Annotated in this window: 55 protein-coding genes and 1 pseudogene (2 of these 56 only partly in view); 31 read left to right on the top strand and 25 right to left on the bottom strand. The window is 63.9% G+C overall.

The window, feature by feature from the left end:
- Positions 1-513, top strand: partial view of a metallophosphoesterase family protein gene (locus ACVILI_RS11185; protein WP_038644895.1) — the 3' portion only. 255 nt of this gene lie to the left of the window's left edge; only the last 513 of its 768 coding nucleotides appear in the window; the start codon falls outside the window, past its left edge; the stop codon is at positions 511-513.
- Between the two features lie 44 nt (positions 514-557).
- Here ACVILI_RS11185 and ACVILI_RS11180 read toward each other — a convergent pair whose 3' ends face one another.
- Together ACVILI_RS11180 and ACVILI_RS11175 are read right to left on the bottom strand one after the other, a co-directional pair.
- Entirely contained in the window at positions 558-689 is a 132-nt protein-coding gene (locus ACVILI_RS11180; RefSeq protein WP_257784452.1) for a hypothetical protein, read from the bottom strand.
- Positions 690-987: 298 nt separating this feature from the next.
- A complete protein-coding gene (locus tag ACVILI_RS11175) occupies positions 988-1,686 on the bottom strand; it encodes a type 1 glutamine amidotransferase (RefSeq protein WP_457102441.1) in 699 nt (232 codons plus the stop codon).
- A gap of 87 nt (positions 1,687-1,773) precedes the next feature.
- Between ACVILI_RS11175 and ACVILI_RS11170 the strand changes: the two genes are divergently transcribed.
- The 4 genes from ACVILI_RS11170 to ACVILI_RS11155 all read left to right on the top strand — a co-directional run bounded on the left by ACVILI_RS11170 (position 1,774) and on the right by ACVILI_RS11155 (position 5,807).
- Complete coding sequence (locus ACVILI_RS11170; protein ID WP_038644893.1) at positions 1,774-2,421, top strand: hypothetical protein; 648 nt, start codon at positions 1,774-1,776, stop codon at positions 2,419-2,421.
- A gap of 31 nt (positions 2,422-2,452) precedes the next feature.
- Positions 2,453-3,187 (top strand): 16S rRNA (uracil(1498)-N(3))-methyltransferase, encoded by a 735-nt coding sequence (locus tag ACVILI_RS11165; protein ID WP_038644891.1) that lies wholly within the window; start codon positions 2,453-2,455, stop codon positions 3,185-3,187.
- Positions 3,188-3,330: 143 nt separating this feature from the next.
- Positions 3,331-4,704: a glutamate--cysteine ligase gene (locus tag ACVILI_RS11160; protein WP_038644889.1), complete on the top strand. Its 1,374-nt coding sequence runs from the start codon at positions 3,331-3,333 to the stop codon at positions 4,702-4,704.
- An 89-nt stretch (positions 4,705-4,793) separates the two neighbouring features.
- Positions 4,794-5,807 carry a DUF937 domain-containing protein gene (locus ACVILI_RS11155; protein WP_038644887.1) on the top strand — a complete coding sequence of 338 codons (1,014 nt, stop codon included), beginning with the start codon at positions 4,794-4,796 and terminating at the stop codon, positions 5,805-5,807.
- Positions 5,808-5,978: 171 nt separating this feature from the next.
- On the opposite strand, the gene ACVILI_RS11150 is transcribed toward ACVILI_RS11155, so the two are convergent.
- Positions 5,979-6,269: a DUF1127 domain-containing protein gene (locus ACVILI_RS11150; RefSeq protein WP_019860034.1), complete on the bottom strand. Its 291-nt coding sequence runs from the start codon at positions 6,267-6,269 to the stop codon at positions 5,979-5,981.
- A 177-nt stretch (positions 6,270-6,446) separates the two neighbouring features.
- On the opposite strand from ACVILI_RS11150, the gene ACVILI_RS11145 reads away from it, so the two are divergent.
- On the top strand, positions 6,447-7,403 hold the full coding sequence (locus ACVILI_RS11145) for a LysR substrate-binding domain-containing protein (protein WP_019860035.1): 957 nt from the start codon (positions 6,447-6,449) through the stop codon (positions 7,401-7,403).
- 8 nt (positions 7,404-7,411) lie between these two features.
- Here ACVILI_RS11145 and ACVILI_RS11140 read toward each other — a convergent pair whose 3' ends face one another.
- Positions 7,412-9,628 (bottom strand): bifunctional diguanylate cyclase/phosphodiesterase, encoded by a 2,217-nt coding sequence (locus ACVILI_RS11140; protein WP_027047182.1) that lies wholly within the window; start codon positions 9,626-9,628, stop codon positions 7,412-7,414.
- Between the two features lie 130 nt (positions 9,629-9,758).
- On the opposite strand from ACVILI_RS11140, the gene xseA reads away from it, so the two are divergent.
- Both xseA and ACVILI_RS11130 read left to right on the top strand, forming a co-directional pair.
- Positions 9,759-11,324 carry an exodeoxyribonuclease VII large subunit gene (gene xseA / locus ACVILI_RS11135; RefSeq protein WP_038644885.1) on the top strand — a complete coding sequence of 522 codons (1,566 nt, stop codon included), beginning with the start codon at positions 9,759-9,761 and terminating at the stop codon, positions 11,322-11,324.
- 2 nt (positions 11,325-11,326) lie between these two features.
- Positions 11,327-12,463 (top strand): DmpA family aminopeptidase, encoded by a 1,137-nt coding sequence (locus tag ACVILI_RS11130; RefSeq protein WP_038644883.1) that lies wholly within the window; start codon positions 11,327-11,329, stop codon positions 12,461-12,463.
- Positions 12,464-12,523: 60 nt separating this feature from the next.
- Here ACVILI_RS11130 and ACVILI_RS11125 read toward each other — a convergent pair whose 3' ends face one another.
- The 3 genes from ACVILI_RS11125 to ACVILI_RS11115 form a co-directional block, all read right to left on the bottom strand.
- A complete protein-coding gene (locus ACVILI_RS11125; RefSeq protein ID WP_019860039.1) occupies positions 12,524-12,775 on the bottom strand; it encodes a DUF768 domain-containing protein in 252 nt (83 codons plus the stop codon).
- A gap of 390 nt (positions 12,776-13,165) precedes the next feature.
- Complete coding sequence (locus ACVILI_RS11120; protein ID WP_038644881.1) at positions 13,166-13,855, bottom strand: SDR family NAD(P)-dependent oxidoreductase; 690 nt, start codon at positions 13,853-13,855, stop codon at positions 13,166-13,168.
- A gap of 299 nt (positions 13,856-14,154) precedes the next feature.
- Positions 14,155-15,174, bottom strand: coding sequence for an isopenicillin N synthase family dioxygenase (locus tag ACVILI_RS11115; RefSeq protein WP_019860041.1), 1,020 nt, complete (start codon positions 15,172-15,174; stop codon positions 14,155-14,157).
- A gap of 590 nt (positions 15,175-15,764) precedes the next feature.
- On the opposite strand from ACVILI_RS11115, the gene ACVILI_RS11110 reads away from it, so the two are divergent.
- The 12 genes from ACVILI_RS11110 (at position 15,765) to ACVILI_RS11055 (ending at position 27,421) form a co-directional block, all read left to right on the top strand.
- On the top strand, positions 15,765-16,814 hold the full coding sequence (locus tag ACVILI_RS11110; RefSeq protein ID WP_019860042.1) for a hypothetical protein: 1,050 nt from the start codon (positions 15,765-15,767) through the stop codon (positions 16,812-16,814).
- Positions 16,815-16,846: 32 nt separating this feature from the next.
- Positions 16,847-18,139: a hypothetical protein gene (locus ACVILI_RS11105; RefSeq protein ID WP_038652198.1), complete on the top strand. Its 1,293-nt coding sequence runs from the start codon at positions 16,847-16,849 to the stop codon at positions 18,137-18,139.
- Between the two features lie 11 nt (positions 18,140-18,150).
- On the top strand, positions 18,151-19,911 hold the full coding sequence (locus ACVILI_RS11100; RefSeq protein WP_240564756.1) for a hypothetical protein: 1,761 nt from the start codon (positions 18,151-18,153) through the stop codon (positions 19,909-19,911).
- Between the two features lie 23 nt (positions 19,912-19,934).
- A complete protein-coding gene (locus ACVILI_RS11095; protein ID WP_038644876.1) occupies positions 19,935-20,609 on the top strand; it encodes a hypothetical protein in 675 nt (224 codons plus the stop codon).
- An 88-nt stretch (positions 20,610-20,697) separates the two neighbouring features.
- Positions 20,698-21,801, top strand: coding sequence for a hypothetical protein (locus tag ACVILI_RS11090; RefSeq protein WP_019860046.1), 1,104 nt, complete (start codon positions 20,698-20,700; stop codon positions 21,799-21,801).
- 30 nt (positions 21,802-21,831) lie between these two features.
- A complete protein-coding gene (locus ACVILI_RS11085) occupies positions 21,832-22,668 on the top strand; it encodes a hypothetical protein (protein ID WP_038644874.1) in 837 nt (278 codons plus the stop codon).
- Positions 22,665-23,699: a DUF4438 domain-containing protein gene (locus tag ACVILI_RS11080; RefSeq protein ID WP_019860048.1), complete on the top strand. Its 1,035-nt coding sequence runs from the start codon at positions 22,665-22,667 to the stop codon at positions 23,697-23,699. Before ACVILI_RS11085 ends, ACVILI_RS11080 begins: the two co-directional genes overlap by 4 nt.
- A gap of 43 nt (positions 23,700-23,742) precedes the next feature.
- Complete coding sequence (locus ACVILI_RS11075; RefSeq protein WP_069091418.1) at positions 23,743-24,444, top strand: hypothetical protein; 702 nt, start codon at positions 23,743-23,745, stop codon at positions 24,442-24,444.
- Positions 24,445-24,460: 16 nt separating this feature from the next.
- The gene (locus ACVILI_RS11070; protein WP_019860050.1) at positions 24,461-24,817 is read left to right on the top strand and encodes a hypothetical protein; all 357 of its coding nucleotides are present in this window, start codon (positions 24,461-24,463) and stop codon (positions 24,815-24,817) included.
- A 661-nt stretch (positions 24,818-25,478) separates the two neighbouring features.
- The gene (locus tag ACVILI_RS11065) at positions 25,479-25,937 is read left to right on the top strand and encodes a hypothetical protein (protein WP_457102440.1); all 459 of its coding nucleotides are present in this window, start codon (positions 25,479-25,481) and stop codon (positions 25,935-25,937) included.
- Positions 25,934-26,749, top strand: coding sequence for a trypsin-like serine peptidase (locus ACVILI_RS11060; protein WP_019860051.1), 816 nt, complete (start codon positions 25,934-25,936; stop codon positions 26,747-26,749). Before ACVILI_RS11065 ends, ACVILI_RS11060 begins: the two co-directional genes overlap by 4 nt.
- A 183-nt stretch (positions 26,750-26,932) precedes the next feature.
- On the top strand, positions 26,933-27,421 hold the full coding sequence (locus ACVILI_RS11055) for a response regulator transcription factor (RefSeq protein WP_038644870.1): 489 nt from the start codon (positions 26,933-26,935) through the stop codon (positions 27,419-27,421).
- A 270-nt stretch (positions 27,422-27,691) separates the two neighbouring features.
- Here ACVILI_RS11055 and ACVILI_RS11050 read toward each other — a convergent pair whose 3' ends face one another.
- Entirely contained in the window at positions 27,692-29,131 is a 1,440-nt protein-coding gene (locus tag ACVILI_RS11050; RefSeq protein ID WP_038644868.1) for an FAD-binding oxidoreductase, read from the bottom strand.
- 199 nt (positions 29,132-29,330) lie between these two features.
- On the opposite strand from ACVILI_RS11050, the gene ACVILI_RS11045 reads away from it, so the two are divergent.
- Both ACVILI_RS11045 and ACVILI_RS11040 read left to right on the top strand, forming a co-directional pair.
- Positions 29,331-29,807, top strand: coding sequence for a carboxymuconolactone decarboxylase family protein (locus ACVILI_RS11045; protein WP_038652195.1), 477 nt, complete (start codon positions 29,331-29,333; stop codon positions 29,805-29,807).
- Entirely contained in the window at positions 29,807-30,664 is an 858-nt protein-coding gene (locus tag ACVILI_RS11040; protein WP_038644866.1) for a sigma-70 family RNA polymerase sigma factor, read from the top strand. Before ACVILI_RS11045 ends, ACVILI_RS11040 begins: the two co-directional genes overlap by 1 nt.
- Positions 30,665-30,671: 7 nt before the next feature.
- On the opposite strand, the gene uxuA is transcribed toward ACVILI_RS11040, so the two are convergent.
- On the bottom strand, positions 30,672-31,856 hold the full coding sequence (gene uxuA / locus ACVILI_RS11035; protein ID WP_038644864.1) for a mannonate dehydratase: 1,185 nt from the start codon (positions 31,854-31,856) through the stop codon (positions 30,672-30,674).
- A gap of 101 nt (positions 31,857-31,957) precedes the next feature.
- On the opposite strand from uxuA, the gene ACVILI_RS11030 reads away from it, so the two are divergent.
- Positions 31,958-32,743, top strand: a complete 786-nt coding sequence (locus ACVILI_RS11030) for an SDR family NAD(P)-dependent oxidoreductase (RefSeq protein ID WP_038644862.1) — start codon at positions 31,958-31,960, stop codon at positions 32,741-32,743.
- A 37-nt stretch (positions 32,744-32,780) separates the two neighbouring features.
- On the opposite strand, the gene ACVILI_RS11025 is transcribed toward ACVILI_RS11030, so the two are convergent.
- Complete coding sequence (locus ACVILI_RS11025; RefSeq protein ID WP_038644860.1) at positions 32,781-33,395, bottom strand: alpha-ketoglutarate-dependent dioxygenase AlkB; 615 nt, start codon at positions 33,393-33,395, stop codon at positions 32,781-32,783.
- A 138-nt stretch (positions 33,396-33,533) separates the two neighbouring features.
- On the opposite strand from ACVILI_RS11025, the gene ACVILI_RS11020 reads away from it, so the two are divergent.
- The 5 genes from ACVILI_RS11020 to ACVILI_RS11000 all read left to right on the top strand — a co-directional run bounded on the left by ACVILI_RS11020 (position 33,534) and on the right by ACVILI_RS11000 (position 37,421).
- Positions 33,534-33,734 (top strand): KTSC domain-containing protein, encoded by a 201-nt coding sequence (locus ACVILI_RS11020; RefSeq protein ID WP_038652192.1) that lies wholly within the window; start codon positions 33,534-33,536, stop codon positions 33,732-33,734.
- A gap of 79 nt (positions 33,735-33,813) precedes the next feature.
- Positions 33,814-34,779: an SDR family oxidoreductase gene (locus tag ACVILI_RS11015; protein ID WP_027047185.1), complete on the top strand. Its 966-nt coding sequence runs from the start codon at positions 33,814-33,816 to the stop codon at positions 34,777-34,779.
- Positions 34,780-34,789: 10 nt separating this feature from the next.
- A complete protein-coding gene (locus ACVILI_RS11010) occupies positions 34,790-36,502 on the top strand; it encodes an HAD family hydrolase (RefSeq protein ID WP_038644858.1) in 1,713 nt (570 codons plus the stop codon).
- Positions 36,503-36,603: 101 nt separating this feature from the next.
- On the top strand, positions 36,604-36,921 hold the full coding sequence (locus tag ACVILI_RS11005; protein ID WP_019860061.1) for a hypothetical protein: 318 nt from the start codon (positions 36,604-36,606) through the stop codon (positions 36,919-36,921).
- 56 nt (positions 36,922-36,977) lie between these two features.
- The gene (locus ACVILI_RS11000; protein ID WP_038644855.1) at positions 36,978-37,421 is read left to right on the top strand and encodes a PPC domain-containing DNA-binding protein; all 444 of its coding nucleotides are present in this window, start codon (positions 36,978-36,980) and stop codon (positions 37,419-37,421) included.
- A gap of 35 nt (positions 37,422-37,456) precedes the next feature.
- On the opposite strand, the gene ACVILI_RS10995 is transcribed toward ACVILI_RS11000, so the two are convergent.
- From ACVILI_RS10995 to cyoA, 9 genes are all read right to left on the bottom strand, one after another.
- Positions 37,457-38,719 carry a DUF763 domain-containing protein gene (locus ACVILI_RS10995; RefSeq protein ID WP_064986414.1) on the bottom strand — a complete coding sequence of 421 codons (1,263 nt, stop codon included), beginning with the start codon at positions 38,717-38,719 and terminating at the stop codon, positions 37,457-37,459.
- Positions 38,720-38,821: 102 nt separating this feature from the next.
- Positions 38,822-39,430 carry a cysteine hydrolase family protein gene (locus ACVILI_RS10990; RefSeq protein ID WP_027047187.1) on the bottom strand — a complete coding sequence of 203 codons (609 nt, stop codon included), beginning with the start codon at positions 39,428-39,430 and terminating at the stop codon, positions 38,822-38,824.
- A gap of 315 nt (positions 39,431-39,745) precedes the next feature.
- On the bottom strand, positions 39,746-40,282 hold the full coding sequence (locus tag ACVILI_RS10985) for a response regulator transcription factor (RefSeq protein WP_038652189.1): 537 nt from the start codon (positions 40,280-40,282) through the stop codon (positions 39,746-39,748).
- Positions 40,272-41,624 carry an ATP-binding protein gene (locus ACVILI_RS10980; RefSeq protein ID WP_038644853.1) on the bottom strand — a complete coding sequence of 451 codons (1,353 nt, stop codon included), beginning with the start codon at positions 41,622-41,624 and terminating at the stop codon, positions 40,272-40,274. The genes ACVILI_RS10985 and ACVILI_RS10980 overlap by 11 nt, the downstream gene beginning before the upstream one ends.
- Positions 41,621-42,433: an SURF1 family protein gene (locus ACVILI_RS10975; RefSeq protein WP_084791413.1), complete on the bottom strand. Its 813-nt coding sequence runs from the start codon at positions 42,431-42,433 to the stop codon at positions 41,621-41,623. Before ACVILI_RS10975 ends, ACVILI_RS10980 begins: the two co-directional genes overlap by 4 nt.
- Entirely contained in the window at positions 42,430-42,807 is a 378-nt protein-coding gene (gene cyoD, locus ACVILI_RS10970) for a cytochrome o ubiquinol oxidase subunit IV (RefSeq protein WP_038644851.1), read from the bottom strand. The genes ACVILI_RS10975 and cyoD overlap by 4 nt, the downstream gene beginning before the upstream one ends.
- Positions 42,804-43,430 carry a cytochrome o ubiquinol oxidase subunit III gene (gene cyoC / locus ACVILI_RS10965; RefSeq protein ID WP_038644849.1) on the bottom strand — a complete coding sequence of 209 codons (627 nt, stop codon included), beginning with the start codon at positions 43,428-43,430 and terminating at the stop codon, positions 42,804-42,806. Before cyoC ends, cyoD begins: the two co-directional genes overlap by 4 nt.
- A gap of 9 nt (positions 43,431-43,439) precedes the next feature.
- Positions 43,440-45,437, bottom strand: coding sequence for a cytochrome o ubiquinol oxidase subunit I (gene cyoB / locus ACVILI_RS10960; protein WP_038644847.1), 1,998 nt, complete (start codon positions 45,435-45,437; stop codon positions 43,440-43,442).
- A gap of 10 nt (positions 45,438-45,447) precedes the next feature.
- Positions 45,448-46,629: a ubiquinol oxidase subunit II gene (gene cyoA, locus ACVILI_RS10955; protein ID WP_038644845.1), complete on the bottom strand. Its 1,182-nt coding sequence runs from the start codon at positions 46,627-46,629 to the stop codon at positions 45,448-45,450.
- A 217-nt stretch (positions 46,630-46,846) separates the two neighbouring features.
- On the opposite strand from cyoA, the gene ACVILI_RS10950 reads away from it, so the two are divergent.
- Positions 46,847-48,169, top strand: a complete 1,323-nt coding sequence (locus tag ACVILI_RS10950) for an MFS transporter (protein ID WP_038644843.1) — start codon at positions 46,847-46,849, stop codon at positions 48,167-48,169.
- A gap of 57 nt (positions 48,170-48,226) precedes the next feature.
- Positions 48,227-49,225, top strand: a pseudogene (locus tag ACVILI_RS10945) (IS481 family transposase).
- Here the strand turns inward: ACVILI_RS10945 and ACVILI_RS10940 are convergent.
- Positions 49,210-50,337 carry a serine hydrolase domain-containing protein gene (locus ACVILI_RS10940; RefSeq protein WP_038644841.1) on the bottom strand — a complete coding sequence of 376 codons (1,128 nt, stop codon included), beginning with the start codon at positions 50,335-50,337 and terminating at the stop codon, positions 49,210-49,212. The pseudogene ACVILI_RS10945 and the gene ACVILI_RS10940 overlap by 16 nt on opposite strands.
- A 163-nt stretch (positions 50,338-50,500) precedes the next feature.
- Positions 50,501-51,541, bottom strand: a complete 1,041-nt coding sequence (locus ACVILI_RS10935; RefSeq protein WP_038644839.1) for a proline racemase family protein — start codon at positions 51,539-51,541, stop codon at positions 50,501-50,503.
- 108 nt (positions 51,542-51,649) lie between these two features.
- Here ACVILI_RS10935 and ACVILI_RS10930 point away from each other — a divergent pair, with 108 nt between their 5' ends.
- Positions 51,650-52,612 carry a dihydrodipicolinate synthase family protein gene (locus ACVILI_RS10930; RefSeq protein WP_038644837.1) on the top strand — a complete coding sequence of 321 codons (963 nt, stop codon included), beginning with the start codon at positions 51,650-51,652 and terminating at the stop codon, positions 52,610-52,612.
- Positions 52,613-52,683: 71 nt separating this feature from the next.
- On the opposite strand, the gene pldH is transcribed toward ACVILI_RS10930, so the two are convergent.
- The 4 genes in view from pldH to ACVILI_RS10910 are tightly spaced (at most 47 nt apart) and all read right to left on the bottom strand, a layout consistent with a single transcriptional unit that may run on beyond the window.
- Entirely contained in the window at positions 52,684-53,430 is a 747-nt protein-coding gene (gene pldH / locus ACVILI_RS10925; RefSeq protein ID WP_064986367.1) for a pyridoxal 4-dehydrogenase, SDR-type, read from the bottom strand.
- 37 nt (positions 53,431-53,467) lie between these two features.
- Complete coding sequence (ppaT, locus tag ACVILI_RS10920; protein ID WP_019860083.1) at positions 53,468-54,646, bottom strand: pyridoxamine--pyruvate transaminase; 1,179 nt, start codon at positions 54,644-54,646, stop codon at positions 53,468-53,470.
- Positions 54,647-54,671: 25 nt separating this feature from the next.
- Positions 54,672-55,478, bottom strand: a complete 807-nt coding sequence (pldA, locus tag ACVILI_RS10915; RefSeq protein ID WP_038644833.1) for a 4-pyridoxolactonase — start codon at positions 55,476-55,478, stop codon at positions 54,672-54,674.
- 47 nt (positions 55,479-55,525) lie between these two features.
- Positions 55,526-56,143, bottom strand: partial view of a putative B6 ABC transporter permease subunit 1 gene (locus tag ACVILI_RS10910; RefSeq protein ID WP_019860085.1) — the 3' portion only. It continues 318 nt past the right edge of the window; only the last 618 of its 936 coding nucleotides appear in the window; the start codon falls outside the window, past its right edge — the gene reads right to left on this strand; its stop codon occupies positions 55,526-55,528.

Below are 56,143 nucleotides of genomic sequence, written 5' to 3'. Positions count from 1 at the left end.
CTCGCCGGCAACCACGACATCGGCTTTCTCGATTTTCTCAGGACCCCCGAGCCGGAAGGGCTTTTCATGCGCTATGGCGGCGTCCAGACGGCGCTGTCCTATGGCGTGTCGCTGACTGCTGACGCCAGCTGGTTCGGCAAGATGGAGACGATGAGACGCGGACATCAGGCCCTGCTTGAGGCGATGCCGCCGGGCCATGTCGATTTCCTGCGATCGCTGCCGTTCTCGCTAACGTTCGGCGACTTCTTCTTCTGCCATGCCGGCATCAGGCCGGGCATTCCGCTGGACAAGCAGAATCCGCAGGACCTGATCTGGATCCGCGACGTTTTCCACGATCACACCGGCCTGTTCCCGAAGATTGTGGTGCACGGCCACACACCTGTCCCCGAGGCCGAAGTGATGGCCAACCGCGTCAATGTCGACACGCTTGCCTGGCAATCAGGCATGCTGACCGCCCTCGTCGTCGACGGGGCGGACAAACGCATCCTGGAAATGGCTATGAAGGGAGCTTGAGCCCAGCCGCGTCGCAGGGATGCGTCGCGAGCGGGCCGGCTTTTCTAGCGAAGCGAGGCGGTGACGCCGTAGCCGTCGACGGCGTTGTGGTTGTTGGCGGCATCGGCGGAATAGATGCCGAGACCGCACAGCACGATGGCGGACAACATGGCAAAGGACAGAAGAGCTGCTTTCACGGACGTCATCTCTTGTTGAGCTTCCTGCATCTGTGCACCAGGCGGTTACCAATGCGTTGAAACGGAGAATTCGCTTCAAAGTTTCGACGATTTCGCGCTTCTAAGCGCGTTCTGTATCGGAGGTGTGTCGCACGGGTCACACAAAAGGTTCATCCCGGTTGCACAGCCGATGCAGAGCGCGCGCCTTCTAGGATGGCGGTCTGACACAAGCCAAGGATGAAAGGGGTTTTCCCCAGCCGGTTTCACGGCTGCGTGCCAATTATGTCACGTATGTCACGCGAGGCACGAGGGCAGGCTCTCAGATCGTGGCTACCCAGGCGCGGGCAATCGCCATACCGGCGGCATCGGCGTCGGGTCCGTTAAGGGCCATTTCGCCATCGAGCCTCTCGGCCCAATCGGGATGCCGCGAAGCGAGTGTCGACGCGAAGGAGGTACTCCAGTCCTTCACCATCGGCCGGTCGGCCTCGAAATGGAACTGGAAACCATAGATAGCGCGGCCGACACGGAACGCCTGGTTGTCGGCGACTTCGTTGCCGGCCAGCCGCACGGCGTTATGCGGCAGATCGAACGTGTCGTCGTGCCACTGGAAGATCGGGAACATTTCCGGCAGTTCAGCCAATACCGGATCGGCCCTGGCGTCTGGCGTCAGCGACACGCCGCACCAACCGAATTCATTGGCGCCGCCGATGCGGTTCTCGCCGCCGAAGGCGCGGGCGACGAGCTGGCTGCCAAGGCAGATGCCGAGCACGGCGCGATCCTTGCCGGCGAAATCGCGGGTGAGTTCGAGCAGTGCTGGGAAATAGGGATACTCATCATCGGCCAGCGCATTCTGGCCGCCGCCGAGCACCACCATCGCATCATGCTCCGTGGCGTCGTCCGGCAGCGGATCACCCTTGTAAGGGAGACGCACGTCGAGATCGGCGCCGGCTTCAGCAAGTGCGGCACCGACCTGGCCGAGGCCGGTATTGTCGTAGTTCTGAACCACCAGCACCCGCATCGCAAAACCCTGCTGACATGAAAATGATGCCAGGAGCGATATCATGCCGCCCGCGTTGCAGCCAAGATCGTATTCTGGGAGAGAACTATGCCACTGCAGAACCGGGTCGATCCGTTCGGCACCATCCACGCCGTGCCCGAGCGCGGACTGTTCACCGGCAATCGCGGCATCATCCACGATCCCACGACCAAGACGTTGCTGAAGAAGCGCTGGGCGCTTCAGGCCTGGATCATCTGCATATGCCAATTCCGCAATGTGCGGCGCGAGCCGATGGGCAAAAACCGTCCTGGTGGCAAGGCCGGCTGGACCGAGCTGTTCTTCCTCGACGAGGTGACGGCGCTTTCCGCCGGTCATCGGCCGTGCTTCTTTTGCCAGCGCGAACGGGCCAGGGATTTTGTCGGCCGCTTCGGCGAAGCCTTTGGCATTGCCGAACCCCGTGCGCCACAAGTCGACAAAAGGCTGCACAAGGAGCGGCTGGCGTCGAGTGGCAAACGCCCTGCTGTGGCGATGCATGAGCTGTCCAGCCTGCCCGACGGCGCGGTGGTCGCCACCAGCGGCAACGCCTATGCCTTGCGTCACGGCAAGGCGTTGCGTTGGTCCTTCGCCGGATATGGCCCACCCGCCGGCCTTGGCCAACTGGAAGACAAGGCGCTTATGCTGCTGACCCCGCAGACAACGCTTGCCGTCCTGCGGCATGGCTTTCGACCGGTTTGGCATCCGTCGGCCGAGGCTTGACGCCAGCCGCCGGCTCGCTCATTCCTCGGCCATGCGCGCCAATTACAAGATGCAACGTCTGTTCGTGCCTGACGACCTTGGGCCGGATGCCGAGTTCGACACCGACCAGCAGCAGAGCCATTATCTCATGCATGTGCTGCGGCTTGGCGAAGGCGCCGAAATCCTGCTGTTCAATGGCCGCGACGGCGAATGGTCGGCGGCCATCGCGGCGAAGTCGAAGAAAGAGGTCAGACTCAGGGTGCGGACCTTGCAGCGGCCACAGCCACCACTGCCCGACCTCATCTATTGTTTCGCACCGCTGAAGCAGGGCCGGCTCGACTATCTCGTGCAGAAAGCGGTCGAGATGGGCGCCGGCGTCCTGCAGCCTGTCATCACGCAGCACACGCAAGTGGCCAAGCCGTCCATCGATCGGCTGCGTGCCAATGTCGTCGAGGCCGCCGAGCAATGCGGCATCCTGGCGGTTCCGGAAGTACGCGAAGCAGAAAAGTTCGAACGCCTGCTGACCGGCTGGGACAGAGAGCGGCGGCTGGTCTTTTGCGACGAGGACGCCTCGACCAACAATCCGCTACCTGCCTTGCAGGCCGTAAAGGAGAAGAAGCTCGCGCTGCTGGTCGGGCCGGAGGGCGGCTTTTCCGACGATGAACGCAAGATGCTGCGCGCCCTGCCCTTCGTGACCGCCATTCCGCTCGGTCCGCGCATCCTGCGCGCCGACACGGCGGCGGTGGCCGCACTTGCGGTGATGCAGGCAACTGTCGGAGACTGGTAGGACGTCATGTCGTGCAAGAGGCCGCCCGGATCGTGGCCTTCAATTCCTCTTGACCTGTGGCTCAGGATTTTTCGCTTGATCGGCTACTGACATTTCGTCCATTTACCGCCGGCGGTCGCCCGACCGCCTCTGAGGGCTGAACCATGGCGCGCGACACAACCGATTTCCGGCCGATCGAAGGCGTCGACGAACTCGTCGACCACCTGGCCGAGGGCAACAAGCCGCGCGACAAGTGGCGCATCGGCACCGAGCACGAGAAATTCCCCTTCTATGTCGACGGCAACGCGCCGGTGCCCTATGGCGGCGAGCGCGGCATCCGCGCCATCCTCGAAGGCATGCAGTCAAAGCTTGGCTGGGATCCGATCATCGACGACGGCCGCATCATCGGCCTGGTCGAACCGACAGGCCAGGGCGCGATTTCGCTGGAGCCCGGCGGCCAGTTCGAGCTTTCCGGCGCGCCGCTGGAGACCATCCATCAGACCTGCCGCGAGGGCAATGCGCATCTGGCGCAGGTGCGCGAGATCGCCGAGCCGATGGGCATCCGCTTCCTCGGGCTCGGCGGCAGCCCGAAATGGTCGCTGGCCGAAACGCCGAAAATGCCGAAGTCGCGCTATGAGATCATGACGCGTTACATGCCCAAGGTCGGCACCAAGGGCCTCGACATGATGTACCGTACCTGTACGATCCAGGTGAATCTCGACTTCGAGAGCGAGGCTGACATGCGCCGCAAGATGCAGGTGTCGCTGAAGCTGCAGCCGCTGTCGACGGCGCTGTTCGCCAACTCGCCCTTCACCGAAAGCCGGCCGAACGGCTTGCAGAGCTGGCGCGGCGACATCTGGCGCGACACCGACAACCAGCGCTCGGGCCTGCTCGAATTCTGCTTCTCGCCCGATTTCGGTTTCGCCGACTATGTCGAATGGGCGCTCGACGTGCCGATGTATTTCGTCATCCGTGACGGCCGCTATCACGATATGACGCGCATCACCTTCCGCCAGTTCATGGCCGGTGCCGCGCGCAACGAAGTGCCGGACGGCCTGCCGACCATGGGCGACTGGGCGAACCACCTGTCGACGCTGTTCCCCGACGTGCGGCTGAAGCGTTTCCTCGAAATGCGTGGCGCCGATGGCGGCCCGTGGCGGCGCATCTGCGCGCTGCCGGCCTTCTGGGTCGGGCTGCTCTATGACGAGGCGGCACTCGATGCGGCCGAGGCGTTGACCGCGAGCTGGACCTACAAGGAAGTGCTGGCGATGCGTAACTCCGTGCCCGAGCTCGGCATTGCCGCGCCCTTCCGCAACGCCACGCTGCGCGAGATGGCGCGCGATGTGCTGGCCATTTCGCGCACCGGGCTGAAGAACCGCGGCAAGAAAAACCGCGACGGCTACGACGAAACCTCGTTCCTCAACACTTTGGACGAGGTGGTCGCGCGCGGCACGACCAGCGCCGAGGAGATGCTTTCAGCCTACCACACGCGCTGGGGCGGCTCGATCGAACCGGTGTTCATGGAATACGCCTATTAACCGCGCGCGTTAGGGAGCGGCAAAAGCCGCTTCAATCGAGCATTGAAACGAATTAGGCTCCCTTCCGAGGAATTCAGGAGGAGAAGCCGATGCCTACCTTGTTCGAAATGCTGGCGCAGGCCCAGAACGGCAACGGCATGCAGGCCCTTGCCCAGCAATATGGGCTTTCGATGCAGCAGACACAGGCAGCGGTCGCCGCCCTGCTGCCGGCCTTTTCGCAAGGGTTGCAACGCAACACCGCCGATCCTTACGGGCTCGGCGCCTTCATGACGGCGATGGCAAGCGGCCAGCACGCCAAATATTTCGAGGACGCGACGCGCGCCTTCTCGCCGCAAGGCGTCGACGAAGGCAACGGCATTCTCGGGCATCTGTTCGGCTCGAAGGACCTGTCGCGCGCCGTCGCCAGCCAGGCGGCGCAGGCGAGCGGCGTCAGCCAGCAGATCCTGCAGCAAATGCTGCCGGCGATCGCCTCGATGGTGATGGGCGGACTGTTCAAGCAAACGACAAGTCAGATGCAGGCCGCAGGCGGTTTCGGCGGCGGCAACAATCCGCTCGGCGAGATCATCGAGCAGATGATGCGCCAAGGCGGCATGCAGGCGCCGGCGCCACAACAGCGCCAGGCACCTCAGCCCCAGAACCCGATGGACAACCCCCTCGGCAAGGTCTTGCAGGACATGTTCGGCGGCAGCGCACCGCAACCGCAGCCGCAGCCGGCACCCAATCCCTATGGCGACAATCCGTTGGGGAAGGTGCTGCAGGACATGTTCGGTGGCGGTACCCCGCAACCGCAAGGCCGGGCGCAGCCGCAGCAGACGCAGAGCCCCTATGGCGACAACCCGCTCGGGAAAATCTTCGAGGAGATGCTGCGCGGAGGTGGTGGAGGTGGCTTCGGCATGCCTGGCGGGCAGCCGGCGCCGCAGCCGCAGGCACCGCAGCAGCGCCAAGCCCCACAGCCGCAAACCAATCCCAGCGGCCGGCCAAGAAACCCGTTCGACGATCTGTTCGGCAAGATGTTCGAGACCGGCGCCCAGCAGCGTGACGACTACCAGAAGGGCGTGGAAACGATCTTCGACCAGTTCAAGCGAGACATGGACCGTCGGTAGGCGCCAAACCTACGGCCCTTTCTGAGCAAGCCAGACAAGAAAAGCCCGGTCCTTGGGAGGACCGGGCAACGTGCAGGCAGGCCGGCGGGGAACCGGCAGGGAGTGGGAAGCCTGCATAATCCTTGGTCGCGCTGAACCCTGAAAAGGTTCAGCAGGACCGAAATCAGCCGATCAGGCCACCTTGCGGGCGATGTCCTCGATCGTTTCGACGCGATCGCTGGCGATTTCGCGCAGGATCGCGGTCGGGTCGCGGCCGAACGGCACGTCGATGGCGACATGCAGGTCGGCGCGCGTCAGACCGATATCGGCGAGCTCAGCGTCCGACATCTCGCCAAGGCGATAGAAGGCGCGACGGTTTTTCCAGGCGCGGTAGAAATTGAAGACGGTATTGGCCACGCGCATCGCAACGGCCGGACGCGAGGTGATGCGCGAGGTCTCGGTGGCGAAATCGATCGTGGTCATGTCGGTCTCCTTCAGTCTCGAACAGACAAAGCCAAGCAGTCGGCGCTGGCGACAGCGGCCGTTCCGGCTTCGATTCACATGCCTTCATGTGGATGTCAGCAATTTGCCATCGACCGATTGATTAATCCAACGAATGTTTTTAATCTTTAGCATCAACACCAGTGATGGATCACGCCGATGAAAGCGCCGCTCGATCTCGATCAGTTGCAAACCTTCATCTCGATCGCCGATACCGGCAGCTTCACGCGGGCGGCGGAAGAGGTGCACCGGACCCAGTCGGCGGTGTCGATGCAGATGCGCCGGCTGGAGGAGCGGATCGGCAAGCCGCTGTTCGAGAAGGAGGGGCGCTCCAACAGGCTGACGGAGGAAGGCGACAAGCTGCTCTCCTATGCAAGACGGCTGCTCTACCTCAACCGCGAAACGCTCGCCGCCTTCGACGACCAGCGGCTCGAAGGCACGATCCGCATCGGCACACCGGACGATTATGCCGACCGTTTCCTGCCCGAGATCATGGCGCGCTTCACGCGCTCCAACCCGCGCGTCGAGCTAACAGTCATCTGCGAGCCGACACCGGGACTGGTCGAGCACATCAAGCGCGGCAATCTCGACCTGGCGCTGGTGACGCACAATGATGTGCGCGGCCAGTCGGAGGTGGTGCGGCGCGAGCCGCTGCTGTGGGTCACCTCGGCCAATCATGCCACGCATGAACAGGAAACGCTGCCGATGGCCTTTGGCCGGCCGAATTGCATCTGGCGGCGCGCCGCCGTCGATGTGCTGGACCAGCAGAACCGCGACTATCGCATCCTGTTCACCAGCTTCTCGGCGACCGTCATCACCGCCGCCGTGCTATCGGGCCTGGCGATCTCGGTGCTGCCGGAATGCGCGCTCAGGCCCGGCATGCGGGTGCTGGGCGAAGCCGACGGCTTCGGCGCCCTGCCCGACTGCCGCATCGGCATCATGCGTGGCCAAACCTCGCGGCCTGAAATCGTCGATGCGCTCGCCCGCCACATCTCGGAGAGCCTGGACAACATCTCGGTGCCGCTCGTCGAAGAGGCCGGGACGTTCGATTTCGCCGCACTTGCCTACGCCAAGATCAGGCGGACCAAGGCAAACCAGATCCTGCCGGGCTGGTAGGACGGCTCTCAGGCACGGGCAGTGGCTTGACCGCCCTGCTCGCCGGGCAAAGCCAGACCCGGCAAGCCAAGCAACTGAACCGGCTCCAGCGGCGGCGACAGCAGGTAGCCTTGCAGTTGATGGCAACCCATGCCGACGAGCAATGCCTTTTGCTGCTCGGTCTCGACGCCTTCCGCGGTGACATCGACGTTAAGCGCGATTGCAAGGTCGATCAGCGCCTTGACGATTGCCGTCGAATTGCCCTCGGTGCCGAGCAGGCGCACGAACGAACGGTCGATCTTGAGCTTGTCGATGGCGTGACGCCGCAGATAGCTCAGCGACGAATAACCGGTGCCGAAATCATCGAGCACGATGCCGATGCCGGCCTGGCGCAGAGCCACCAGGGCCGCCGCGGTCATATCGTTGTTTTCCAGGAGGACGTTTTCGGTGATCTCAAGCTGCAGACGTGTCGGCGCAAGGCCTGTCTCGGCAAGGATCGCAGCGACCATTGTGGGAAAGCCGGCATCGCGCAGCTGCAGCGGCGACACATTGACCGCCACCCATGGCAGCGCCGATCGAACGGCGAACCGGCAGGCTTCCAGCAGCACCCATTTCCCGAGTTCGCCGATCAGGCCGCGTTCCTCGGCGATGGCGATGAACTGCGCCGCCGGTAGGGCGCCATGGACTTCGTGGCTCCAGCGGATCAATGCCTCCGCGCCAAGGATCGCCCTGCCGTCAACGGCAAACACAGGCTGATAGTTGAGCTTGATGCCCGTGCCACCGATCAGCGCCTTGCGCAGTTCGCTTTCGACCTTGCGCTTGCGCAGCAGCAGATCGTCCATGTCGCCGGCAAAGACCTGGTAGCGGCCGCGGCCATTTTTCTTGGCTTCGTAGAGCGCGATGTCGGCCTTGCGCAGCAGATCGTCGGCGTCGGCCTCGGGACCTGTCGACACGGCGATGCCGATGCTGGCACTGACAAAGACCTGATCGTCCATCAGTTTGAAGGGTTCCCGCAACCGCTGCTGAAGCAGCTCCGATACATCCTCGGCATCACGCACGCCGCGGATGTCGACGAGAATGACGGCGAACTCATCGCCGCCAAGCCGCGCCACGGTGTCGACGTCGCGAATGGTCCGTTGCAGCCTGGCCGCGGTCTGGCGCACCAGTTCGTCGCCGGCCGGATGACCGAGCGTATCGTTGACATGTTTGAAGCGGTCGATATCGAGATAGAGTAGCGCCACCTTGGCGGCATCATGGCCGGCAGTCAGCAAGGCGCGGCGCAGCCGGTCCTCGAACAGCGCTCGGTTGGGCAAGCCTGTAAGCGTATCATGAAAGGCAAGATACTGGGCTTCGTTGCGGCTGGTCTGCAGCGCCGTGGATGCGCGACGCAGACGCCGCAGTAGAAATGCCAGCACGCTCGCCGCAAGGAGCATCGCGGCGATCAAGGCTGGGCCGGCCTTGCGCATCAGCGTCAGGCCGGGGCGCTCCTGATCCCAAGCGATATAGCCCAGGATAACCCCACGCGAGTCGAGCAGCGGGATGGCGGCCGAGCCAGTCGGCTGCGACAACGACAGGAGATGCGCGCCGTCCAGCAGATATTTTCGGGCGATCTTGTCGATAACGGTGTCGTTGATGAACTCGACGGAAACATACAGATATTCGCTGCCCCGCGCTTGGGTGACGCGGTCGGAGCTCGGTATCAACGGCATGACGCTGAGGATGGCCGGCTTGCCGCCGAGCGATATCAGATCCTCCGCAACCATCTTGACCGGGCCGCCGGCCACAGTCTCGTCCGGTGGCCGGTCGATCAGGCCACGCAGCTTTTCGACGGTGGATCGCAAGGCAGTTTCGTCCTCGGCATAGAGGTCCGGCGCCACCACCTTGCCCTCACGCATGGCGTGGATGGGACGGTTGGCCTCATCCAGCACGTAGACGCGGTTGTGGCCGTAGTAGGAGTACATCCAGACGCTGAGGTTTTCGGCCATCCACGTCTGATTGCCTGATTTGGCATTTATGACGGAATCGTCCCAGACCGAGACACTTTCCTGCTCTCGCTCAACGGCAGCGATCTGGTCCTGCAAGCCATTGGCGAAGAATATCTTTTGGCGCTCAAGCGAAACGTGATCAGCCTGCACGGCGGCGTAGAACCCAAATCCTACGACCATGACGAACGAGAAAGCGGCAAGCGCCAGCACGGTCAGCGTGACCTGATACGTCAATGGGCTCCGATGTGCGCGTGTGCTCATGCGTCCTTGGCCAGCTGCTTCGAGCGCCAGTCAACTAAAATAGGCTTAAGATCGCGATAAGATCGCGCTATGACATGCGGGCCGACACCGGCGCCTTGACGCGAGGCGCCAACCAGCCCCCAATCGGCCGATGAGCGAAGCAGCATCCGAATCACGCACCAACGCCACCGAATACACGGTGAGCGAGATTTCCGGCGCACTGAAGCGCACGGTCGAGGACGTCTTCGGCAATGTGCGGGTGCGCGGCGAAATCTCGGGCTATCGCGGGCCGCATTCCTCCGGCCATGCCTATTTCGCGCTGAAGGACGACCGTGCCCGGCTCGACGCCGTGGTGTGGAAAGGCACGATGAGCCGGTTGAAATTCCGCCCCGAGGAAGGGATGGAGGTGATCGCCACCGGCAAGCTCACCACCTATCCCGGCAAATCCAACTACCAGATCGTGATCGACAATCTGGAGCCGGCCGGCGCCGGCGCGCTGATGGCGCTGCTGGAAGAGCGCAAACGCCGGCTGCAGGCGGAGGGGCTTTTCGACGCCGGCCGCAAACGCCGGCTGCCCTTCATGCCGCGCGTCATCGGCGTCGTCACCTCGCCGACCGGGTCCGTCATCCGCGACATCATCCACCGCATCAAGGACCGCTTTCCGCTGCATGTGCTGGTCTGGCCGGTGCGCGTTCAGGGCGAGACTTCGGGCGTGGAAGTGACCAATGCCGTCAACGGCTTCAACGCGCTGGCCTGGGATGGCTCCATCCAGCGCCCCGATCTCCTGATCGTCGCGCGCGGCGGCGGCAGCCTCGAGGACCTCTGGGGCTTCAACGACGAGGCGCTGGCCCGCGCCGTTGCGGCCTCCGGCATTCCGGTGATTTCCGCTGTCGGCCACGAAACCGACTGGACATTGATCGACCTCGTCGCCGATGTGCGGGCGCCGACGCCGACGGGCGCCGCCGAAATCGCCGTGCCGGTGAAGGCCGACCTCGAAGCGACGCTGGCCAGTCTTGGCGCACGGCTCAAGGCGGCGGCGTTGCGCAATTTCGAACGCAAGCGGCAGGCCGCCCGCGCGGCGGCGCGGGCCCTGCCCTCGCCCGACCAATTGCTGGCGCTGCCGCGCCGGCGCCTCGACGAGGCGACATCAAGGCTCGGCCGTGGCCTGTCCGTCAGCGTCGATCGCAAGCGGGCGCGTCTCCAGGGCCAGAGGCTGACTCCGGCCACGCTGTCGCGGCGCATCAACGAGGCGCGCACGCTGACCGGGCGTGACCTTGCCCGCGCGCAGGCGGCGTTCTTCGCCATTGTGCGCGAACGGCGCGCGCGCTTCGCGCGCACCGCGACGCGGCTGTCGCCGGCACCGATCGCGCGCAGGCAGAAACTGCAGGCCGACACGCTGGCGGCGCTCGCTAGGCGGCAGGATCGGGTCATCTCGCTGCGGCTCGAGCGCCTGCGCGGCCAGTTGAGCCAGGCCGAACGCCTCTTGACCACGCTTTCGCACAAGGCCGTGCTCGCGCGCGGCTTCGCGCTGGTGAAGGATGCCGACGGCGCCGTCATCAAGCAGGCGGCTGACGTGGCATCGGGGATGGCGCTTTCGCTGGAGTTTGCCGACGGCACGGCGGACGCGGTGGCAACCAGCGGTGCGGCGCGCCCAAAGCCGGCAGCCAAGCCATCAACAAAGGCCAAAGAACCCGGAAATCAGGGATCGCTGTTCTGATCATGACCGATAATCCCCACCATCTGGCAACGCCCAGTGGCAAGCCGCGCTTGCGCAGCTTCGGCATCGGTTTCGACGGAACGCCCGGACCGTTCAATGCAATCACCGACGTGCCCGGTGTCGCGGTCGGCTATGCGACGCTGATTTCAGGCGACGGGCCGCTCGTCGTCGGCAAGGGGCCGGTGCGCACCGGTGTCACGGCGATCCTGCCCAGACCGCGCGCCGACCTGGCTACACCGGTCTTCGCCGGCATCTTCAGCCAGAACGGCAATGGTGAGTTGACCGGCTCGCACATCATCGAGGAAACCGGCGCTTTCAACTTCCCCATCACCATCACCAACACGCATTCCTGCGGTGTTTCGCGTGACGGCACGCTGCGCTGGATGCAACGCGTACTGCCCACCGCGCTCGACAGCGCCTGGGGCCTGCCGGTGGCCGCGGAAACCTATGACGGGTTTCTCAACGACATCAATGGCCACCATTTGACATCAGAGCACGTCGCCCAGGCACTCGATGACGCAAACGGCGGCCCGATCGAGGAAGGCAGCGTCGGCGGCGGCACCGGCATGATCACTTTCGGCTTCAAGGCCGGCTCGGGCACGGCGTCGCGCATCATAGGGTGGCAGGGAAATTCCTACACGGTCGGCGCCTTCGTGCAGTCGAATTTCGGCAAGCGGCGCAATTTCACCCTTCGTGGCCTGCGCGCCGGATCCGAACTCGCGGAGCCCGCGATCCGCGAAGGCACGCCACGCGCCGAAAAGGGTTCGATCATCGCCGTTGTCGCCACCGATGCGCCGTTCCTGCCGCACCAGATGAAGCGGCTGGCACGCCGGGTGCCGCTGGGCGTCGCCATGACCGGCGGCTTCGGCTATCACAGCTCAGGTGACATCTTTCTCGCCTTCTCGACAGCCAATCCTGCCGCCGCACTTGCGCCGTCGGGCCGTATCGCCACGGCCGATTTCATTCCCGATACAGACATCGATCCATTCTTCGATGCGGTGATCCAGACGGTGGAGGAATCGATCCTCAACGCCCTGGCCGCCAATGACGACATGACCGGGCGCGACGGCAATTTCGTGCCGGCGCTGCCGAAGGCGTGGCTGAAAGAAAAATTTGGGCTGATAGAAAAGTTCGACTGAAACGAAAACGCGGGCCAAAAAGCCCGCGCATTCAGACAAACAGAAAGTTCAGGGTAGAATCTATTCCGCGGCCTTGCCGGCCGCCTGCTGGTTCTCGTCGGCCTCGGCGGCTTCCTCGAGCCGGGAGGCAATGAGCTCCTGGATGTCGCCGACTTCTTCCTGGATATCCTCCAGGGGAATACCGACTTCCGCAGCCTTGGCGGCACATTCCCTGGCCAAGGTCTCGGCCTGCTTGTCGATCCTGGCCTGGGACTGGCAATGGACCTTTTCGCCGATCCATCCCCGCAAGAACTCGATCGCGTGTTCACTCATACTGCTGTTCCCTGGCGGCAAAGCCGGTTGGTAATCATAAACGTCGGCATCCCGCAAAGGATGCATGCTCCCATTCCAGCCGAGTCGCGGCGAGCCGGCAAGTCAATGCCGTGCAGGGTCCACAGAGCCGAAGGAAATCGAGGGTTCAAGCACATTTCTGATTCTGGAGGGTTGCTTCCGTGAGCTGGATCAACCCAGCTTCGCGCCACTGTTTCTATTTGCTTTTCCGGTTTTCCAGCCGATTTTTGGTCACAAATGATGGCGCAATGCGTAACACATTTTTACAGTCGCTCCGGAGGGCTGCGCTGGGCGCGCCGGTCGAAGCCGCCGCTATATAGTGATATCCCCATGCAATGTCGACTCCCGGAACGTCGCACCTCGCCGGCCCCATCAGAAGGTCTCAACCCAGGGCCTGAGCTCCATTTCCCAAGTCCAGGCGCTGCGGTGCTGGCGATGGATGGAGAGATAGGCCTCGGCGATCGCGCCCGGGGACAGCCGGCGATCCTGCGGCCCGGACTCCTGTCCGGACGCGGCCGAGGCAATGGCGCCATCGATGATGAAATGCGCGACGTGGATGTTCTTCGGCGCCAGTTCACGGGCCATGGACTGGGCCAGGCCGCGCAAGCCGAATTTTGGCATGGCAAAACCGGCGGAGCCGGCGAACCCCTTCACGCTGGCCGTCGCGCCGGTGAAAAGGATCGAGCCCGATCCTCGCGCGACGAGCCGGCGAGCCGCCTGCTGGCCAACCAGGAACCCGCCATAGGCCCCAACCAGCAAAGCTTGACGGACGGCCTCGGGATCGAGCTCCGCTATTGGTCCGCGGGCGCGTCCGCTGGCGTTGAAAATCACTAGCGAGAGCGGGCCGGCCTTGTCGGCGACATCGAACAGGTGCTCCACCGATGCGGGATCGGAGACATCCGTTGCCACGGCCTGCGCGCCGGTCTCGGCCTGCAAGGCACCAAGCTTCTCAATGTTGCGGGCGGCCAGAACGACGCTGAACCCTTCCTTCGCGAGGAGGCGCGCCAGCGAGGCGCTCAAGCCGGAACCCACACCAGCGATGATTGCGACATTGGATGTCATGAAACCTCTCCTTCTTTCCACGGGACTGCGGTCGATGGCAGGCGAATGAGCTGTGGTGAAACTTGCCGGATCGGCGCGGCGACGGCAACGCGCAACGTGGCTAGAAAAAGGCCGGGCGCGAAACCGGCCCGGCCAAAAAGAAGGTCATAACCTTCAGAGGGGAACACCGCTCGGTGAAATGGGAGGAAAACACCGAACGGATTTTTCTCTTTTGAACCGATTCGCGGGTAGATACGACGAATTGTTTTCCAAAGATCGGACAGAATGGCGAAAATCCTATCCTTTGTTCGCCAGGAAGCTCAGCCAACCCGGCTTTCCCCTTCGAGCAGATCCGCATAATGGCGCCGCGCGACGTCGGGATGCGAGCGCAACCGGCTTTTCAGCACATTGGTTCCGACATCGCGAAACAGCGGATTGTCCGGATCGCTGGCCGGCCCCCGCGCCTGCGCCGCCAGCTCCTCGGAAAGGCCAAGCAGCGGGATCGTCGCATCGAGTCTGGCGCTGAAGAAGAACGGCACCGAAATGCGCTCGACGCCGGCGGGCGGCGTCACGACACGATGCACGGTCGCGCGCAAATAGCCGTTGGAGGCCAGTTCAAGCAATTCGCCGATGTTGACGACGAGCGTGCCGGGAATGGGGTCCACATCCACCCAGCTGCCGTCATAATCGACCTGCAGCCCCCTATTGTCATCCTGGAGCAGCAGGGTCAGGAAGCCACCATCCTTGTGCGCGCCGACACCCTGGTCGCCGCCGGTTGCATCACGGCCGGGGTAGCGCACGATCTTCATGCGATGGTTGGGCTCGCTGCTGTAGATCGGGTCGAAGGCATCCTCGGGCTGATCGAGCGACAGGGCGAAGGCTTTCAAGAGCCGGATCGCCACGGCCGTCACCTTGCTCTGCCAGGCAAGCAGAGCCGGTTTGAGATCCGGCAGCGCCGCGGGCCACTGGTTCGGTCCCTGCAGCCGCGTCCAGGCGGGAATTCCTGGCCCTTGCGCGATTGCCTGGCGTTCAACGCCGATGTCGAGCTGCTCGCGCCAGTCCTCCTTGCCCTTGGTCAGTTCGCCGCCGGCGCGGGTGTAGCCGCGAAACTGCGAGGACTTGAGCATCTCGATCGCCCGCTTGTCGGCCTCCGGCAAGGCAAAGAACTGGCGCGATGCGGTGAGCACCTCTGTGATCTCCGCCCAGGAGATGCCATGTCCGGCCAGATAGAAAAAGCCAATGTCGCGCGAAGCGGAACGAAGATCCGCCAGAAATGTCCGGCGTTCCGACGCGCCTTGTTCAAGACGGCTCAGATCGAGCACAGGCACTATTCTGGGCATATCAAGCTCCTTTCCCAGTGCTTTCCGGATGTTGCTTGAAATTTCCGTCCGAAAAACCCAGCCGATTGAACATGCGGCACTTTTGCGCGACCCTGGCCGCCATCATTGCGCGCTAGTCTTATCGACTTCGAATGGCCGGGAAAGGAACGATCGGCCCTTCGGCGCGGCCGTGACGAACAATTTTTCCATTCGCAGGGGCAAGCGGATGATGATCGCGATCCGAGGGAATTCAGGCGGAGTGGGAGTCGCTCTGCCTTGCGCGGCGGCTGCTTCGATATCACCGTCCCTTCAGCTGGCAAGTCCAAGGCCGTAGGGCGAAATATTGGTGGTCGCTCACGATTTGATTGGGCCACATCAATCCACCCTCTCATCGACCACTATGAAAATAAAGATAAAATAATATCTGCATTGTAACTATGATTACGCACAAAATCACTCGACTGAACAGTCGCTGATATTGGCGACCACCTTTCAACTACCCGTTCCTGTCGACTTGAGAGCTATTGTATCGAGGGCGACTATCCCGACCGGCGTTAATCGCTTTGGTCCCGCTCCCCTGAGGGGCCGATCGCTCAAGAGGAGATCTCGAGATGGACGGGTATGACGAATCGATGTTCGACGACCTTGCCTTTGATGAAGCGGAAGGCCCTGCCGACAGTTACGACGAATTCGACGAAATGGACGAGGGCGACGGCTTCGATGAGGCCGACGAAGGCGACGAGTTCGACGAAGGCGACGAATTCGAGGCCTCGGGCTTCGACGAGATGGACGCCGGCGACGAATTCGATGCCGGTGACGAGTTCGACGAAGGCGACGGTTTCGATGAAGGCGATGAGTCCGACGACGATGCCTGGGACCAGGCCATGAGCTACGCGCTTGCGGCTGAAGACAGCGACGAGTTCTTCCGTCGCATCGCCCGCGGCGTGCGCGGCGTCGTACGCACCGTCAGGCGTGCCGCTCCCACAATTGGACGCATTGCTCGCGCGGTGGCACCAGTCGCCAGCCTTATTCCCGGCTACGGCACCGCGATTGGTGGCATCGCCAATGTCGTCGGCCAGTTGATGGCGGACGAAGCCTCCGAGGACGAGGCGCTTGACGCCTTCGCCGAGCTCGCGGTGCGCAATCGTGCCGCCATTCCCGTTGTGGCCGCGCTTGCGACGAGGCGAGTGCTTGGCCCGGTGGCGGTGCGCATGCCCGCGGCCGCACGCACCCAGGCGGTTCGCACCGTGCGCCGCGCCGCCACCCAGCTCGTCAATCGTGGCGGGCCGACAGCGATCCGCGCTCTGCCGCGCATCGCCAACAGCGTCCGCCGAACGGCCGTGACGCGCCGCACCCCGGCGTCTGTCCGGCCGCTGGTCCTGGCGCGTACCGCGCGCCGTGTCGCGGCGCGCGGGCACGGCCTGCGCCGGCAGTTGACCAGGCCCTTGCCGGCTGGTCGCCAGATCGTGCGCCGCACCGCGGCGGCGGTTCGCGCCGGCATGGCCCCAGGACGCAACCTGGCGCGTATCGCCGGACGGGCCTTGGGGCGGACTGCCGGCGGATGGCCAGGCGGTTGGACTGGCGGATATGGCCCAAATCACGGGCGCCGGCGGCGTATCGTGATCCGCGGTCCGGTCAGCATCACCATCCGGCCCAATTAAACCCAGTCGGTGCAACAAGAAGGATCGCGGCGATGCGCACGGGTTCTTCGACCAGGCGGTTCCTGGACACCAAGCTGCGGGCTTTGAAGGCTCGCGCACAACGCCTCAACCGCCTGACACCGAGGCGCATCGGACTTCGTCCCGAAGACCTGCCCTATGCGCCGTCGCGGGCTCACTTCCATGCCGCCAACAAGCGGCTGGCGACCATCGGCAACGCCATCAACCGGCATATCGCCGAGATCGAGCGCGGCTGGCCGCCCGCGACGGCCGAGGTCGCGCTCTCCCAGATGGCGATGCTCGACCGCAGGATCGATCGGCTGCGCCGGACCTTCGGCATGTTCTTCGAGGTGATGTCGCAGCGCGGCTCGGGCTTCGCGCCGGCGCTCGCCGCCCATGATGCGATCGCCCTCGACTGCTACACGGTTGTCCGCGCGGCCTTGCCGGGCGTCTTCGGCGGCCCGCTGCTCAAACCGCTGACCTACATGGAACACGGCTATTCGCCTGCCACGCAGCGTCGCGGCGTCGCCCTTGCCCGCTTGCTCGGCGACAGCAATCCGTTCCCGGTGATCCGCATTCCGTGGGATCGCGACAATCCCTGGCAGTCGGTCTTCCTGCACGAGGTCGCCCACAATCTGCAGGCCGACATGGGCCTATGGCAGGAGAACGCGCAAGCGGTCGCCAACCGCCTGGTCTCGATGCGTTTCGACCCGTTGGTGGTGACGATCCTGCGCCGCTGGCACAAGGAAATCTTCGCCGACCTCGCCGCACTGCTGCTCGGCGGCACCGCGTCGGTCTGGGGTATGATGGAATTCCTCGCCCATCCTGGCGCGCGGGCCCTCACCTATCGCCCCGGCGGGGCGCATCCAACCGGCTGGATCCGGGTTCTGATCTTGACCGAGATGTTGCGTCGCATGGGCTTTGCCGCCGAGGCGGCGCGCGCCGAACGCGTCTGGCGTGGCCTTTACAATCCGGCGCGCGGCCACAGGCTGCCTCCGGTCCTGCTTGCTTCGGTTCCTCGCGTCGTTCCGGCGGTGGTCGACGAGATCGCCTACCAGCCGCGCCGGGGTCTTGGGCAGCACGCGCTGGCCGACGCCATCCCTTTCACGCGCGCCGACGAAGCCCGCATCCGCCGTGGCGGAATCCAGATCGCGGCGGGGCAAGTGCCCGACCTGCCGCCACGTTTTCTTGTGTCGGCCAGCCGTTTCGCGCTGGAGGCCGGCGCCGAACCGGACGCCATTGCAAAGCTTGTCATCAGAAACCTGGCCCAGCGTCAGGCAAACCGACGGCCTACTGCGCAACCGTCCCCAGCCGCACTCGTTGCATGAGGTGAGATGTCATGGTCGACGTATTTACAGCCGCCGCCAGCCCGGTCTCGAAATTTCGGTCTCCTGCCACGGTTGCCGTGGACAATCTGCTGCGCAAGACGCTTCGCGTCAGTGACCCGCGCGATCCCGACCAGATCGCCAACGCTCTCTTGAACTTCTATCCCGAGGAAGCAGACAGGGATCGACGCGAACAAGCCGGCCTGCCTTATTCGAGCGTGCCCGACTATGTGCCGCAAGCCCGCAACACGGGCCCGTCTTCCGTCGAGATGGCACAGGCGCAAGACGATCTCGAACGCGACCTGCAGACGCTTTCGACCTCCTCGCCGCTGAAGGACATCCGCATCGAGATGATCGGCTGGGGCCGCTCGATCCGGCAGCTCGCCAATGATGGGCTGGCTGCCGCCAGGCTCGCTCTCGATTCGGTCAATCACGACCGTGCCATGTCGGCGCGCCGCCAGCTCGGCGAGTATTCGCGCCTGGCGCGCTATGTCGGCACGCTCACCGACGGCAGCGCCATCCTGTTCAGGCGGTTTGCCCAGAGCTGCGATGTGCTGGCGGGGCTCATTCTTGTCGCCATCGGCGAGGGGCTGGCGTCCAACGGCATCACCCGCAGCACCTCGATCGTGCGTTCGGCCGCCGGAGAACTGCAGGCACGCCGCAACGCCGTCATCATGGCGCTGCGCAGCCTGACCGGTTCGGTCGAAAGCACGCTTGGCCAGGAAGACTGGCCGCGCGGCATCGAGGCCTACCGAAATCTGGTGCAGCAGCTGGAGGCCGGCGGCCAGGCTGATCTGCGCGCGCTGCTGGAAGAGAACGCACTGTCGCAAGCGATGGACGACCTTGTCGACCTCTCGACCGGCGCAAGCGTCGAAGGCTTGCGCGAGCTGTCGACCGCGTCGGCGATGCTGGTCCACCGCTTCCAGCGCCTGATCCAGTTAGGCCAGAGCATCCCGGTTCCGATCGACGTGCCGATCACTTCAGGCCCGCCGGAATCGCCGCCGCTGGTGGCATTCGTCTCCAGCCTGCAGCTGTTCGTCGACGCCTTCGTCTCGAAAGGCAGCTCGCGGCTGCTCTACGTGGCGCGCCCGCCGATCATCGTCTATGGCCTCTACGGCGCCGGCGGACCGGACCAGGGTGCCATCCGCCTGATGAACCTGACCATCGCGCGCGGTTTCCTGCTCGAGCAGGTCGACTGCTTTGCCGGCTGCGGCTGCGATGACGACGACATCTCCTGCCAGGTGCTGCTGGATTACCTGCTGTTCCTGCTCGACAGAGCGATCGACCTCTATGCGGTCGGCACGGATCCGGACGGCCTCGGCGAACAGGAAAGGCGGGCTACCGCCGTTGGCCTCGCCATCGGCGCGGCGCTGGACCTGACCGACCAGTTGAAGAATCCGGGCGTGCTTCTGTGTGAATTCGGCGACAAGCTGAAAAACAAGCTCGGTGTCATCCGTGATGAGTTGCTCGACCCATTCGGCGCTCCTGGGGCTTGGGACCCGGGCCTGAAGTCGCTGATGGTGCGTGAGCTGCGTATCGCCTACCAGGCTGAGGACCAGACGGAACGCCTGGTGCGTTCGCTGACGCCGCAATGCGACTTCAACGTCTTCAATTTCCGCAACAATCAGTCGCTGATCCGCTGGATGATCCGCGCGATCCTCCAGGATATGTTCGGCCTTGGTACCAATCTGCCGAGCCCGGTCCAGATGCCCTCGCCAATCGCCAGCTCGATGGCGAGCATGGGTCAGAACCGTCCCGACTACTGGTCGGCCTGAGCTGGCAGGAGAGGAGCACGACAATGGCTGCGAAGATTCCGTTTCCCTACCACCCGGCCAACAAGTTCCACGCCGGGGTCAAGGCCCGCTTCGAGATCGAGGCCGAGACACCGCAATCGATCGATCGGCTGACCGACAAGGTCGTCACCAGCGGCGACGGGACCATGACCGCCATCGGCGACGTTGCCAGCGCAATCAGGGAGTTCCCCGATGGAAAACGGTCGAAGCAGATTTTCGACCGGCTGATAGCCGCGATCGAAACCATCGCGACTGGACTGCCCGATGGCGACGCCATCGACAAGAAGCTCGGCGAGATCACCACGGCGATCAACAGGTTGGATGAAACGGTGCAGTCGCTTGGTCTGCGCGACAAGGACAATGTCACGGCGCTCTATGCCGCCGCTGTCGACACGTCGGGCGACATTGTCGGCCGGACGATCGCTGGGCGTTGGTTCAACCAGGCGAAATTCGCGTCGTTGCAGGACATCGTGTCATTCCAGAAGGGCAAGCCGCAGGAGAATCGCCGCAACGAGTTCGTCAAGCGCCTGCGCGATGCCAACACGTTCAGTGGCGGCCTGCCGTCGGTCGTCACCGATAGCGAACTGGTTCGCTTCTTCGACCTCGCGCCAGCCGTGATGAACGCGATCGCCGCCAGCCAGGACGCAGCGTCAGGCGGCCAACAGCCGCCAAGTGCCTGAGAACCCAAGTGCCTGAGATCCCAAGTGCTTGAGAAACCAAGTGCCTGAGAACTATGAGCAGCCAATTCGAGCAAGATGAGGTCTGATTATGGCTAGTGAATCCAACCAGGTCATCCAGCGGCTGTTCCAGCGCTTCTTCAGGGACGAGCTGGCGGGTTTGTCGCCGGCTGACCGCGCCGCTTTCGAGAGCGAATTCGAGGGTCGTTACGGGGAACTACTTGATCGCTCGTCCAGTGCCAAGACCACCAGTTTCGCCGACCTGGTCGGCTTCGGCGACGGACCGATCAAGCCGTTCGATTCGCTGCAGATGCCGCTGCTGCGCAACGATTTCGACGAATCGATCATACCGCCGCAGCTTCAGGCATCGGCCGAGCTCTACTACATCTACCAGATGGACCGCATGAAGCTGTTCCAGGTGGTCGATGTGCTGCGCCGCCTGTTCCAGAACGGCCAGATCCGCATCCAGCGCGGCCCCGGCGCGCGCGGGCTCTACATCCTCGAGAAATGGCGCCCCATCCGCTACAAGCGCCGCGACCGGCTGATCGCCTATCGACGCGTCTTCAACTACGGTCGCGCCCCGGTGCCCGCCGGAGCCATCGTCAACCGCAGCTTCCACTTCCAGCTGGTCGCCTTCATGAATGCGATGTCGCAGTACTTCCAGGATCTGACCATCGGTCAGGTTATTCGCGGCAGCTCCACCATCAACGACCGGCCCTTCGCAGCGCTGGCCACGGTGCAGCGCGTCGGCACCGACCTGCGCTATCACCTCGACCGTTCGAGCTATGGCAACATCCTGGCCCTGACCCGTGAAACCGGACAGTACGTACAGCAGATCTTCGAGCTGTTCGACGCACCGGACATCAAGAAATCCTTCGACGCCAACACCAAATGGGACGTTATCGAAGCCGTCGCCAACCGTCATCTGGGCGGCGCCACCGAGATGTCGGAACGCGCCAAGATGGCCGATGCGGGGCGCAGGATCCTGCAATACATCGCCGAGAACGATTTCCGCACGACGATCACGCCGGAGGAGTTCGACGCGGACGCCAAGAAGATGGGCGCGCAGGCCGACGCATGGCTGGCGGCCTACCGGCTGACACGCGAAGGGCGGCGCTTCCCCGGCCTCGACGGCGATCGTGTGCACTGGTCATATGGGCTGAACCGCAACACCGCGTCGCGAATAGCCGCCTGAACCGTTCGCCGGGACTGAAGGGTGTCTGCGATGGACCACCAACTTGCTCTTGCGGGGCGTTTCGCGGCCAAGCCGCCGAACATCGTCATCGACGCCCCGCTGGCGCTGTCGCCGATGGGGCTGCTTGTGACGGTAACGCTTTCGCAATCAGCGCGGGTGTGGCTGCCGCGCGGCTTCTACACCTTGCTCGACAACGACGAGTACTATCGGCGCCGGCCCGATCAGATGGGAGGCGGCTGGCTCGCCCCCGGCACGCGCGATGCCATCCTCAGGGAATTGACCCTGGAGCTCGAACCGTGGCGCCGGGCGTGGCAGAACGGCCGCCTGTCATCGCGGGTGCACTGGATCGGCGACGCCCAGTATGAGAGCGCGCTGCCCGAGCGCGAGGAAACAGCCCTGTTACCGCGCTTTGAAGGCTGCTGCGCCGCGCTTGAAACACGTCTTGGCGATGCGGCCGGCACCGCCGCTCCGCTCGACGAATGCGCGCGCGACGTGATCGCGCTCTCCGCCGCGCTTCAGCCCGATAGCACCTACATTCTCACCATCGCCGGCAATGACGGCGCCAGGCCGCCATTGTGCGACTATCTCGAGCGGCTGGCATTTCCCGCCAAACGCCATCCTGGAGCAACCCCCGGATGGTCCGGCCCGGCGCTGTGGCCCGCCGCGGCTCCAATCGCCGCGAGCGGCCGCAATGCGGCGATCGTGCAGGTGGTCGCCCCGGTCATCCTGGCGCTGCCCGACGGATGGAGCGAGACCGACTGGGCGCTAGAAGATCCGGCCGACCACGATGACGGGACGCCGGACGATCCCTGGCGCAATGCCTGCGCGCTCTGGTACGATGTCGTGCCGGCGGAGGCCGCGGCATGAAACCGCCCCGCATCCACCCGGTGCATGGGCTGCGCACCAATGCGCGCGACCTGGTGATGATCAGCGTCGCCGGACAAGTGGCATCGCCGACCGAGAGGGGCACGCCATGGCGCATCGGTTACGACGGCAGGCCGCGCTCGCTGCCGGGTACCGGCGGCATCGTGCTCAACCATCGCGTCGGCGACCCCTGTGTCGGGCTGGCCGGCGACCATGTCGAACCGGCAGTGTCGATCCGCAACGAAGCGCGCGCCGCCGGCGGCAACCCTGACGCCGCGAACCAGGCGCTACAGAGCTATTCCTGCGTCGGCAACCACGCCATCGTCACGTCAGGACGCGCGGTCGGCGCACGCGGCGTGGTGACCGGCAAGCATGGCGGCGTCGACACCGTGCTGATCGACTTTCCGCTGCCGGCGATGCGGCAGATGGCGATCGGCGACCGGATCCAGGTCTGGGCTTACGGGCTTGGCCTGCGCCTGACCGACTATCCCGACGTCGCGATCTGGAACTGCTCGCCAAGGCTGCTGGCGCGCTGGCGCCCCGTCGAGCGCAACGGCAGGATCCACGTCAAGGTGACGCACCGCATCCCTGCCCGCGTCATGGGCTCGGGTCTCGGCCGCAACAATGTGCTGCGCGGCGACTACGACATCCAGATGTCCGATCCCGGCATGGTGCGGCGCTACAAGCTCGGATCTCTGCGCTTCGGCGACATTGTCGGCATCATGGATGCCGACAACCGCTATGGCCGGTCGCGGCTGGGAGGACATGTGTCGGTTGGCGTCATCGTGCACAGTGACTCCACTGTCGCGGGTCACGGCCCGGGCGTCGTCTCGCTGCTTTCAGCGCCTGCCTCTGTTCTCCAGCTGGAGCTCAGCCCGGACGCCAACATCGCGCGCTACCTGGACATTCGCCCACCCCGACCGGCACGGCCGTCCTTTCCCTTGCCGACCGTCGAGCAGAGGGAACGAACCGTGGCAAGGCTGCGCCGGCGGGCGACGGCATCGGACGCAAGCATGGTGGCCGGATCCGGCTAGATCCGAGCCAGAGGGGAAAACGAGTTACGAGAAAGGGATCGGCATGTCATATCTCGACGAACAACTCGACGCGCTGGTCAACGAGGCCGCGCAAACAGTCGCTCACCGCTCGCCATGCGGCTGCGCGCGCTGTCGCCGGCAGCAGGGCTTTCGCGCCGTCGAGGTCAGGCGCCGGCATTTTCCGAGTTGCGGCTGCGGCAGTTGCGGAGACGTCGCTTCCTTCGACGAGACAGCCACACGGCGCGGGCGCACCCCGAGGCCGGCACGCGGCCAGACTTCGATGCGGGCGCGCGGGTCGCAACTGCCGGGCTGGCGCGGCTGGACGCCGCCGGTCTCGCTGGCGGCGATCGACGCGGCGCGCACCGCCGTGAGCCGGGGCGGACACGTCGATGCTTTGCTGCGGCCGTTCCTGGCACCGGGGCCGCAGGTCTATCGCATCACCCGCGCCGGCATCGACCGCGACCGGCCGCTCAGCATCGGCATGACCAAGGGCAACAATTCGATCGCGCAGAGAATTGTCGAACACTACCGGCAGCCGAGCCGGGCCGACCCCAGGGTAAACACCGCGATCCGCAATCTGCAGCCGGGCCAGATCCTGGTCCAGGCAGCCCGGCTCACCCGCCAGGCCATGCATCCAAGGCGGGCCAGGAACTACGAAGGCTGGCTGCAGGACCGGGAGCGCCCGCTGCTCTACGACCCCAACAGCACGACATTCGATGAAACGGCGCTGATGCGCAACAGTTGAACCAAGGGAGATTCCCATGCACGGGCAAGCCGCAACTCATGCAAGGTCGGTATGGGCCGACCTCGACGCCATCGTTCTTCAGGAGGTCAAGGCGCTGCACGCCGCGTCGCCGCGCCCAGCTGAAACACCCTTCGGCTCCGACGAGGAATTCATGGACCGCGCGGCGGCCTATCTCGAAGGCCGTGGCGACGAGGCTCATCTTCTGATGGAGCGCCTGCGCGGCCTGCTTGGCCTCACTGCAAGTGCTGGCGCGGATCAGGCCGAGGCGTCGCAAGAGCCCGCGCATGAAGGTGGGATCGATGATGCGGCGCAACCGGGAGCCATGCCGGCAGATGCCGCCTCGCCGGGAGCCGAACACGAGCAAGAAACATGATGCTGTTCTCGACCGCGCCGGACGGGCAAGCCGCAACTCATGCAAGGTCGGTATGGGCCGACCTCGACGTGGTAATCCGTCGAGACGCGGGCCAAACGCCACTCGGTTCGTAGTCTTCGCTCGGAAGGCTTGCCAGACACGCTCGACGCTCTCACAGGCCGCAAGCCGCAACTCATGCAAGGTCGGTATGGGCGCAGCCGCCCCAGAATGCACGCACGCCGTGACACGGGCAAGCCGCAACTCATGCAAGGTCGGTATGGGCCGACCTCGACGAAACATCCTGACGTGTGAACCAATCCAATCCGGCAGTGTCTGGGTCCAGGTCGCTTCGGCATAGGTCAAGCTGGGCAAGCCGCAACTCATGCAAGGTCGGTATGGGCCGACCTCGACTGCCGCAACTCATGCAAGGTCGGTATGGGCAAGATGGGCCCAGTTCGGCTCTGTGCGCCGCCGCGTGCCCTGCTTGACCTTGCGACGGGCAAGGGGCCGCTCAACCCGATTGCCGCTGCGCGCCGCAGATTATCCTGCACCGTACTGCGTGCGCACGACCGCAATCTCGCGGGAGCTGGTCCCGCTTCCGCAAGCCGAAGCATTTGTCTCAACTGTCTCACAGCCTTCTCTTTGCCGGCATCAAAATGTCCTCGTCATCGCGAGGTAATTGATGCCAAAGTTGCTGACCCAGGAGGTAATCTTCAGTGCCGAAAACCGGCCGGTCTTTGGTTGGAATGGTGGCCGGCTCATACCGGACCGGTGTTTGATCGGAATGGCGGCCGGCTTCACGTCGGAATCCGCAGTCGGTATGGCCGACCTCGACGCCATCGTTCTTCAGGAGGTCAAGGCGCTGCACGCCGCGTCGCCGCGCCCAGCTGAAACACCCTTCGGCTCCGACGAGGAATTCATGGACCGCGCGGCGGCCTATCTCGAAGGCCGTGGCGACGAGGCTCATCTTCTGATGGAGCGCCTGCGCGGCCTGCTTGGCCTCACTGCAAGTGCTGGCGCGGATCAGGCCGAGGCGTCGCAAGAGCCCGCGCATGAAGGTGGGATCGATGATGCGGCGCAACCGGGAGCCATGCCGGCAGATGCCGCCTCGCCGGGAGCCGAACACGAGCAAGAAACATGATGCTGTTCTCGACCGCGCCATTCGAACTCGACCGGCTAGCGGACGAAGCGGACTATGCGGTGGTTGGACCGACCGACGGGCGCGCCAGGGTCACCCACACCAACCGCTTTCCGCACAGCGCGGTCTGCCACATCGAGCGCGATTTCGGCGACGGCAGGTTGACCGGATGTACCGCCTTCCTGATTTCGCCGACGCGGCTGTTGACCGCGGCGCACTGCATCACCAGCCCGATCCGTCAGCGGCTTGGCCTGCCCAATCTTGCCGTGCGCATTCGTGTCACACCGGGTCGGGCCTCGCGTGACGCGCGGCCCTTCGGCTGGCAATGGGCCAAGCAATGGCACGTCAACCCGCCTTACCGCCGCCGTCCGTCAGGCCTGCACGATGTTGGATTGATCGAACTCGAGCGGCCGTTTTCGCCATCGCCCGGACACTTCCAGCTCTGGTCGCCGAACCGTCAGGACCTCGAGCGGCTTCGCACCACGCGTCTGCTGCACATTTCGGGTTATCCGGCCGACAAGCCGGACGGCACGCAATGGGAGCATTCCGAGCGCCTGGACCGGATCACCGAACGGCAGCTTTTCTACAGTGTCGATACCTGTCCGGGGCACAGCGGCGCTCCAGTATGGATCCATCGCCAGCAGGCCGGCGTACCCGTGGTGATCGCGGTTCACACCGCCGGTCCACGTCCGCATTCGGGTGGGGCCTGGGGATGCCGGCCCGGCGTGCCGCTTGCCCCAGCGGGCCTGTTCAACCGGGGCGTCAGGCTGACCCCCGATCTCTTGCGTTCGATCCGCGCCGGATTCAGGCGCTGAACTGGGAAAATTGACGACCCAACGATAATTTTTGGAATGCTAATATTTCGAAAAGTGCTATAGTCCAGACTATCTATGCAGCATTCATACTGGTCGCGCCGGGGTTCGGCGGCGTGGCAGTTTTGTTGGGACGCCAGGGGCTTGTGATTGTACTGAGTTTCCTGCCAACTGGGGCGTTCGGCCATGATTGCACGTGCCGAGAACTTGCAGAGACTTTCCGACTTCGCTGATGAGATTTCCGCGTCACGAAAAGAGTGCGACCCGGAAACGGATACTTCGAGCTTTGTCGTGAACGGCCATTCGCTGGTCGCCATCCGTTACGCGGACGATCGCGGTGATCCAAACAATCATGTAGATCAGCGCCGGCCAGTAGGACGCATCGTCTGCGCCGGCACGCAATACCTGATCTATGACGCCGTCTGCATGCCGGGCGCCACCGCCGATCTTCCGCTCTCGGCCGCCGAGATATTGACCCGGCGTGAGCTGCAGATAGCCCTGCTGATCAGTGACGGAAAAGTCGACAAGGAGATCGCAAGGCAGCTCGGCATCAGCGGCTACACCGTACGCGAGCATATCCGGCGGATTTTCGCGAAGCTGAATATCGGTCGCCGCTCTGCGATTGCGTCCTGTGTGCTCGCGGGTCGGGCGGACTTTCGCCAAGACGCGCGATAGGGTCAGTCGAACGGCTTTTCGAGGGATCCCCGCCGTCCTCGTCGAGATCCGGCAGGATTTGCTGGCGAGCCGGGCCGGCATCGAGGAGTGGGCGAACCGGCTGGCGACGGCGCTGCCCGCGCATGAGACCGAGACGGTTTCGTGAGGACCAGCGCCTGACGCGGTGGCAGTCCATGTGAACTGAGCCGCTGAAGAGCCAGACCCATGGCCATGCGAAAGCCCACGCCTGTTGCGGAGACGCGGGCTTTTCGTCACTGCCATGCGGGCGGCTCAGGCGGCCTGCTGGCTTTGTTTCGGCCGCAAATTCTGGTTTATGCGGAACAGGTTCAGCGGGTCATAGCGCTGCTTGATCTCCAGAAGCCGCTGGTAATTGCCGCCATAGGCCGCTTCCACCCGGTCGACCTCGTCCTCAGGCATGAAGTTCACATAGGCCGTGCCGGCAGCATAGGGCTTGGCCGCCTCATAGAGGCCGCGCGCCCAGCCGATGCAGGCCCTGTCCATTGCCGGTTCGCGCCAGCGGGCATGAACATTCATGACGAAGTGCGAGCTGCGTTGCGGAAACGCCGTCGCGTTCTGCGCCACACGGCCCGCCGCACCGCCGACATGGCCGATGAATATCTCGCATTCCGGGCCAGGAAGCTCACGTATCGCTTCGGTAACGACCTCAACTGCCCTGTCGGAGAGCTCGGTGAAGTCGTGGCTCTTCCAGTAGTTACGGGCGCCGGGGGCGAGCAATGGGTCGAATGCCTGCTGCCAGCCGGCAAACGGGTTGGGGCCAACGACATCGGCAATCGGCGAGCCGATGGCGCGAAGCTTCTTCGTCGCCTTTTCACCCGCCTGGAGATCACCGCAATAGCACATGGCCAGCACCAGAACATCCTTGCCATGCCACTCCGCCGGCAGGAAGGGCAGTGGCGGCGCTTGCCGCATGACCACCCAGCAGGTCAGTTCGTCGGGCGCTGTTTCGAGCGCGTTGCGATACTCCTCCAGCACCTTCTCGGCATCGGCGAAAGGATGCACGACAAGCCCCGACAGAACCTGGGGACCCATCTGGTGGAGCTGAAACTCGAATGCCGTGACAATGCCGAAATTGCCGCCGCCGCCACGCAGTGCCCAGAACAGGTCCGGATTTTCCGTCTGGCTGGCGCGCAGCAACTTGCCGTCGGCGGTGACGACATCGGCGGAGACCAGATTGTCGATGGTCAGGCCGAATTTGCGGGTGATCCAGCCAAAGCCACCGCCCAGGGTCAAGCCCGATATGCCGGTGGTCGAATTGATGCCGGTCGGCACCGCCAGCCCGAAGGCCTGCGTTTCGCGGTCGACATCGGCGAGCGTGGCGCCGGGTCCAACCCATGCCCGCCGTGCGGCGGGATCGACCCGCACCGACTTCATCGGCGACAGATCAATCATCAGGCCGCCATCGCAGACGGCGCTGCCGGCAATGTTATGGCCGCCGCCGCGCACGGAGACGAGAAGCCTGTTTTCCCTGGCGAAATTCACGGCACGAATGACGTCGGAGGCGCCGACGCAACACACGATCAGCCCGGGCCGCCGGTCGACCGTGGCATTCCAGATGGTGCGGGCTTCGTCGTAGGCAGCGTCCCCCTGCTGAAGCAGTGTGCCGCGCAATTGTGCCGAAAGCGCTTCGATGGCTGCAGCGTCGACTGTGGTCTTGCCGCGGTCAAGCGTGGTGAGGCTCATGGTGTTCATGGTTTCCTCCCGATTTGCTTATGAGCCGAACTCCTTCAAACGCCTTCAATTCTGCTCTTATATTAGGCATCGCGCAAGTTATGAGCCAGACGGTGGGCCGCCGAATGACGCGCATCAACGGACGAAAATTCTGGCGTGCATGTCACACTGGCAGATGCTGCTTCGTCATGTGGTCGGCACCAACAGAAGGAAGCCCACCATGACTGAAAAAATCGACCTCTTCGCCGCTGCCCCTTCGCTGATGAAGAACTGGCAACGCTCTTCGATCGAGCTCTCCGCCGCCGCCAGTCTCGAGCACAGCCTCACCGAACTGGTGAAGCTGCGTGCCTCGCAGATCAATGGCTGCGCCAACTGCATCAATCTTCACGCCACCGAGGCGCGTGAGAACGGGGAAACCGAGCAGCGCATTTACCTTTTGCCGGCCTGGCGCGAGGCGCCCTGCTACAGCGACCGCGAACGCGCGGCACTTGGCTGGACCGAGGCCTTGACCCGACTCTCGGAAGGTACCAGCCATGCAAGCGCCTTTGACGAGTTGAAGGTGCATTTCACGGAGGAGGAGCAGATCAAGCTCACCTTGACGATCAACATCATCAACGCCTGGAACCGTATCGCTGTCGGTTTCGGCCTCTATGCCGACCCGGCTGCCGTGAAGGCCGCCCGGGTGGCCGCGGCCTGATGACGAGCTCAGCGCCCGACGACGCCGCTGCGGGCTTCGGCCCGCTGCGCCCCAAGCTCATGCGCGTCGCCTACCGCATGCTGGGTTCGGTGTCGGACGCCGAGGACGTCGTGCAGGAGGCCTTCATCCGCTGGATGAAGGCCGACCGCGCCGCGGTGCGCGAGCCCGAGGCATTCCTGCGCCGCACGGTGACGCGGCTGTGTCTCGACCAGCTCAAATCCGCGCGACGCAAACGCGAGACCTATGTCGGCCCCTGGCTTCCCGATCCCGTTGTGGAAGAGGACGAGGTGGAGGACGTCACCTTGCCGCTGATGCTGGTGCTGGAGCGCCTGTCTCCGCTCGAGCGTGCGGCCTTCCTGCTGCACGATGTGTTCGGGCTTGGGTTCGACGAGGTCGCGGCCGCCATCGAGCGCGACCCGGCGGCCTGCCGCCAGCTGGCGGCCCGGGCGCGTGGCCATGTCCGCGAGGCGCGGCCCCGCTTCACGGTGGAAAGGCAACGCGGCCTAGCGCTTGCCGAGGCCTTCTTCACGGCCTCGCGCAGCGGCGACATGAAGGCGCTTGGCGCCATGCTCGCGACCGATGTCATCGCCCATGCCGACGGTGGCGGCAAGCGTCCGGCGGCCACCCAGCCGGCCCTGGGCTTCGATGCCGTCATGAGACAGTATGAACAGGTCGCGGCCTGGTTGCGCACGCATGGCTCGAAGCTTGTCCGCGTCGGTTTCATCAACGGGTTGCCGGGGTTCGTCACCCTGGAAGCCGATGGAGAATTCCAGACCACCGCACTCGACATCGAAGACGGCAAGATCGCGGCCATCTATGTCGTGCGCAATCCCGACAAGCTCAGACATCTCCACTAGGCGCCGCTCAGGCCAGCCCGAACTGCTCCACGGCGCGCATGATGCCACGCAACTCGGCGAGACCCTTCAGCCGGCCGATCAGCGAGTAGCCGGGATTGATCTTCTTCTTGCCGATGTCGTCGGCAAGAAGGTGGCCGTGGTCCGGCCGCATCGGGATGCGCCAGTCGGCACGGCCCTCCTTGCGGCGGCGTGCCTCCTCTTGCATCAGAGCCAGGATGACATGCGCCATGTCGGTGCCGCCCTCGAGATGCTCGGCTTCATAGAACGAGCCGTCCTCCTCGATGGTGATGTTGCGCAGATGGACGAAATGGATGCGGTCGGCGAATTCCTTGACCATGGCGACGATGTCGTTGTCGGCGCGCGTGCCGTAGGAGCCGGTGCAGAAGGTCAGCCCATTGGCCGGGCTGTCGACGGCGTTGAGGATGAAGCGCGCATCCTGCGCGGTGGAAACGACGCGCGGCAGGCCATAGAGCGAAAAGGGCGGGTCGTCGGGATGGATGCACATGCGCACCCCCTCCTCTTCAGCGACCGGAATGATCTCGCGCAGAAACCAGGCGAGGTTGTCGCGCAACTCCTTCGGCCCGATCCCGTCATACTCCGCCAGAGCCTCGCGGAAACTGTCGCGGTCATATTTGCGCTCGGTTGCCGGCAGGCCGGCGATGAGGTTGCGCTCGATCTGATCGACCTGCTCCGACGTCAACGCCTTCAGCCGCTTCTCGGCTTCGGCGATCCGCGCCGGCGTATAGCTGGCGGCGCCGTTCTTGCGCTGCAGCACGAAAAGATCATAGGCGGCAAAATCGATGGCGTCGAAACGCAAGGCATAGCCGGTAGTCGGCAGGCGATACATCAGGTCGGTGCGCGTCCAGTCCACCACCGGCATGAAATTGTAGCAGATTGTTTCGATGCCGGCCTTGGCGAGCGTGCGGATGCTGTCGCGATAGTAGCCGGCGTAGCGCTCGCGTTCCGGCGCGCCGATCTTGAAGGAATTGTGGACCGGGATGCTTTCGACCACCGACCATGTCAGGCCTGCGGCCTCGATGATCCGTTTGCGCTCGAGCACATCGGCTTCGGGCCAGGCTCTGCCGTCGTAGATGTGGTGAAGCGCCGAAACCACGCCGGTGGCGCCAGCCTGTCTGACATGATCGAGTGTCACCGGATCATCCGGACCATACCAGCGCCAGCACTGTTCCATTGCAACTTTCCTTTTTGCGAGAGACCGGCAACCTATTGTTTGACACCGATGAGTGTCAAACTCAGAACCACGTTTTGATAGCGCATGAAGGAGCTCCCGCGATGAAGGATTTCGACGGCAAGGTGGCATTGGTAACGGGGACGACCGGCATCGCGCTCGCTACCGCAAGGCGGCTGGCGCAGGGCGGTGCGGCGATCATCGCCTGCGGCATCGATCGGGCCGCCAATACCGCCCTGCAGGAAAGCCTTGCCAAGGCCAGAGCGGACGCGCTGGTGCAAACAGTCGACGTGTCCGTTTCCGACCAGGTGCGTGACGCGGTCGCGGCCGGCGTCAAACGATTCGGCGGCATCGACGTCATCGTCAATTCCGCCGCGGTCCATCCGTACGGAACCGCGACGACGACCGATTGGGAAACCTGGAACCGGGCGATGACGGTCAATGTCGGCTCGATCTACCTGACCGCACATTTCGGCATCCCGGAAATGATCAAGCGTGGCGGCGGCGCCATCGTCAACGTCGCTTCGGTGCAGGGCTTCGCCTGCCAGCAGAATGTCGCCGCCTATGCCACGACCAAGGGCGCCATCCATACGCTGACACGCTCACTGGCGCTCGACTACGCGGCAGCAGGCATAAGGGTGAATTCGGTCAGCCCGGGCTCGATCCGCACGCCCATCCTGGAGAAGGCCGCGCGTGGCGACCACGGCAGCGACGCCGATGTCGAGGAAGCCTACAAGCGCTTCGGCGCGGCTCATCCGCTTGGCCGCATCGGCGAGCCGGAGGAAGTGGCGGAGTTGATCGCTTTCCTGTGCTCGTCCAAGGCCGGCTTCTGCACCGGCGCCGACTACAAGATCGACGGCGGCCTGACCGCCGGCATCGGAGTGAAGTAGAGCCTCGGCGATCGGCCTGGCTTCGCCGGAGCGATTTTCAGGGGATCTGTGACCGCAGCGTCCGCAGGGTGATCGAGTAGCGATGCTCGGCAAGCGGGGGAATGCTGTGTTCCCACTCCGTGCGCGAAGGTCCCGTCATGAGATAGGCCGATCTTGGCTCGACGACGATGGTCCGACGCTCCCACCGGTCACCGCTCTTTCGCCGAAGCCGGAAGCTGCAGGGCGCCAGCAGCGAGATGCCGGCGACATCCTCGAAATGCGGCTTGTCGCGATGCCAGCCAATACCGGCGCCAGGCCGGTATTCATTGATCAGCACCTGCGCGAAAGCCTCGACGGGCCGGCGCGCAAGGGCCGCGACCCTCTCGCGCACAGGCAGCAGGAAGTCGGGGATCGGCAGCGCCTCGACGACTTCGCGCCGGTCATAATCGTAGCGCATGCCAAACCCGACGACACGCCGGTTTGCCAGATGGCCATGGAAATCGAACGCCTGGAACGGCAGTCCCTCGAGATGCCGGGCAAGCTCTGTCTCTTCCTGCGGCGTGATCAATCCCGGCTGGTAGGCAAAACCTTCGGGCAGATCCTGTGCGGCACCAAAGAGATCATGCTGGAATGCCGGAGTGCGACCGGTGGCTTTCGATTTGAGTGACGACATCCCGCCTAGATGGTGAGGGCCGAGCCGCAGAGCAATATCGGGTCGCTCTTGGGTGCGCGACAGATAGTGCTGTGGCGAAAGGCAGGGAACCGGACCATTTCTGGCGGATTTATCTGGCTGAGCAGTCAGGTTGCCAACATGCCGTCGGCCGCGATCCGGAGCACACAATACGATCCCGCGACCAGAATCCTCTCCATCTGGTTCGTGCCGAGCGGCCATCGCTACGACTATGCGGACGTTGCCCCGGCAACCTATGCCGCTTTCAGGAAGGCTGCCTCGAAAGGCCGCTTCTTCAATGAATTCATCAGGGATCACTACAGCTACCGCCGCGTGGCATGACGCTGGCGGCAAGATCGTCTTTTGCGCAAACCTTTTCGTCCGACGCGCGTTGTTCTTCCTCGAAGCCGAGGAGACAGACATGCAGAGCAAGACAGCCAGCGAAGCCGCCAAGCAGCGTCGCATCCAGCGTGGCATCGATGCCAGGGACAAATCGAAAGGCAACGGCAAGGGCCAGCACGCCATGCAGGCCGGCGCCCGAAAATATCCGGAGCCACCCTTTCCCGAGCAACATCATCCCAAGCCGGGGGATGAATGGGCGATCGACCCGGCGCCGCTCTACGATGCGCCCTTCTATCTCGGATCGAAAAAGCTCGAAGACAAAGTCGCTCTCATCACCGGCGGCGATTCCGGCATCGGCCGTTCGGTGGCGGTTCTGTTCGCCCGCGAGGGCGCTGACATTGCGATTGTCTATCTGGCCGAGGACAGGGATGCCAAGGCGACAAAATCCGCCGTCGAAGCGGAAGGACGGCGCTGTATCCTGGTGAAGGCAGACGTCAGCGAACGCGACCAATGCCGCAACGCGGTGGCGCAAACGGTCAAGGCATTCGGCCGCATCGACGTGCTGGTCAACAATGCGGCATTCCAGATTCATTCAAGCGAGTTCGCCGAACTGACCGAAGAGCATTTCGACACGACGCTGAAGACCAACCTCTACGGCTATTTCCATATGGCACAGGAAGCCGTGCCGCATATGAAGCCGGGCTCGGCCATCATCAACACCGGTTCGGTCACCGGCATAGACGGGTCGAAGGCGCTGGTCGACTACTCCATGACCAAGGGAGGCATCCATGCCTTCACCCGCGCCCTCTCCGGCAATCTTCTCGGCAAGGGCATCCGGGTGAACGCGGTTGCACCGGGTCCGGTATGGACCCCGCTCAACCCTTCGGACAAGGAAGCCGGTGACGTTTCGAAGTTCGGCGCGGATACACCGATGAAGCGGCCGGCGCAGCCGGAAGAACTCGCACCGGCCTATGTGTTTCTCGCCTCGCCGCATTGCTCGAGCTACATCACCGGCGAGATATTGCCCGTGGTCGGCGGCTACTGAGGTCAGTGCAATGTATTTCATCGCATTGGCGACGGACTACGACGGCACGCTGGCGCATGACGGGATCGTCTCGAAGAAGACTCTTGCCGCGCTGGAGCGGTTCAAGAAAAGCGGCCGCAAGCTCATTCTTGTGACCGGGCGCGAGCTGCCTGACCTCAAGCGCGTCTTTCCCGAGATCGGCCTGTTCGACAAGGTCGTCGCCGAGAACGGAGCGCTGATCTACACGCCGGCCAGTGAGGAAGAGCGGGTCATCTCACCATCGCCGGAAGCCGAATTCGTCTCCAGACTGAAGAAGCAGGGCGTCAAGCCGCTGTCGGTCGGCCGGTCGATCGTCGCGACCTGGGAGCCGCATCAGGCCACGGTGCTCGAAACCATCAAGAAGATGGGGCTCGAACTCGAAATCATCTTCAACAAGGGCGCGGTGATGATCCTGCCGAGCGGCATCAACAAGGCCACCGGGCTGGCCGCGGCGCTGCAGGATCTCCGGCTGTCGCCACACAATGTGGTCGGTGTCGGCGACGCCGAGAACGACCATGCCTTCTTGAAGGCCTGCGGCTGCAGCGTCGCCGTCGACAATGCGATTCCCGCGGTCAAGACCACAGTGGATATGGTCACGCGTGGCGCACGCGGGAAAGGCGTGGAGGAGCTCATCGACAGGCTAATCAAACGCGATCACGACATCCTGCCAAGGCGGCATGACGGCATCGTGCTGGGCTCCGCCGGCGGCGACGATATCTATCTGTCGCCAACCGACACGGTCCTCATCGCCGGCAGCTCCGGCATTGGCAAGTCCACCCTGGCCACCGCGCTGACGGAACGCTTCGTCGAGAGCGGGTTTCAATTCTGCATCTTCGATCCCGAAGGCGATTATGACGGCCTCGAAGGCGCCGTGCGTCTGGGCGACGGCTCAAGCGCGCCGACCAAGGCGCAAGTGCTGGACCTCATCGAGAAAGCCGACAGCAATGTCGTCATCAATGGATTGGCGCTGCGCGTCAATGAACGCCCAGATTTCTTTGCTGACCTGCTGCCTGGCCTCGGCAGTTTTCGACGTCGAACGGCCAGGCCACACTGGCTCGTCATCGACGAAGCGCACCATCTTCTGCCCAAACGACGCGATGACACGCGCACGATCCTGTCCCTGGAATTGCCGGGCACGGTGCTGATCACAGTGCATCCCGAAGCGATCTCGACCGACGCGTTGCGCCTGGTGACCGCCATCATCGCCCTTGGCCCCAAGGCGAAGGATGTCGTCAAGGCCTACTGCAGCGAGACCGGCATCGACCCGCCCAAGGACATGGCCCCTCCCAAGGGCGAGCGCGTGCTGTTCTGGCGACCGCAGAAACGCAAGAAGATCGCCGTGGTCAAGGTCATCGAGCCGCGTCAATCCCTTAAGCGGCACAGCCGCAAATATGCCGAGGGGCAACTCGACGAGGCGGGCAGTTTCTATTTCCACGGCCCCGACGATGCGATGAACCTCAGGGCCCATAATCTGATGATTTTCGCTCAGATCGCCGAGGGCATCGACGACAGGACCTGGGAGTTCCACCTGCGTGCCGGCGACTATTCCAAATGGTTCCGCAACCAGATCAGAGACAAGGATCTGGCGCGCGAAACCGCCGAGGCGGAGAACGATAAAAAGCTCTCCGCCGAGGAGAGCCGCAAGCATGTGCTGGAAGCAGTGCGCCGCCGCTACACGGCTCCCGCCACGGCACCGGAAGACTAGCGCGCAACGTGTCGCTCCGCCTGTCCATGAGCCTTTCAGGCATCGGTTGGAACTCACCCGGCGGCTTCACGTTCAGACCCTGTTCAACAGGAGATACGGCCATGCCACGAGGCGACAAATCGAAATACACCGACAAGCAGGAACGCAAAGCCGACCACATTGCGGAAGGCTATGAGAAGCGCGGCGTCTCCGAGAAGGAGGCCGAACGCCGCGCCTGGGCGACCGTCAACAAGGATGATGGCGGCGGCAAGAAAGAAGGCGGCTCCGGGCGCGGCAAGCACACCGGCCACCCGGCGGCACACAAGGGCGGCAAAAGCGGCGGCAAGGCGTCAGCCGCACGCCCAGCTGCAAGTCGGTCGGAATCGGCGAGGAAGGCCGCGGCAACGCGCAAGCGGAATGCCGAGCACCATGCCCATTGACGTCAACAAACACCCTTTGGTCTGTCCTGAAAGACCAACATGATGAGGGCACAGGCATGAAATCGCGGCTCGTCAGCGAGGCCGGTGGACAGCGAACATTTGTCGTGGTGCGCGACCCCGGCGAAGAAGCATTCGCCGCGCTGACCGCCTTCGCGATCGACCAAGGAGTCGACAGTGCTTCCCTGACAGCGATCGGCGCCTTTGAAAGAGCGATCGTGGGCTGGTTCGACCCCAATGCGAAGACCTACCGCAAGATCCCGATCGACGAACAATGCGAAGTTCTGAGCGCCATCGGCGATGTGGCGCTGGGCGATGACGGCAAGCCCAGCCTCCACGTTCATACGGTGTTGGGATTGAGCGACGGCACGACCCGGGGTGGACACCTGCTTCAGGCCATGGTGCGACCGACGCTGGAAGTGACCCTGGTGGAGGCGCCCGGCCATCTGCGCCGTAGCAGGCGTCCGGAATTGGGCGTTGCGTTGATCGATCTGGACGGTTGATTTCGAGCCCGACTGCGGAGTTCAGCCTGCCCCTGTCATGCCTTCTTGTCCAACTCCGTCGGTGCCTTGTCCGGCGGCGGCTCCCAGCCAAAGACACTGCGGCCGCCAAGCAGGTGCGACTGGTCGAATTCGCCGGCAACGATTTCCTTCAGGCTGGGGCCGGTGACATATCGTTCGACCTGCCGCGACTGATCGTCGAGCCGCTTCAACGCGCCGATTTCCTCCTCGCGGCCAAGCCTGGCTTTCTGCACAGCCGACTTCAGCACGCCGATCGTCTCATCATAGACCTTGAGCGGAACGGGGAACGGGTGCCTGTCCTTGCCGCCATGGGCGATTGAAAACCGGCCCGGATCCGAAAACCGGCACGGCGCGCCATGCACCACTTCGGCGACCAGCGCCAGCGCGCGCACCGTGCGCGCGCCCACGCCAGGAACCAGAAGAAGTTCGGAGAAATCCGCCGGGCCGCGTTCGGCGGCGGCGGCCATGTTTCCATGCAGGCGGCGCATGACGATATCGCTTTCGCGCACATCATGGTGAGCCGGCATGATCAGATGCGGCAGCATCGGCTGTTCGGGAGCCGCCGCTGTGCCCGCATCCAGGGCAGCGAATTCGCGCAGGATGCGGTCCGGGCCGAGATCCTGGAGCAAGTCCAGCTGTCCCTGGCGCGAGGCCTCGGCACGATGGTCGGTCAGGTTGACGATCTCGCCCTGGTTGGCGCCCTCGATGGCGGCGTGCGGCTGATCGACGAAACTCTTCAAACCTTCGGACAGCCAATGGTAGCGGCGCGCCACCTTGCTGTCGCCGTTCATGCCTTGCTGCACCACCACCCAGTCGCCGTCATCGGTGACGATGAAGCCGTGCAGATAGAGGTCGAACCCATCCTGGACGGCGGCACTGTCCACCTTGGCGACAAGCCGGCTGACGCTTGCCAGGCGGGTTCCGTCGAAGCCGATGCGCTCGCCGATGGCGGCCAACTCATGCGGGGTTTTGCGCGAGTGGGCGCCACGGCCCCCGCAGACATGAATGCCGAGTTCGCCCGACAGCGGCGTCAGACCGCGCTTCAAGGCGCCGACGACGCTGGTCGTGATGCCGGACGAGTGCCAGTCCATGCCCATGACGGCACCGAAGGACTGGAACCAGAAGGGATGCGCCAGACGCCGCAGCAGCTCGTTGCGACCATAATGATGGATGATCGCCTCGCACATCACGGCGCCAAGGCGCGTCATGCGGTCGCCGAGCCACTTCGGCACGCGTCCGCCGTGAAGTGGAAGATCAGCACTGCCCGATCGTTGCGCCAATTCCGTTGCCTGTTCCGATCTCTGTCTTGTCTCGACAGATAGGTATCCGAGCCCGCGCGAAGAAGCACTTGATGCTTCGGCCTCCTCGACGCCTGGTGACATTCAAGTCCAGTTCGAAAGAACCGTCTCCATCTCGACCGTCTCGACCTGCTGCGCGAAACGTTGGTGATAGACGGTGAGCAGGGCGTCATGCGTTGCATCGGAAGAACTGCACAGCGCGTCCGTGACGAGAACGACACGGTAGCCGAAATCGATGGCGCCGAGCACCGTGGCCAGTACGCACACGTCGGTTTCACCGCCGGTGATGACCAGCGTATCGATCTCGTGTTCCATCAGAAAGGCTCGCAGACGGCCTTCAAACCAGGGCGAATAAATATGCTTGTCGATGACCGCCGCCGGCGGACAGCAAGCAGCCAATGACGGCAACAGCTCGACCATTTCCGGGCCGATATTGTCGATCGCCATCGAAGACCAGCGCTCATAGTAGCGCTTCCATGCCCCGACACCCTGCCCCGCCCTCTGCGCGGGAAGGAAGCGCGTGAAGACCGTCTGTTCTGCCCGTCTTTCAACGAGCCTCTCAATCTGAGGGAGGACACGCGTGATCCAGGGCGTCGCCCACGGCGACGGTTCCGCGAACAGCCGCTGCATATCCACGCAGACATGCATGCAGCCGTGACCCAACGGCCCATATGCCAAGCCCGGCACCGACATCAAAGAATATCCGGCTGGTGGTCTTCTCATGGACTTCTCCCATTGCTGCCCAGGACACGGGAACGCCATAAGCCAGGACTCGTTCCTGGTGGACCGGCGGCAACCAACGCGATTGGTCGACGCGTTCAGCCTGTGGATCGCCGCTCAGCCCGACCTACGATGCATCGCCCAACCAAGGTAGCGATGCATGTCGGCACGTTCGACGATCCGGCCTCGTTACAGCCCCACTACAATTATGGATCAAGCCAGCGGCTTATCTGGGTTTGCTGCGGAATAGACCTGCCGCACCACGACACTGAAGAACGACGGTTGAGCCTACCTCACCACGCGTTTCTCGAGCTTGCGGGCCAAAGTGCGCCGATGCAGGCCGAGCCGGCGCGCGGTTTCGGAGATGTTGAAGCCGGTCTCGACGAGCGTCTCGTGGATACGCTCCCATTCGAGGTTCTTGATCGAGGTGGGACGATTGCTGACGGAAACCGAGACATCGCCTTCGGCCCGGCCGAAGGCGGCTTCGATATCGTCGGTGTTGGCGGGCTTGGCCAGATAATGACATGCGCCAAGCTTGATCGCCTCGACCGCCGTGGCGATGCTGGCGAAGCCGGTCAGCACGACGATCCTCATCGAAGCGTCGCGGGCGCTGAGCAGTTTCACGCATTCCAACCCCGAGCCGCCGGCGCCAAGCTTGAGATCGACGACGGCGTAGGCCGGAACCGCCGTTTCGAGGGCGCCGAGCAGATCTTCCCTGCCGTGGCAGACCACGACGTCGTAGTCGCGCTTTTCGAAGGAGCGTTTCAGCGTCTTCGCGAAGGTGGTGTCGTCCTCGACGATAAACAGGGATCGATCAGGCCTCATGATCATCTCCATCGGTCAGCGCCGCGAGCGGCAACGAGAGCGTAACACAGGCGCCCTGCTCCATGTTGCGCGCCGAAAAGTCGCCTCCCAGCTTTCGAACCACGTTGACGACGAGGAAAAGGCCAAGGCCGCCGCCGGGTCGTCCCTTGCTCGACATATAGGGCTGGCCGAGCGCGGCCAGAATACCCTCGTCAAAGCCCGGCCCGCGGTCACGCACCGAAATCACCAGTTTCTCGCCCTGCCGCCCGGCGGCGACGCCGACCCAATCCTGCGATGCCTCCAGAGCATTGTCGAACACATTGAAGATGACCTGCTTCAGCGCCGTGTCGGAGACGATCTGCTCGTCAGGTTCGAAATCGTTCTTGTACTCCAGATTGAGCGGCTGGCGGCTGACCCGCCATTCCTGGACCAGATCGTCGAGGAAATGGCGGATGCTGGTGCGGATCGTGCCCTCGCCCCGTGCCTGCCCCGACGACATCAATATGCCCGAGACGATGCTTTTGCAGCGCTCGATCTGCGCCTGCATCTCGGCGACGTCCCCGACCAGTTCGCGGTTGCGGGTAACGCTGCGCATCTGGCGCCAGTCGGACAAGATGACAGAGATGGTCGACAGCGGCGTGCCCAACTCATGCGCGGCACCGGAGGCCAGCAAGCCCATGCGCACGATGTGGTCCTCCTCGGCCGAGTGCTGGCGCAGATCGGCGAGATAGGCATCGCGTTCGCGCAGATTGCGGTTGATGCGCGTCATGAAGATGACGATCAGGCCGGCCGCCAGCACGAAGCAGATGAACATGCCCCTGATATGCAGGGCCAGCAGGTCGCTGCCGCCGTGATGCGGGATGGCGATCGGCTGGAACTGGAAGGTGAGGAAGACGAAGCAGGCGGAGGCGGCCGCCACCAGGCTCCAGGTGGACCAGGGCGTCAAAAGCGCGGCGCCAAGCGTGATCTGCAAGAGATAGAGCGACACGAACGGGTTCGAGGCACCGCCACTGAGGTAAAGCTGGGTCGTCAGCGCCGCCATGTCGAAGATGAGCGCGACGAACAGCTGCGCGTTGCTGATCGGCCGCTGGCCGCGCAAAGCGAGCAGGCTGAAGATGTTCAGCCCGACCAGGAAAACCACCACCCCGGCCATCTCCCCCAGTGGCAGCGGGATGTCGAACCAGTATTGCGTCACCAGGATGGTGAGCACCTGACCCGCCACCGCCAGCCAACGCAGTTGGATGAGCAGGAGCAGGTTTTTTCTGTTCGCCGCGTCGGGATCCGAGGCCGTGCCGCCGTTGCCCGCAAGCGATGCGGCCGCGAAGGATTTGTCGTTGCGAAGCGTATGCGTCGGGGCGCTCATCGTGCCGGTCCTTGCCGCCGGCGGGCGCCGATCATCGGCGCGGCCAAGGCCGCGGCAAGCATCGCAGCGAGCGTGAACCAGGTCAAAGCATAGACGAGGTGGCTGTTGCGGAAAGTCACGACCGTCAGGCCGCCGCGCGGCCAGCCCGCGGATGCTTCCGCATCGACGAAATAAGGGGCGATGTCGTTCGTCAAGCCGCGCGCGGCTGCGATGGCGACGACGTCGCGCGAATACCAGCGATTGCCCGCCGCATCGTTGCTGCGCAGGAAGCCGCCCCGGGGCTCGCTCATGCGCAACAGGCCGTCAACGACGGTCGACGAGCCGAGGCCGCCGCTCTCTTGTTCGAACTCGGCCTTGCGCCCCTGTGGGATGAAGCCGCGGTTGACCAGCACGACGAAGCCACGGTCTGTCCGCATCGGCGTCAGCACCCAATAGCCGCCGCCAAGCTCCGTCACCGCCTGCACGAGCGTGTTCTTGCCGCCCAAAAACCGTCCGGCCAATCGCACATGGCTATACTCGTCGCCGGCCGCGGTCATGCCACCCCATGTCGCCGGACCCGGCGCATCGACAGGCGCATGGATGCGCTGGTCGACGCGGGCGATCAGGTCGAGCTTCCAGACCCGCCTTTCCAGCTGCCAAATGCCGAGCCCAAGGAACACCGCCACGCCGACGAGCCCGAGCAATGCGAGAAAAAGCCGCGACGCGGACGACCTGCCGGCATCCTTTCCTGGCGCGGCGGGCAAGCTGATGCCGGCCTGTCCGATCCTTACTTCGGCAGTGGTCCTCCCCGCGCCCGGCGCCGGGCTCATGGCATCTCGCGCATGTCGTGAAGCCCCGGCATCATGTTGGCGTTGAGGTGGTACATCACCCAGAGCGAGCCGGTCAGCACGATGACGACCAGGATCAGCGTGAAGATCAGCGCCAGCATCGACCATCCGCCTTCCGAGGCGGTGTTCATGTGCAGGAAGAAAACCATGTGGACGACGATCTGCACCACCGCGAAAGCCATGATGACGATCGCCGTGGCCTGCTTGTTGTCGATGGCGCCGCTCATGACCAGCCAGAACGGAATGGCGGTCAGGATCACCGACAGGACGAAGCCGATCAGATAGCCTTTGAACGATCCGTGCGCGGCGCCGCCATGGGCGTGGCCGTGACCCTCGGCATGATCATGAGCGCTCATCGCAACATTCCCATCAGATAGACGAAGGTGAAGACGCCGATCCAGACGACGTCGAGGAAATGCCAGAACATCGAGAGGCACATCAGTCGGCGGCGGTTGGCCTCGGTGAGGCCGAACCGGGCGACCTGCGTCATCAGCGTCACCAGCCAGACGGTGCCGAAGGTGACGTGCAGCCCGTGCGTTCCGACCAGCGTGAAGAAAGACGACAGGAAGGCGCTGCGCTGCGGCGTGGCGCCTTCATGGATCATGTGGGCGAATTCGTAGAGCTCGATCGACAGGAAGGCCAGGCCGAACAGGCCGGTCACGGCAAGCCACGCTTGCGTCGCCGCGACGCGGCCTTTGTCCATGGTCAGCATGGCAAAGCCATAGGTGATCGAGGACAAGAGCAGCATGGTGGTGTTGACCGCCACCAGATCGAGATCGAACAGGTCCTTCGGCGCGGGTCCCGCCGCGTAATTGCCGCCGAGCACGCCATAGGCCGCGAACAGCATGGCGAAGATCAGGCAGTCGCTCATCAGATAGAGCCAGAAGCCGAGCATGGTGCTGCTGCCTTCGGCATGCGCATGCTCTTCTTCCAGGTGGAAGACCGGTCCGGTGCCGGCCGTGGTTACACTCGAAGCCATGCTCAAACCCTAGCCCTGGGCGGCGAGGAGCGTCGTCCTCGCCTCCTCCGTCTGCGTGACCTCGGCAGCCGGAATGTGTAAATCGCGGTGATAGTTGAAGGTGTGGCCGATCGCGGTGGCGATCAGGCAGACGAAGCTCAGCGCCGCCAGCCACCAGATGTACCAGATCAGGCCGAAGCCGAGCGCGACGCTGAAGGCGGCCAGGACGACGCCGGTGCCGGTATTGCTGGGCATATGGATCGGCTTGAAGCCGGAGAGCGGCCTGGCGTAGCCGGCCTTCTTCATGTCCCACCAGGCATCGTTGTCGCGCACCACGGGCGTGAAGGCGAAGTTGTAGGCGGGCGGCGGCGAAGAGGTCGACCATTCGAGCGTGCGGCCGTCCCAGGGATCGCCGGTCGGATCGGTCAAGGCCTCGCGCTTGCGGATGGAGACGACGATCTGGATCAGGAAGGCAGCGATGCCGGCAGCGATCAGCACCGCGCCGAAGGCGGCGATGACGAACCATATCTGCAGCGAGGGATCGTCGAAGACACGCATGCGGCGCGTCACGCCCATCAGGCCGAGTATGTAGAGCGGCATGAAGGCGAACCAGAAGCCGACCACCCAGCACCAGAACGACACCTTGCCCCAGAACGGATCGAGCTTGAAGCCGAAGGCCTTGGGCCACCAATAGGCGATGCCGGCGAACAGGCCGAACAGCACGCCGCCGATGATGACATTGTGGAAATGCGCGATCAGGAACAGGCTGTTGTGCAGCACGAAATCCGCCGGCGGCACGGCAAGCAGCACGCCGGTCATGCCGCCAACGACGAAGGTGAGCATGAAGGCTATCGTCCACATCATCGGCAGTTCGAAGCGGATGCGGCCGCGATACATGGTGAACAGCCAGTTGAATATCTTCGCTCCCGTCGGGATCGAGATGATCATCGTGGTGATGCCGAAGAAGGAATTGACGCTGGCGCCGGAGCCCATGGTGAAGAAATGGTGCAGCCAGACCAGGTAGGATAGGATGGTGATGACCACCGTGGCGTAGACCATCGAGGTGTAGCCGAACAGGCGCTTGCCGGAGAAGGTGGAAGTGACCTCGGAAAAGACGCCGAACAGCGGCAGGATAAGAATGTAGACTTCCGGGTGACCCCATATCCAGATGAGGTTCACATACATCATCGGGTTGCCGCCGAAGTCGTTGGTGAAGAAGTTGGTGCCGACATAGCGGTCGAGCGCCAGTAGCGAGAGCACGGCCGTCAGCACCGGGAAGGACGCCACGATCAGCACGTTGGTGCAGAGCGACGTCCAGGTGAAGACAGGCATGCGCATCATCGTCATGCCGGGCGCGCGCATCTTGATGATCGTGCAGATCAGGTTGATGCCCGACAGCGTCGTGCCGACGCCCGCCACCTGCAGCGCCCAGATGTAATAATCGACGCCGACGTCAGGACTGTAGCCAATGCCGGAGAGCGGCGGATAGGCGAGCCAGCCGGTGCGGGCGAATTCGCCGACGAACAGCGAGGCCATGACCAGGATGGCGCCGCCGACCGTCATCCAGAAGCTGAAATTGTTGAGGAACGGGAAGGAGACATCGCGCGCGCCGATCTGCAGCGGCACGACAAAGTTCATCAGCCCGGTGACGAAGGGCATCGCCACGAAGAAGATCATGATCACGCCGTGCGCGGTGAAGATCTGGTCGTAGTGATGCGAATTAAGGTAGCCCTCGGAGCCATTGAAGGCGATGGCCTGCTGCAGGCGCATCATGATGGCGTCGGAGAAGCCGCGCAGCAGCATGACGAGACCGAGCACCATGTACATGATGCCGATCTTCTTGTGGTCGACGCTGGTGAACCACTCGCGCCACAGATACGTCCACAGCTTGAAATAGGTGATCGCTCCAAGAAGGGCGATGCCGCCGAGCGCCACCGCGACGAAGGTGGCGACGACGATCGGCTCATGCAGCGGCAGCGAGTCTAATGTGAGACGGCCGAAAATGAATTTGGTCAGCGTATCGGGCATCGGCTGTCTCTCACAATTCGCGCCACAGCAGGCCGAGCGACGGCGTATCCGCCTCGGCGCGACGGCTCTCGGTCCCGGGCCTCAGCAGCCCCGCCCCGCGCAGCGGGGAAAGATTCCTGGCCGGCCAATCCTTCGGCGTGACATCGCTGGCCGCGCGCGCCGCGGCGGCCGCTTCCTCCGCCGTGCAGATGCTGGCGACATAGGACGGATCGTTGCCGAACACCGCGCCGCGCCGGGCGAGCTTGTCGTATTGCAGCGGCAGCGTGTTGCGCACGCCGGCGAGGCCGAGGCCACCCTTGGCGTCGATCGACATCATCTCGTTCATGCACATCTTGCCGCGCTCGACGCACAGATTGAGGATGGCGCCAAAAAGGCCGGGATCGACGGAGGCATAGTGGCGGACCGGCTCGTTCTCGCTCGGCTTTTCAAGTTCGAGATAGTTTTCGCGGCTGAGCGTCGCCGGCGCGGTTCTGGCCTGCGCCACCCACTGGTCGAAAGCCTGGTCGGACAGGCCGTGGAACGCAAAGCGCATCCCCGAAAAGCCGGCGCCGCTGTAGTTGGACGAGAAGCCGCTGTAGGTGCCAGGCCGGTTGATGACGGCGTGCAGCTTGGTTTCCATCGCCGGCATGGCGTAGATCTGCCCGGCAAGGGCTGGAATGTAGAAGGAATTCATTACCGCCGACGAGGTGATGCGGAAGTCGATCGGCTGGTTGACCGGCGCCGCCAGCTCGTTGACGGAGGCGATGCCGTAATCCGGATAGATGAAGAGCCATTTCCAGTCGAGCGCCACGACCTCGACCCGGAGCGGCTTGTGCGCTTCAGTGACCGGCTGGCCGGGTTCGATCCGGTCGATCCGGCGGTACGGATCGAGCAGATGCGTGCCGAGCCAGGTCAGCGCGCCGAGGCAGATGATGATGAGCAGGGGCGCCGCCCAGATCACCAGTTCCAATTTAGTCGAATGATCCCAGTCCGGCGCGTAGGTCGCCGCTGTGTTGGATTGCCGATAGCGCCAGGCGAAGAAGACCGTCAGCGCCATGACCGGGATGATGATGACCAGCATCAGCAAGGTCGAGACCACGAGCAGGTCGCGCTGCTGGGCCGCGACATCGCCGGCGGGCGCCAGAACGACCAGATCGCAGCCGCTCAACAGCCCGGCCAGGGGGAACAGAAGCAAGGCTCCAAATCGTTTCATCAAGCGCTGCCCTCGAAGGATCGCCGCAACCGTTCATGTTGCAGTGCGGTATCGATCCAAGGGCTACTGCTCGCGGCGCTGTGGTAACATTGGACAATTTGTCCAATGCCCAGCAGGCATGGCTTTGGCGCAGTGTGCAGTGCACAATAGACCCCCCCGGGGGAATCCCCGGAATTGGGTTCCGGACAGTTCATTCCACGCGGTGGCGACGGATAAGATGGCTCAGACTTCGACTGCCGAAACAAACAGCGAGTTGATCGGCTCGCATCATGGCCAGGTCAGCGCGGGCGATATCGCGGTCGGCGTGATCGTGGGCAGGACGTCGGAATTCTTCGACTTCTTCGTCTATGCGATCGCCTCCGTCATCGTGTTTCCCAAACTGGTGTTTCCGACGCACGATCCGCTCGTCGGCACGCTCTATTCCTTCTGCATCTTCGCGCTGGCCTTCGTCGCGCGCCCGTTCGGCTCCGTGCTGTTCATGGCGATCGACCGCGCCTATGGCCGCGGCGCGAAACTGACGATCGCGCTGTTCCTGCTTGGCACGTCGACCGTTGCCATCGCATTTCTGCCGGCCTATGGCGACATCGGTGCGGTCGCGGTGTGGCTTTTGGCGCTTGCCCGCATCGGCCAGGGGCTGGCACTCGGCGGAACATGGGACGGACTGCCCTCGCTGCTGGCGCTGAACGCGCCGCAGAACCGGCGCGGCTTCTACGCCATGATCCCGCAGCTGGGCGCGCCGATCGGGCTCATCGTGGCAAGCTCCCTCTTCGCCTTCTTCGTCGCCAATCTGTCGGCCGACGACTTCTTCTCCTGGGGCTGGCGCTATCCCTTCTTCGTCGCCTTCGCCATCAATGTCGTGGCCCTGTTCGCCCGGCTGCGCATCGTCGTCACGCCTGAATTCTCGAAACTGTACGAGAGCGGCGACCTGCAGCCGACGCGCATCAGGGACACGATCCGGGCCGAGGGCCACAACGTCGTCATCGGCGCCTTCGCGCCGCTGGCGAGTTTCGCCCTGTTCCACATGGTGACGGTGTTTCCGCTTTCCTGGGTGTTCCTGTTCACCAATGAGGGGCCGGCACGCTTCCTGATGATCGAGGCGGTGAGCGCGCTGTTCGGCATTGCGGCCATCGTCGCATCGGGGCCATTGGCCGATCGCGTCGGACGCCGTGCGCTGCTCGGCGGTTCGGCGATCGCCATCGCGACCTTCAGCGGCTTTGCCCCACAGCTTCTGGATGGCGGCGCCGTCGGCGAGGCGCTGTTCATGGTGCTGGGCTTCATCCTGCTGGGGCTGAGCTTCGGGCAATCGTCGGGCGTCGTCGCCTCGCGCTTTTCCCGGCAGTATCGCTATACCGGCTCGGCGATCACCTCGGATCTGGCGTGGATGTTCGGTGCCGGCTTCGCGCCGCTCGCCGCCCTGCTGCTGGCCGGCAATTTCGGCCTCATCGCCGCCGGCGCCTATCTGCTGTCGGGCGCTGCCTGCACGTTGCTTGCCCTGTGGATCGACGGGCGCCGTCCGGCCGCGGACCGTCAGCCCGACTAGATGTTTGATCCCGGTTTTTGATGGTGCATCCTTATCTTCCGAATCAAAGGATGCGCTATGGGCCAAGTTCTGCATGGGAGCGCCACAACGACAGAGGCGGTCCGTCGAGCGATACAGCATAGTCAAGAGAGCCTGAGGACCCTGGCCAAGCGCTACGGGATCAACCAGAAGACGGTTGCGAAGTGAAAGAGGCGAGCTTCGGTCGCCGATCTACCGACTGGTCCGAAGGAACCGAGATCGACGGTGCTCTCGATTGAGGAGGAGGCGGTCATTGTCGCTTTCCGCCGCTACACGCTGCTGCCGCTCGACGACTGTCTATATGCGCTTCAGGCGACCATCCCGCACCTGACGCGGTCTTCATTGCATCGCTGCCTGCAACGCCATGGCATCGGTCGGCTTGCGGATGTCGAGGGCGACAAACCGGCGAAGAGGAAATTCAAGAGCTACCCGATCGGCTACTTCCACATCGACATTGCCGAGGTCAGGACCGAGCAGGGCAAGCTGCACATGTTCGTCGCTATCGACGAGTTGCACGAGAAGGCCCCCACAGCCATCTCTAAACACTTCCTGCTCCGGCTGATCGCGGCCGTTCCCTACAAGATCCACACTGTGCTTACGGACAATGGCATCCAGTTCACCACCCCCGGTGCCGGTGGCTCGGCCGTGCCGCTGATTAAGGAGGCAATCGCTAATGGCGAGATCTTCCGCGCTCACGCCTTCGAATACGCCTGCGCCAGGAATGACATAAAGCACCGCACGACCAAGGCCAGGCATCCGTGGACCAATGGCGAGGTCGAGAGAATGAACCGGACTATCAAGGACGCCACCGTCAAGCGCTTCTATTACGAGAGCCACGACCAACTCCGCATCCATCTCGCCGACTTCGTCGCAGCCTACAACTTTGCCCGTAGGCTCAAGACCCTCAAAGGTCTCACACCCTACGAGTTCATCTGCAAGGCGTGGGTCTCACAACCGGAAAGGTTCAAACTCAATCCGCTCCAGCAAATGCCGGGACCACCCGGCTGCCTTCGGCCATTCAGTCAGAGCGAGTCGTAAACGGCGTCGATCAACATCTTGCGGCGTGGGTCCATGTCGTCAAAACCCAGCATGCGGTTGGTGACATAGCCGAAACCGACGCCGGCACCGGGATCGGCAAAGCCGATGGCGCCGCCCCAGCCGGTGTGGCCGAACGTTTGCCGCGATGCACGGCCGGCATAGACCGGATCTTCCATCTGATAACCGGCGGCGAAGGCAGTGGGGGCGGCGAAGCTTTCATCCATGCCGCGAACACGCTGACGCGCCGCCGCTTCGATTGCCGCGCGGCCGATCAGTGGATGGCCCTCCCAGACGCCACCGGCTGCCATCATGCCGTAAATACGCGCCAATGCGTGCGCCGTCGACTGGCCATTGCCGCCCGGCACCTCGGCGGCGCGCCAGACGCGGTCGTTGGGGGCCAATGCACGGGGCGCCGGATTGTCGCCTGCGTGGGGAAATGGCGAGGCGCGGACAAATTCGACCCAGTCCGAAGCCCCCGGGCCTTCGATCATCTCGGCGACCCTGGATTCCTCGCGGTCCGGCAGACCGACATGAAAATCGGCTCCGAGCGGGCCTGCTATCTCCTGCGCGATGAAGCGGCCGATGCTTCGCCCGTCGACGCGTCGCAAAACTTCGCCAGCAAGGTGGCCATAGGTAAGCGCGTGATAGATGCAGCGGCTGCCGGGCTCCCATAGGGGCGGCATGGCGGCGAGCGCGTCGACAAAGGGCGTCCACGCGAACATGCCCGCTTCGTCCATCGGCACGGCAAGACCATTCAGCCCGGCCTGGTGCGACATCACCTGGTCAAGCGTGATGCGCTCCTTGCCGCCGGCCGCGAATTCCGGCCAGTAGCGGGCAATGGGTGCGGCATAGTCCAGTCTGCCGCGCTCCACCAACATTGCGATCGCCAGCGCGACGACGCCCTTAGTGGAGGACCAGACATTGATCAGCGTGTCCTGCCGCCACGGACGGGTTCGCGCGGCATCCGCATGACCGCCCCACAGGTCAACAACGGTCTTGCCGTGGACCACGACGGATACGCCTCCGCCATGTTCCAGCCCTTGGGCGAAACACTCGGCGAATGCCGCGCGCACGGCGCCAAAGCGCGGATCGCAGATACCATCCATGTTCATGCGTGAACTCTCACCAGGCTGATATGACGGGAATGCCGCCGTTGACCATTCTGGCTCGGCGGGAACCCGCCAGTCCAGCGAATTGCCGACACTCAAGATCGTCGCCCATATGATGCGACCCGAAAATCATGGCAACCAGGGCAATCGACGGGCCGGCTCAGGCCTACTGCTTCACCGAGGTGGAGGTGCCCCAGGTATCCGACAGCACGTAGCCTTGAGGGTATGGATCCGTCGGATCGAGATAGTAGCTGTGCTCGCCGGTGATCCAGGCCCGGCCGGTGATCTCCGGAACGATCGCCTTGCGCCCGGCGATTTCCGTCAGTTCCACGATCCTGCCGGTGAAGCGTGAGCCGATGATCGATTCATGGATCAACACGTCGCCAACGCCCATCAAGCCGCGCGCCTGCAGCACGGCCATGCGGGCCGAAGTGCCCGTTCCGGTCGGGCTGCGGTCCGAGCGGCCCGGCGAGACGATGCAGGTGTTGCGCGTGACATTGCCCGGCCCCTGGAACGGCATGGCGAACTGGACGATCGACACGCCGCGCACATGATCGAATTGCGGATGGACGACATCGAGCTGCTCGCGCGCGGCCCGCCTTATCTTCTCGCCGGCCACCGCCAGTTCGCGCGCCTCGTCGGGCGCGACCGAGAAGCCAAGCGCCTTGGCATCGACGATGGCGTAGAACATGCCGCCATAGGCGATGTCGACGGTGAGCGTTCCGAGCCCTTCAACCTCGATGTTGGCATCCAGGCGGTCAACAAAGGCCGGCGCGTTGCGCAAGGTGATCGAGACGCATTTGCCGTCGCGGCATTGGGCGCGCACCTCGATGACGCCACCCGGCATGTCGAGCTTGAAGCGCGTCTCGGGCTCCTGCATCGGCACCATGCCGGTCTCCAGCAGCACCGTGGCGACGCAGATCGTGTTGGAACCGGACATCGGCGGATATTCCGTCGGCTCCATGATGATGGCGCCGGCGGCGCAATCCTCGCGCGTCGATGGAACGAGCAGGTTGACGTGGCGCGCGACGCTGCCGCGCGGCTCGCAGATCAGCATGCGCCTGATATGGTCGTGATCGCGCTCCATCGTGATCATCTTGTCCATCATCGTGCGGCCAGCCGGCGGCAGAACACCGCCGATGATGACGTCGCCGACTTCACCTTCGGCATGGCAGCCGACGACACGAATGCTGGTTTTGCTGCGCATTGCTGTTCCTGCGTTTGTCCCTGCCGGCCACGACTATTTTGCTTGGCAAGCCGTGCCGCTTCGGGACAAACTGATCAATCCGCGTGCAAGCCTCAAGGAGAATCCGAAATGACCTCTAATGTTTTTTCCGGCTGCATGCCGGCGTTGATGACCCCGTGCACGCAGGACCGCCAGCCCGACTTCGACGCGCTGGTGCGCAAGGGACGCGAGCTGATCGCGGCCGGCATGTCGGCCGTCGTCTATTGCGGCTCGATGGGAGACTGGCCGCTCCTGACCGACGAGCAGCGCATGGAAGGCGTCGAGCGCCTGGTGAAGGCCGGCGTGCCGGTGATCGTCGGCACCGGCGCGGTCAACACCGCCAAGGCCGTGGCGCACGCGGCGCACGCCCAGAAGGTCGGCGCCCGGGGCCTGATGGTGATCCCGCGTGTTTTGTCGCGCGGGCCTTCGGTGACGGCGCAGCGCCATCACTTCAAGGCAATTCTTGCCGCCGCGCCTGATCTGCCGGCGGTCATCTACAACAGCCCCTATTACGGCTTTGCCACACGTGCGGACCTGTTCTTCGCCCTTCGCGCCGAACATCCGAACCTCGTCGGCTTCAAGGAGTTCGGCGGCCCGTCGGATCTGCGCTACGCGGCGGAAAATATCACCAGCCGCGACGATGAGGTCGCGCTGATGATCGGCGTCGACACCGCCGTCTTCCACGGTTTCGTCAATTGCGGCGCGTCCGGCGCCATCACCGGCATCGGCAACGTCCTGCCGAAGGAGGTGCTGCACCTTGTGGGCTTGAGCCAGGCGGCGGCCAAGGGCGACGCCGAGGCCCGCCAGCGCGCGCTGGAACTGGACGCCGCGCTCGCCGTGCTGTCCTCCTTCGACGAAGGCCCCGACCTGGTGCTCTATTTCAAGCACATGATGGTGCTGAAGGGTAATCCCGAGTACCTGCTGCACTTCAATGAGACGGATGCCCTCACCGACAGCCAGCGCGGCTATGCCGAGGCGCAGCTCAAATTGTTCGACAGCTGGTATGCCCAGTGGTCGAGGCAACCCGGCGTGATCGCAAGGTCCGCAGCCTGACCCGGCAGGCGCGACAGGCGGCCATAGTACGGCCGCCTTTGCATTGCGGGGCTGAGCAGCCGCTGTCTGACTTAGTGCCTGACCATCCCGGCGTCGACATTCAGCGTCTGGCCGGTGATCCAGCGCGCATCGTCGGAGGCCAGGAACGAAACCACGTCGGCGATATGTTCCGGCTGCCCCTTGCCCTTCATCGCCTGCAGCATTTCGACAAAGCCGAACGCCTCGTTGTGCGGGCTCGCCTTGACGCCGTCGCTCTCGATCAGGCCAGGCGTCACCGCGTTCGCCGTGATGTTGTATTTGCCGAGTTCGGTGGCGAGCGCCCGGGTGAAGCCGATGACGCCGCCCTTGGCCGCGACATAGGCCGCCATGTTCGGCGTGCCGGCAAAGAAGGTGTTGGAGGCGATGCTGATCACCCGCCCGGCCTTGCCAGCCGCGCGCATCTGGTCCGTACCCGCGCGGGTGACGATGAAGGTCCCTGTCAGATTGACGTCGATGATCTTGCGCCAATGGTCGAGATCGACGTCGTCCCAGGCGACGAACGGCACGATGCTGGCATTGTTGACCAGGATATCGACGCCTCCGGTCAGTGCCTGGATTTCGGCGAAGAGTGCCTTGACCGAGGCCGGATCGGAAATGTCGGCGGCGATCGCCCTCGCCTTCCCGCCGATCGACACGGCGGCAGCCTTGGCGCCTTCGGCGTTGATGTCGCTGAGGATGACGGTTGCCCCGTCGGCGGCAAGCCGCGCGGCGATCGCCTTGCCAATACCCTGTGCGGCGCCGGTAACCAGGGCCGTCTTTCCCGCAAGCCGTTCAGTCATGAAAATGCTCCCTCAATCCGTATCTGTTGATGTCTGTTCAGGCGTCGGCGTCGATAACGGCCAGCGCCGCCTCGATGCCTTTGCCGATCGCGAGTTTCTGGCCAGCCGCGTTCACGGCGCCGCCAAGTGCCGTCAGCGCCGCGATCGCATAGATCGGCTGCGCCGTCGGCCCCATATGGCCGATCCGCGTCAGCTTCCCCAATGTCTCGCCGCGGCCCGACGAAAACACCACGCCGTAGCGGGCGCGCGCGGCCTGGCGAAGCGCCGTCTCGTCGACACCATCGGGGGTGCGGACGGCGGTGGTGGTCGGCGACGCAATGCTGTCGCTGGCCGCCCAGATCGATAGGCCCATCGCGGTGACGCCCGCGCGCATGGCCTTGGCGGTGAGCGCGTGGCGCGCCCATACAGCCTCAGGCCCCTCATTGAGATAGAGGTCGAGCGCGACGTCGAGCCCGTTGATCTCCGAGACCGACGGCGTGAACGGAAACGGCTTGTCCCTCGACCAGGCAGTTTCCCAGTCGACAATGCTCAGCATCGATGCGCGCGGCGCCAGGGGATTGGCCTTCATCTTGCCCCAGGCCCGCTCGCTGACGCCCATCATTGTGAGGCCGGGAGGGGCACCCAGGCATTTGTTGGGGCCGGTGACATAGATATCGGCCTTGCAATCCTCGGGATGCGTCTTCATGCCGCCAAAGGACGAGACCGCGTCGACGATGAGATAGCCGCCATGTGCCGAAACCAGCGCGCCGATGGCGTCGATCGGGTTGATGGTTCCCGACGGCGTGTCGTGATGACAGACCGACACGATGGTGATCTCCGGATGCGCCTTGAGCATGTCGGCGACCGCCTGCGGATCGATAGCCTCATTGTAGGGCACTTCAATCTCGAGCAGATGCGGCGAGTACCGCTTCGCCCAGTAGCCAAAGCCCTTGCCGTAGACGCCCGAGGCAAGATTGAGCACGACATCGTCGGGCGCGATCAGCGACGCCGCCGCCGCTTCGAGGCCGAGCACCGGTTCGCCATGCAGGATGACCGGCTTGTTCGACAGCCGCATCGCCTTCTGCGCCTTGTCGACCACACCCTCGTAGAAGAGCTGGAACGCAGGATCATAGTCGTAGAGCACCGTGCGGCCGAGGCCGCGCAGCACTTCTGGATAGGCGTTTACCGGACCCGCGGTCAGGGTGATGACCGGATCGGCATGATCGGAATAGCGCATGGTGTTGTCTCCGGATTGGCGGCGGTCAGCCGTAGAATTGCGTGCCGGTCCTGTAGGTCTTGAAGTTTTCCATGTCGTGCGAGTACATCAGCTCGGCGCCATGGTCCTCGGCGAGCTTCTTCACCTTGCGCATCGAATTGACGCCTGCCACCGGGTCGATGTGGAAGGCAGCCTGGCACAGCGTCTCCAGGCTCTTCTGGGTGTAGGCGGCGTCGATGGTGAACATGATCGGCTTGCGCTTGGGGAACTCGACCAGCAGGCTGTAGTGGCCGATCGAATGGCCGGGCGTCGAGATCAGCTTGACGCCCCTGGCGAGATCGACGTCGCCGTCGATGCCCTCGAAGGTCGAGTTGGCGCGCGTCGTGCCTTCCAGCAGCTGCGCCGTCGCGCCTCGCGCTTCGGCGGCCTCCGCCGAGAAGCTCAGGTCCGAATAGCCGAGATGTTCGAAAGGCTGCGGATTGCAGGCCTGCGGCACCTCCGAGCGATGGCAGATCTTCTTGGCATGCGGAAAATACTTGTTGCCGCCGCAATGGTCGAAATGGAAATGCGAGTTGACGACGACGTCGATGTCCTTCGGCTCGAGGCCGAGCAGCGCAAGCGCGCCGGGGATGGTCTGGTGCTTTTCCTGGATCGGCTTCTCGAAGGGCAGCACCTTCATGACGTGATCGTAGTCGTAGCCGGTGTCGATCAGGAACCGGCCCTCGGCATGCTCGATCAGGATCGAATAGACGGGGAAGCGCACTTCGCCGCCAGGGCCTCGGTTCCAGAACACGTGGTAGCCGTCGAGAACGAGCGAGCCGCCGTCGAGCAGGTAGACTTTGGTATCCGACATTCTTGCCTCCTGTTTGGCGCGGGTCCCTTCCGCGCATCTGATTGTGGTCAGCGCGCGCCGCGCTCGTATGGAATGCCTAGTGCCGCCGGCAGGCTGGCACGCCGGCCAAACAGCACCAGCATGATCATCACCGCCAGGAACGGCAGCATCTGGATGACGTCGGTCGGTATGTTGATGCCCGCCACCTGCATAGCCGTTGTCAGCGACAGGCAGACGCCGAACAGCAGGGCGCCGAACAGCACCCAGACCGGACGGCCGCGCGCCAGCATGGCCAGCACGATGCCGAGAAAGCCGGCGCCATTGGTGATGAACGGAATGAACAGGCCCGCACCGACATTGGCGAGATAGGCGCCGCCGAGCCCGGCCAGCGCACCGGTCGTCAGCACCGCGATGGTCCGGGTCCTGATGACGTCGATGCCGGCGACGTCGAGTGCTGCCGGCTTGTCGCCCGCTGCCTGCAGATTGAGGCCGAGCTGCGTGCGCCGATAGAGGTAGCCCATGCCGAACACCAGCGCGACCGCCAGATAGACGATCAGATGATGTTTGAAGAAGGCGGGTCCGATGACAGGAATATCCGACAGCAGCGGAATGATGGTGGCGTCCGCCGCCGGCAGGCGGGGATAGCTGCGCGAGAACTGGAAATGATGAAGCAGCGCCGTCAGACC

The sequence above is a fragment of the Mesorhizobium sp. USDA 4775 genome, from assembly GCF_054062655.1.
The sequence above is the reverse complement of the archived record's forward strand: the minus strand, read 5'-3'. Positions and strand labels throughout refer to the sequence as shown.

Coding starts and splice junctions, on each gene's coding strand:
- ACVILI_RS11155 (WP_038644887.1), top strand. CDS start 4,794: ATGCCTACCTTGTTCGAAATGCTGGCGCAGGCCCAGAACGGCAACGGC.
- cyoC (WP_038644849.1), bottom strand. CDS start 43,430: ATGGCTTCGAGTGTAACCACGGCCGGCACCGGACCGGTCTTCCACCTG.
- ACVILI_RS11170 (WP_038644893.1), top strand. CDS start 1,774: ATGCCACTGCAGAACCGGGTCGATCCGTTCGGCACCATCCACGCCGTG.
- ACVILI_RS11020 (WP_038652192.1), top strand. CDS start 33,534: ATGCCGTCGGCCGCGATCCGGAGCACACAATACGATCCCGCGACCAGA.
- uxuA (WP_038644864.1), bottom strand. CDS start 31,856: ATGGAACAGTGCTGGCGCTGGTATGGTCCGGATGATCCGGTGACACTC.
- ACVILI_RS11075 (WP_069091418.1), top strand. CDS start 23,743: ATGTCATATCTCGACGAACAACTCGACGCGCTGGTCAACGAGGCCGCG.
- ACVILI_RS11055 (WP_038644870.1), top strand. CDS start 26,933: ATGATTGCACGTGCCGAGAACTTGCAGAGACTTTCCGACTTCGCTGAT.
- ACVILI_RS10930 (WP_038644837.1), top strand. CDS start 51,650: ATGACCTCTAATGTTTTTTCCGGCTGCATGCCGGCGTTGATGACCCCG.
- ACVILI_RS11165 (WP_038644891.1), top strand. CDS start 2,453: ATGCGCGCCAATTACAAGATGCAACGTCTGTTCGTGCCTGACGACCTT.
- ACVILI_RS10935 (WP_038644839.1), bottom strand. CDS start 51,541: ATGCGCAGCAAAACCAGCATTCGTGTCGTCGGCTGCCATGCCGAAGGT.
- ACVILI_RS11045 (WP_038652195.1), top strand. CDS start 29,331: ATGACTGAAAAAATCGACCTCTTCGCCGCTGCCCCTTCGCTGATGAAG.
- ACVILI_RS11115 (WP_019860041.1), bottom strand. CDS start 15,174: ATGCCCAGAATAGTGCCTGTGCTCGATCTGAGCCGTCTTGAACAAGGC.
- ACVILI_RS11010 (WP_038644858.1), top strand. CDS start 34,790: ATGTATTTCATCGCATTGGCGACGGACTACGACGGCACGCTGGCGCAT.
- ppaT (WP_019860083.1), bottom strand. CDS start 54,646: ATGCGCTATTCCGATCATGCCGATCCGGTCATCACCCTGACCGCGGGT.
- ACVILI_RS11105 (WP_038652198.1), top strand. CDS start 16,847: ATGCGCACGGGTTCTTCGACCAGGCGGTTCCTGGACACCAAGCTGCGG.
- ACVILI_RS11000 (WP_038644855.1), top strand. CDS start 36,978: ATGAAATCGCGGCTCGTCAGCGAGGCCGGTGGACAGCGAACATTTGTC.
- cyoB (WP_038644847.1), bottom strand. CDS start 45,437: ATGCCCGATACGCTGACCAAATTCATTTTCGGCCGTCTCACATTAGAC.
- ACVILI_RS11050 (WP_038644868.1), bottom strand. CDS start 29,131: ATGAACACCATGAGCCTCACCACGCTTGACCGCGGCAAGACCACAGTC.
- ACVILI_RS10980 (WP_038644853.1), bottom strand. CDS start 41,624: ATGAGCGCCCCGACGCATACGCTTCGCAACGACAAATCCTTCGCGGCC.
- ACVILI_RS10985 (WP_038652189.1), bottom strand. CDS start 40,282: ATGAGGCCTGATCGATCCCTGTTTATCGTCGAGGACGACACCACCTTC.
- pldA (WP_038644833.1), bottom strand. CDS start 55,478: ATGTCGGATACCAAAGTCTACCTGCTCGACGGCGGCTCGCTCGTTCTC.
- ACVILI_RS11005 (WP_019860061.1), top strand. CDS start 36,604: ATGCCACGAGGCGACAAATCGAAATACACCGACAAGCAGGAACGCAAA.
- ACVILI_RS11030 (WP_038644862.1), top strand. CDS start 31,958: ATGAAGGATTTCGACGGCAAGGTGGCATTGGTAACGGGGACGACCGGC.
- ACVILI_RS11040 (WP_038644866.1), top strand. CDS start 29,807: ATGACGAGCTCAGCGCCCGACGACGCCGCTGCGGGCTTCGGCCCGCTG.
- cyoD (WP_038644851.1), bottom strand. CDS start 42,807: ATGAGCGCTCATGATCATGCCGAGGGTCACGGCCACGCCCATGGCGGC.
- ACVILI_RS11095 (WP_038644876.1), top strand. CDS start 19,935: ATGGCTGCGAAGATTCCGTTTCCCTACCACCCGGCCAACAAGTTCCAC.
- ACVILI_RS11090 (WP_019860046.1), top strand. CDS start 20,698: ATGGCTAGTGAATCCAACCAGGTCATCCAGCGGCTGTTCCAGCGCTTC.
- xseA (WP_038644885.1), top strand. CDS start 9,759: ATGAGCGAAGCAGCATCCGAATCACGCACCAACGCCACCGAATACACG.
- ACVILI_RS11110 (WP_019860042.1), top strand. CDS start 15,765: ATGGACGGGTATGACGAATCGATGTTCGACGACCTTGCCTTTGATGAA.
- ACVILI_RS10975 (WP_084791413.1), bottom strand. CDS start 42,433: ATGAGCCCGGCGCCGGGCGCGGGGAGGACCACTGCCGAAGTAAGGATC.
- ACVILI_RS11150 (WP_019860034.1), bottom strand. CDS start 6,269: ATGACCACGATCGATTTCGCCACCGAGACCTCGCGCATCACCTCGCGT.
- cyoA (WP_038644845.1), bottom strand. CDS start 46,629: ATGAAACGATTTGGAGCCTTGCTTCTGTTCCCCCTGGCCGGGCTGTTG.
- ACVILI_RS11100 (WP_240564756.1), top strand. CDS start 18,151: ATGGTCGACGTATTTACAGCCGCCGCCAGCCCGGTCTCGAAATTTCGG.
- ACVILI_RS11065 (WP_457102440.1), top strand. CDS start 25,479: ATGCCAAAGTTGCTGACCCAGGAGGTAATCTTCAGTGCCGAAAACCGG.
- ACVILI_RS11015 (WP_027047185.1), top strand. CDS start 33,814: ATGCAGAGCAAGACAGCCAGCGAAGCCGCCAAGCAGCGTCGCATCCAG.
- ACVILI_RS10940 (WP_038644841.1), bottom strand. CDS start 50,337: ATGAACATGGATGGTATCTGCGATCCGCGCTTTGGCGCCGTGCGCGCG.
- ACVILI_RS11130 (WP_038644883.1), top strand. CDS start 11,327: ATGACCGATAATCCCCACCATCTGGCAACGCCCAGTGGCAAGCCGCGC.
- ACVILI_RS11120 (WP_038644881.1), bottom strand. CDS start 13,855: ATGACATCCAATGTCGCAATCATCGCTGGTGTGGGTTCCGGCTTGAGC.
- ACVILI_RS11160 (WP_038644889.1), top strand. CDS start 3,331: ATGGCGCGCGACACAACCGATTTCCGGCCGATCGAAGGCGTCGACGAA.
- pldH (WP_064986367.1), bottom strand. CDS start 53,430: ATGACTGAACGGCTTGCGGGAAAGACGGCCCTGGTTACCGGCGCCGCA.
- ACVILI_RS10950 (WP_038644843.1), top strand. CDS start 46,847: ATGGCTCAGACTTCGACTGCCGAAACAAACAGCGAGTTGATCGGCTCG.
- ACVILI_RS11060 (WP_019860051.1), top strand. CDS start 25,934: ATGATGCTGTTCTCGACCGCGCCATTCGAACTCGACCGGCTAGCGGAC.
- ACVILI_RS11145 (WP_019860035.1), top strand. CDS start 6,447: ATGAAAGCGCCGCTCGATCTCGATCAGTTGCAAACCTTCATCTCGATC.
- ACVILI_RS10990 (WP_027047187.1), bottom strand. CDS start 39,430: ATGTCGGTGCCGGGCTTGGCATATGGGCCGTTGGGTCACGGCTGCATG.
- ACVILI_RS11175 (WP_457102441.1), bottom strand. CDS start 1,686: ATGCGGGTGCTGGTGGTTCAGAACTACGACAATACCGGCCTCGGCCAG.
- ACVILI_RS11125 (WP_019860039.1), bottom strand. CDS start 12,775: ATGAGTGAACACGCGATCGAGTTCTTGCGGGGATGGATCGGCGAAAAG.
- ACVILI_RS11085 (WP_038644874.1), top strand. CDS start 21,832: ATGGACCACCAACTTGCTCTTGCGGGGCGTTTCGCGGCCAAGCCGCCG.
- ACVILI_RS11140 (WP_027047182.1), bottom strand. CDS start 9,628: ATGAGCACACGCGCACATCGGAGCCCATTGACGTATCAGGTCACGCTG.
- ACVILI_RS11080 (WP_019860048.1), top strand. CDS start 22,665: ATGAAACCGCCCCGCATCCACCCGGTGCATGGGCTGCGCACCAATGCG.
- ACVILI_RS11070 (WP_019860050.1), top strand. CDS start 24,461: ATGCACGGGCAAGCCGCAACTCATGCAAGGTCGGTATGGGCCGACCTC.
- ACVILI_RS11025 (WP_038644860.1), bottom strand. CDS start 33,395: ATGTCGTCACTCAAATCGAAAGCCACCGGTCGCACTCCGGCATTCCAG.